Annotated in this window: 49 protein-coding genes (2 of these 49 cut by a window edge); 19 read left to right on the top strand and 30 right to left on the bottom strand. The window is 71.7% G+C overall.

Going from position 1 to position 57,671, the window contains the following annotated elements; translation table 11 throughout:
• A protein-coding gene (locus IPJ17_08965) for a transglycosylase SLT domain-containing protein (GenBank protein ID QQR75683.1) crosses the window boundary here: on the top strand, positions 1-490 show its 3' portion. 1,052 nt of this gene lie to the left of the window's left edge; 490 of the gene's 1,542 nt are visible here — the last part of the coding sequence; its start codon lies off the left edge, out of view; it ends in the stop codon at positions 488-490.
• Positions 491-579: 89 nt separating this feature from the next.
• Here IPJ17_08965 and IPJ17_08960 read toward each other — a convergent pair whose 3' ends face one another.
• The 14 genes from IPJ17_08960 to IPJ17_08895 form a co-directional block, all read right to left on the bottom strand.
• Positions 580-1,806: a PP2C family protein-serine/threonine phosphatase gene (locus tag IPJ17_08960; protein ID QQR75682.1), complete on the bottom strand. Its 1,227-nt coding sequence runs from the start codon at positions 1,804-1,806 to the stop codon at positions 580-582.
• A 25-nt stretch (positions 1,807-1,831) separates the two neighbouring features.
• Positions 1,832-3,328 (bottom strand): D-alanyl-D-alanine carboxypeptidase/D-alanyl-D-alanine-endopeptidase, encoded by a 1,497-nt coding sequence (gene dacB, locus IPJ17_08955; protein ID QQR75681.1) that lies wholly within the window; start codon positions 3,326-3,328, stop codon positions 1,832-1,834.
• A 59-nt stretch (positions 3,329-3,387) separates the two neighbouring features.
• Positions 3,388-4,563 (bottom strand): esterase-like activity of phytase family protein, encoded by a 1,176-nt coding sequence (locus IPJ17_08950; protein QQR75680.1) that lies wholly within the window; start codon positions 4,561-4,563, stop codon positions 3,388-3,390.
• A gap of 67 nt (positions 4,564-4,630) precedes the next feature.
• On the bottom strand, positions 4,631-5,029 hold the full coding sequence (locus IPJ17_08945) for a DUF302 domain-containing protein (protein QQR75679.1): 399 nt from the start codon (positions 5,027-5,029) through the stop codon (positions 4,631-4,633).
• A gap of 88 nt (positions 5,030-5,117) precedes the next feature.
• Positions 5,118-5,336 (bottom strand): zinc ribbon domain-containing protein, encoded by a 219-nt coding sequence (locus tag IPJ17_08940; protein ID QQR75678.1) that lies wholly within the window; start codon positions 5,334-5,336, stop codon positions 5,118-5,120.
• 199 nt (positions 5,337-5,535) lie between these two features.
• Positions 5,536-5,883: a winged helix-turn-helix transcriptional regulator gene (locus tag IPJ17_08935; GenBank protein QQR75677.1), complete on the bottom strand. Its 348-nt coding sequence runs from the start codon at positions 5,881-5,883 to the stop codon at positions 5,536-5,538.
• Complete coding sequence (locus tag IPJ17_08930) at positions 5,880-6,164, bottom strand: hypothetical protein (protein ID QQR75676.1); 285 nt, start codon at positions 6,162-6,164, stop codon at positions 5,880-5,882. Before IPJ17_08930 ends, IPJ17_08935 begins: the two co-directional genes overlap by 4 nt.
• A gap of 4 nt (positions 6,165-6,168) precedes the next feature.
• Positions 6,169-6,357: a DUF2892 domain-containing protein gene (locus tag IPJ17_08925; GenBank protein QQR75675.1), complete on the bottom strand. Its 189-nt coding sequence runs from the start codon at positions 6,355-6,357 to the stop codon at positions 6,169-6,171.
• An 11-nt stretch (positions 6,358-6,368) separates the two neighbouring features.
• Positions 6,369-9,623, bottom strand: a complete 3,255-nt coding sequence (locus IPJ17_08920) for an efflux RND transporter permease subunit (protein ID QQR76129.1) — start codon at positions 9,621-9,623, stop codon at positions 6,369-6,371.
• 80 nt (positions 9,624-9,703) lie between these two features.
• A complete protein-coding gene (locus IPJ17_08915) occupies positions 9,704-10,801 on the bottom strand; it encodes an efflux RND transporter periplasmic adaptor subunit (GenBank protein ID QQR75674.1) in 1,098 nt (365 codons plus the stop codon).
• Positions 10,798-12,177 (bottom strand): TolC family protein, encoded by a 1,380-nt coding sequence (locus IPJ17_08910; protein ID QQR75673.1) that lies wholly within the window; start codon positions 12,175-12,177, stop codon positions 10,798-10,800. Before IPJ17_08910 ends, IPJ17_08915 begins: the two co-directional genes overlap by 4 nt.
• A 79-nt stretch (positions 12,178-12,256) precedes the next feature.
• Positions 12,257-13,678 (bottom strand): radical SAM protein, encoded by a 1,422-nt coding sequence (locus IPJ17_08905; GenBank protein ID QQR75672.1) that lies wholly within the window; start codon positions 13,676-13,678, stop codon positions 12,257-12,259.
• Positions 13,679-13,680: 2 nt separating this feature from the next.
• Positions 13,681-14,004 (bottom strand): hypothetical protein, encoded by a 324-nt coding sequence (locus IPJ17_08900; GenBank protein ID QQR75671.1) that lies wholly within the window; start codon positions 14,002-14,004, stop codon positions 13,681-13,683.
• Between the two features lie 17 nt (positions 14,005-14,021).
• On the bottom strand, positions 14,022-14,768 hold the full coding sequence (locus IPJ17_08895; protein ID QQR75670.1) for a prolipoprotein diacylglyceryl transferase: 747 nt from the start codon (positions 14,766-14,768) through the stop codon (positions 14,022-14,024).
• Between the two features lie 65 nt (positions 14,769-14,833).
• On the opposite strand from IPJ17_08895, the gene IPJ17_08890 reads away from it, so the two are divergent.
• Positions 14,834-15,094, top strand: a complete 261-nt coding sequence (locus tag IPJ17_08890; GenBank protein QQR75669.1) for a GIY-YIG nuclease family protein — start codon at positions 14,834-14,836, stop codon at positions 15,092-15,094.
• A gap of 13 nt (positions 15,095-15,107) precedes the next feature.
• Here the strand turns inward: IPJ17_08890 and IPJ17_08885 are convergent, their stop codons facing one another.
• On the bottom strand, positions 15,108-15,896 hold the full coding sequence (locus tag IPJ17_08885) for a VTT domain-containing protein (protein QQR75668.1): 789 nt from the start codon (positions 15,894-15,896) through the stop codon (positions 15,108-15,110).
• Positions 15,897-16,023: 127 nt separating this feature from the next.
• On the opposite strand from IPJ17_08885, the gene IPJ17_08880 reads away from it, so the two are divergent.
• Positions 16,024-18,147, top strand: coding sequence for an endonuclease (locus IPJ17_08880; protein ID QQR75667.1), 2,124 nt, complete (start codon positions 16,024-16,026; stop codon positions 18,145-18,147).
• Positions 18,148-18,197: 50 nt separating this feature from the next.
• Here the strand turns inward: IPJ17_08880 and IPJ17_08875 are convergent, their stop codons facing one another.
• The 9 genes from IPJ17_08875 to IPJ17_08835 form a co-directional block, all read right to left on the bottom strand.
• Positions 18,198-21,518, bottom strand: a complete 3,321-nt coding sequence (locus IPJ17_08875) for a PAS domain S-box protein (protein QQR75666.1) — start codon at positions 21,516-21,518, stop codon at positions 18,198-18,200.
• A 73-nt stretch (positions 21,519-21,591) separates the two neighbouring features.
• Complete coding sequence (locus IPJ17_08870) at positions 21,592-23,277, bottom strand: SpoIIE family protein phosphatase (protein ID QQR75665.1); 1,686 nt, start codon at positions 23,275-23,277, stop codon at positions 21,592-21,594.
• A gap of 16 nt (positions 23,278-23,293) precedes the next feature.
• Complete coding sequence (locus IPJ17_08865) at positions 23,294-24,391, bottom strand: hypothetical protein (protein QQR75664.1); 1,098 nt, start codon at positions 24,389-24,391, stop codon at positions 23,294-23,296.
• Positions 24,384-25,241 carry a glycosyltransferase gene (locus IPJ17_08860; GenBank protein ID QQR75663.1) on the bottom strand — a complete coding sequence of 286 codons (858 nt, stop codon included), beginning with the start codon at positions 25,239-25,241 and terminating at the stop codon, positions 24,384-24,386. The genes IPJ17_08865 and IPJ17_08860 overlap by 8 nt, the downstream gene beginning before the upstream one ends.
• Entirely contained in the window at positions 25,238-26,602 is a 1,365-nt protein-coding gene (locus IPJ17_08855) for an O-antigen ligase family protein (protein ID QQR75662.1), read from the bottom strand. Before IPJ17_08855 ends, IPJ17_08860 begins: the two co-directional genes overlap by 4 nt.
• A gap of 27 nt (positions 26,603-26,629) precedes the next feature.
• The gene (locus IPJ17_08850) at positions 26,630-26,959 is read right to left on the bottom strand and encodes an STAS domain-containing protein (protein ID QQR75661.1); all 330 of its coding nucleotides are present in this window, start codon (positions 26,957-26,959) and stop codon (positions 26,630-26,632) included.
• A 46-nt stretch (positions 26,960-27,005) separates the two neighbouring features.
• A complete protein-coding gene (locus IPJ17_08845; protein ID QQR75660.1) occupies positions 27,006-28,337 on the bottom strand; it encodes a WecB/TagA/CpsF family glycosyltransferase in 1,332 nt (443 codons plus the stop codon).
• Positions 28,327-29,502 carry a glycosyltransferase family 4 protein gene (locus IPJ17_08840; GenBank protein QQR75659.1) on the bottom strand — a complete coding sequence of 392 codons (1,176 nt, stop codon included), beginning with the start codon at positions 29,500-29,502 and terminating at the stop codon, positions 28,327-28,329. The genes IPJ17_08845 and IPJ17_08840 overlap by 11 nt, the downstream gene beginning before the upstream one ends.
• Positions 29,492-30,760 (bottom strand): glycosyltransferase family 4 protein, encoded by a 1,269-nt coding sequence (locus IPJ17_08835; GenBank protein QQR75658.1) that lies wholly within the window; start codon positions 30,758-30,760, stop codon positions 29,492-29,494. Before IPJ17_08835 ends, IPJ17_08840 begins: the two co-directional genes overlap by 11 nt.
• A 103-nt stretch (positions 30,761-30,863) precedes the next feature.
• Between IPJ17_08835 and IPJ17_08830 the strand changes: the two genes are divergently transcribed.
• Genes IPJ17_08830 through IPJ17_08780 form a run of 11 tightly spaced genes read left to right on the top strand, consistent with a single transcriptional unit; the run spans position 30,864 to position 44,991 of the window.
• Complete coding sequence (locus IPJ17_08830; protein ID QQR75657.1) at positions 30,864-32,015, top strand: alkaline phosphatase family protein; 1,152 nt, start codon at positions 30,864-30,866, stop codon at positions 32,013-32,015.
• Complete coding sequence (locus tag IPJ17_08825) at positions 32,000-33,526, top strand: oligosaccharide flippase family protein (GenBank protein ID QQR75656.1); 1,527 nt, start codon at positions 32,000-32,002, stop codon at positions 33,524-33,526. Before IPJ17_08830 ends, IPJ17_08825 begins: the two co-directional genes overlap by 16 nt.
• Positions 33,526-34,752: a glycosyltransferase family 4 protein gene (locus tag IPJ17_08820; protein QQR75655.1), complete on the top strand. Its 1,227-nt coding sequence runs from the start codon at positions 33,526-33,528 to the stop codon at positions 34,750-34,752. The genes IPJ17_08825 and IPJ17_08820 overlap by 1 nt, the downstream gene beginning before the upstream one ends.
• The gene (locus IPJ17_08815) at positions 34,749-36,194 is read left to right on the top strand and encodes a hypothetical protein (GenBank protein ID QQR75654.1); all 1,446 of its coding nucleotides are present in this window, start codon (positions 34,749-34,751) and stop codon (positions 36,192-36,194) included. Before IPJ17_08820 ends, IPJ17_08815 begins: the two co-directional genes overlap by 4 nt.
• Positions 36,194-37,885, top strand: coding sequence for a glycosyltransferase family 39 protein (locus IPJ17_08810; GenBank protein QQR75653.1), 1,692 nt, complete (start codon positions 36,194-36,196; stop codon positions 37,883-37,885). Before IPJ17_08815 ends, IPJ17_08810 begins: the two co-directional genes overlap by 1 nt.
• Positions 37,882-38,697: an AAA family ATPase gene (locus IPJ17_08805; protein QQR75652.1), complete on the top strand. Its 816-nt coding sequence runs from the start codon at positions 37,882-37,884 to the stop codon at positions 38,695-38,697. Before IPJ17_08810 ends, IPJ17_08805 begins: the two co-directional genes overlap by 4 nt.
• Positions 38,694-40,949 carry a hypothetical protein gene (locus tag IPJ17_08800; GenBank protein QQR75651.1) on the top strand — a complete coding sequence of 752 codons (2,256 nt, stop codon included), beginning with the start codon at positions 38,694-38,696 and terminating at the stop codon, positions 40,947-40,949. Before IPJ17_08805 ends, IPJ17_08800 begins: the two co-directional genes overlap by 4 nt.
• A complete protein-coding gene (locus IPJ17_08795; protein ID QQR75650.1) occupies positions 40,946-42,052 on the top strand; it encodes a polysaccharide biosynthesis/export family protein in 1,107 nt (368 codons plus the stop codon). Before IPJ17_08800 ends, IPJ17_08795 begins: the two co-directional genes overlap by 4 nt.
• A gap of 8 nt (positions 42,053-42,060) precedes the next feature.
• On the top strand, positions 42,061-42,837 hold the full coding sequence (locus IPJ17_08790) for an exopolysaccharide biosynthesis polyprenyl glycosylphosphotransferase (GenBank protein ID QQR75649.1): 777 nt from the start codon (positions 42,061-42,063) through the stop codon (positions 42,835-42,837).
• Positions 42,834-43,598 (top strand): glycosyltransferase family 2 protein, encoded by a 765-nt coding sequence (locus tag IPJ17_08785; GenBank protein QQR75648.1) that lies wholly within the window; start codon positions 42,834-42,836, stop codon positions 43,596-43,598. The genes IPJ17_08790 and IPJ17_08785 overlap by 4 nt, the downstream gene beginning before the upstream one ends.
• Before the next feature lie 4 nt (positions 43,599-43,602).
• Entirely contained in the window at positions 43,603-44,991 is a 1,389-nt protein-coding gene (locus IPJ17_08780; protein QQR75647.1) for a hypothetical protein, read from the top strand.
• A 13-nt stretch (positions 44,992-45,004) separates the two neighbouring features.
• Here the strand turns inward: IPJ17_08780 and IPJ17_08775 are convergent, their stop codons facing one another.
• The gene (locus tag IPJ17_08775) at positions 45,005-48,016 is read right to left on the bottom strand and encodes a diguanylate cyclase (protein ID QQR75646.1); all 3,012 of its coding nucleotides are present in this window, start codon (positions 48,014-48,016) and stop codon (positions 45,005-45,007) included.
• A 283-nt stretch (positions 48,017-48,299) separates the two neighbouring features.
• On the opposite strand from IPJ17_08775, the gene IPJ17_08770 reads away from it, so the two are divergent.
• From IPJ17_08770 to IPJ17_08760, 3 genes are all read left to right on the top strand, one after another.
• Positions 48,300-49,742, top strand: a complete 1,443-nt coding sequence (locus IPJ17_08770) for a hypothetical protein (GenBank protein QQR75645.1) — start codon at positions 48,300-48,302, stop codon at positions 49,740-49,742.
• Positions 49,739-51,124 (top strand): MFS transporter, encoded by a 1,386-nt coding sequence (locus IPJ17_08765; GenBank protein QQR75644.1) that lies wholly within the window; start codon positions 49,739-49,741, stop codon positions 51,122-51,124. The genes IPJ17_08770 and IPJ17_08765 overlap by 4 nt, the downstream gene beginning before the upstream one ends.
• Before the next feature lie 158 nt (positions 51,125-51,282).
• Positions 51,283-52,314 carry an epimerase gene (locus tag IPJ17_08760; GenBank protein ID QQR76128.1) on the top strand — a complete coding sequence of 344 codons (1,032 nt, stop codon included), beginning with the start codon at positions 51,283-51,285 and terminating at the stop codon, positions 52,312-52,314.
• Between the two features lie 292 nt (positions 52,315-52,606).
• On the opposite strand, the gene IPJ17_08755 is transcribed toward IPJ17_08760, so the two are convergent.
• The 4 genes from IPJ17_08755 to IPJ17_08740 form a co-directional block, all read right to left on the bottom strand.
• A complete protein-coding gene (locus IPJ17_08755) occupies positions 52,607-52,894 on the bottom strand; it encodes a helix-turn-helix transcriptional regulator (GenBank protein ID QQR75643.1) in 288 nt (95 codons plus the stop codon).
• Complete coding sequence (locus IPJ17_08750; protein ID QQR75642.1) at positions 52,881-53,213, bottom strand: type II toxin-antitoxin system RelE/ParE family toxin; 333 nt, start codon at positions 53,211-53,213, stop codon at positions 52,881-52,883. Before IPJ17_08750 ends, IPJ17_08755 begins: the two co-directional genes overlap by 14 nt.
• Positions 53,214-53,324: 111 nt before the next feature.
• Positions 53,325-54,167 (bottom strand): hypothetical protein, encoded by an 843-nt coding sequence (locus tag IPJ17_08745; protein QQR75641.1) that lies wholly within the window; start codon positions 54,165-54,167, stop codon positions 53,325-53,327.
• A gap of 11 nt (positions 54,168-54,178) precedes the next feature.
• Positions 54,179-54,481 carry a hypothetical protein gene (locus tag IPJ17_08740; protein ID QQR75640.1) on the bottom strand — a complete coding sequence of 101 codons (303 nt, stop codon included), beginning with the start codon at positions 54,479-54,481 and terminating at the stop codon, positions 54,179-54,181.
• A gap of 84 nt (positions 54,482-54,565) precedes the next feature.
• Here IPJ17_08740 and IPJ17_08735 point away from each other — a divergent pair, with 84 nt between their 5' ends.
• Both IPJ17_08735 and IPJ17_08730 read left to right on the top strand, forming a co-directional pair.
• Positions 54,566-55,093, top strand: a complete 528-nt coding sequence (locus IPJ17_08735) for an SRPBCC family protein (GenBank protein ID QQR75639.1) — start codon at positions 54,566-54,568, stop codon at positions 55,091-55,093.
• A gap of 33 nt (positions 55,094-55,126) precedes the next feature.
• Entirely contained in the window at positions 55,127-55,528 is a 402-nt protein-coding gene (locus IPJ17_08730) for a hypothetical protein (protein ID QQR75638.1), read from the top strand.
• Between the two features lie 219 nt (positions 55,529-55,747).
• Here the strand turns inward: IPJ17_08730 and katG are convergent, their stop codons facing one another.
• On the bottom strand, positions 55,748-57,671 hold the 3' portion of the coding sequence (katG, locus tag IPJ17_08725) for a catalase/peroxidase HPI (GenBank protein ID QQR75637.1). Its footprint extends 272 nt past the window's final position; only the last 1,924 of its 2,196 coding nucleotides appear in the window; the start codon falls outside the window, past its right edge; the stop codon is at positions 55,748-55,750.

Here is a 57,671-nt window from a genome sequence, read left to right as displayed (position 1 = left end):
CGAAACCCGACGCTACGTGCCCCGGCTGCTCGCAGCGATCCAGATCATCGAGAACCCCGAGCGCTACGGCATGGTGCTGCCGACACCCGACCCACCGCTCTCCGGCCTCACCCTCGCCCAGGTGGAGAAGGCGGTCGATCTCCAGAAGCTCGACGAGGCTCTCGGGCTGGCGACGAGCACCCTTGCCGATCTCAACCCCGAGCTCCGACTGAAAGCCACGCCCAACCGCCCGTATGCGCTGCGCGTCCCCGAGGGGGTCGTGCCCCAGCTCGGCGAGAAGGTGGCGTCGCTTCCCACCTACAGCAAGCCGGCCGGTCGATCGGGCGGTCGAGGGGCTCGCGTCGGCTCGGGCGACACCTACCGCGTCCGCGCCGGCGACACGCTCTCCCGCATCGCCGCGATGCACGGCACCACCGTCGCTCGGCTCCGCGCCGCCAACGGCCTGCGCACCGACGCCCTCAGCATCGGCCAACGGCTGCGGATTCCCTGAGCCGAGCGAACCACGGTCGGCAACCGGACCGGGAGCGCTCCTTCGAAGTCGGGGGCGAGGTCGAGAGGCGACCGCCGACCTCGTCGCGGTTACGGCGCCGAAACCACCACGAGCGTCCGGTCGTCCTCCGGCGGTTCGCCGCCGGTGAAGCGGTCGATGTCGGCGAAGAGCTCGTCGACGATCTCGCGCGCCGGTCTCCCGCGCAGGCGTGCCGCGGCCGCCGCCAACCGTTCGGCGCCGTACTCTTCGCGTTCCGCGTCGTGCCCACGCGAGGCCTCGATCACTCCGTCGGTGTACAGCACCAGCAGGTCGCCCGCCCTCACATGGACGAACCCCCGCTCGTACGAGGCTTGCGGCAAGGGCCCGAGCACCGGGCCGCCCTCGGTCAGGAAGTGCGGCGGCCCCTCGGCCGGCAGATGGAACGGCGCCGGGTGCCCGGCGTTGACGTAGATGAAGACGCCGGACGGCTCGAGCTCGCCGTAGAAGACCGAGACGAAGCGGCTGGTCAGCGTGCTCTGGTGGATGATTCCGTTCAGGCGCTCGACGGTGCGCACGATCTTGAAGTCGCGCGCCAGCCCCATGCGTAGCCCCATGTAGATGTCGCGCACCTGCAGCGCCGCCGGCAGGCCGTGGCCCGAGACGTCGGCGATCGCCAGGCCGAGCATCTTCTCGGTGATCGGGATGAAGTCGTAGAAGTCGCCGCCCACCGACTCGACGGTGCGGGTGGCGCCGTGGATGTCGAACTGGTGATACGTCGGCGCCCGGCGCGGCAGGATCGACGCCTGGATCTTGCGCGCTTCGCGGAAGACCTCCTCCATCCGCTCCTGCCGCAGCTTCTGGTTGATGCTGTGCCGCAGCACGCCGAGCGAGAAGAGGACGTCCTCGCGGTGATGCCCGGGAGCGACGTCGAAGGCCAGCAGGTAGGCCTCCTCGCCGACCTCGATCGCCGCGAAGCGCGCCACGCCGAGTTGCTGCTCGAGTCCCGGGTCGACCCGCGGGTCGTCGAGGTCCATGTCCACCGTTCCCTCGCGCAGCATCGCCTCGATCGGCGGATAGTCCGCCGGCAGCCGTGTCCCCTCGGGCACCGGATGGGCGTCGGCGAAGGTGGCCATCAAGACGTAGTCGTCTCCCTCACGCCGGTAGAGGCGACCGCCGGAAAGTCCGAGCTCGTCGCGGAACTTGCCGATGATCGCGTCGATGAGGCTGTGGATCGTGGCGGCGATCTCGTCGGACCGCTCGATGGTGGTGACGACCTGCTCGACCTTCTTCATCAGCCGCCGGTAGTCGGCCGGGCGGGCCTCGGGCGATTCGACCAAGAAAACCTCGCGGTAAGAGCGGACCTCAGCCCGCGTCGACGATCGCTCGCACCACCGCGTCCTGCGCCCGGTGTGCTTCGCCCAGGCCGCGGATCTGGTTGCAGAGGATCGAGAAAGCGTAGACCTTCCCGGACTTCGCCTTGGCGTAGCCGGAGAGCGTGGAAACCCCCGAAATCGTCCCCGTCTTGGCGAAGACGTTGCCGCGATAGGGCGCCTCGGCGAGGCGGCGCTTCCACGACAGTCCCGGCTCGCCGCTCCACGGCAGAGACAGCAGGAACTCGCGACTGAAGCGGTGGCGGTACATCTTCTCCAGCAGGATCGTCATGCCGCGCGCCGTCATCCGGTTGCCGCGCGCCAGGCCCGAGCCGTCGACCAGCTCGAAGCTCCCGACCGGCAGCCCGAGGCCGAGCAGGAACTCGCCCACTTTGGCGACCCCGCGAGCCCAGCTCCCCTCCCCCGCCAGGCGCAGGCCGAGCGTCTTGACCAGCGTCTCGGCGTAGAAGTTCTGGCTGCGCTTGTTCGTGACCTCGATCGTCAGCGCAAGGTCGCTGCGATGCTCGGCGACGCTCTGCCATTCGCCTTCGGGCAGGCCGTGGACCTCCCGCGGCGCACCGACGACCTCCACACCCTCCTCGGCGAGCGCCGCGCGCAGCGCCGCGCCGAAGTAGGCGACCGGGTCGACCACCGCCACCCACTCTTCGGCGGGGCCGGAGCGGGCCCAGATCGAGCCGCCGACGACGATCTCGTCGCTATCCCCCTGCCGACCGACGAAAAGGTGGCTCTGCCGCTTGTCGTCGGTCGTCCGCGCACTGTTGCGGATCTTGAAGTACGGCAGCTTGGGCACCGTCTCGGCGCGCGCCGGGTCACCCGGCTTGGCACCCGGCGTCACCCGGACCAGCACGCAGTTGTCGCTGAACGAGAGCCCGTCCACCGGAGCCTCGTACCAGGTCGTCAGTTGATCGCGCGGCCAGTCCGGGTGGACACGAGGCTGGGCGAAGATGCCGTTGACCAGCAGCAGGTCGCCCGCCACTCGTCGCACGCCGAGGGCGGCGAGCGCACGGCCCCAGGGCCGAAAGACGGCGTAGGGATCGCCCTCGCTGAAACGCCCCGAGATGTTCGGGTCGCCGCTGCCCACCACCGCCAGGTCGCCGAGCAGCGTCCCGTCGGCGATCGTCCCCCGTGTCAGGACCTTCGTCTCGTAGAGCGTTCCGGGGCCGAAGGCGTCGAGCGCCGCCGCGGTGGTGGCGAGCTTGGTGTTCGAGGCGAGGATCCGCAGCTCGTCGGGCGCCAGGCCGAAGACGCTCCGCCCGGTCTCGAGGTCGACCACGCTGATGCCCACCGCTTTCGCGGCCCGCTTGGCGAACACCGCCTGCTGCGTCAACGCCTGAACGAGCGTGGTCGGGCGTTGCGCCGGGCTCGCCGCCGGCGTCCGGGCCGACGGCGCGGGCGCGCCGGCAAGCGGTGGAGCGAAAAGGGCGGCGAGCAGCAGGGCGCTCCCTGCGAACCGGAAACCAGACGTCATGCCGCGATCATACCGGCGCCGCGCCTCGCCGCGAAGCGGCATGATCCGGGTCCCCTCGCTCAACGGGGGGAGAGCGTCAGCGCAAAGACGAGGACCTGATTGATCTGCTGGCCGTGCTTGTAGTTGTCGTCGGAGACCAGGACCAGCAGGCGGCGTCCGTCGGGAAGCCGACGCCCGAGCGCGAGCCCTTCGAGGTTGTCGAGCCGAATCCCCAGCCGGGTCAGATCGAGGAGCAGGCGCTTGCGCACCGGACGCGGCGGCGGTCCGTCGGTCATCGCCAAGCGCGACGAGATGTCCTCGGCACCCGCCGTCTCCACGGCGAAGATGCGGATGTTGTACCCGTGGCCCCGCTCGAACGAGCGTTCGAGCGCGAGCAGATGGCCGGCGTCGATCGCCTCGAGATCCACCAGACCCGCCGCCCGCACGGCGCCAGGCTGTGGGCGGAAGCGCGGCGGCTCCACCGGGTAGAGCCATTGCCGGTCCCAGCGACGCGCCTCAAGGTCGTAGCGCAGCAGACGCGACGGGCTCGAGATCCCCGCCTCGCTCGGTGGACCGTCCTGCGCCAGCGCGTTTTCGGTCGCCGTGAAGAGGTAGCGACGATCCGGCGTGGTGGTGAGCGACTCGAACGCGAGGTTCGACCGCACGCCGCGGCGGCCGTCGGCGGTCGGGACGAAGGCCTCGGGCAGCGGCAGGTCCTCGCGCCAGGCTCCGTCGGCAGCGAGGTGGGTCACGAAGGGAGGAATCAGCCGCTCCCCCCAGCCCTCCGACGACACGAAGACGTCCCCTTCGCCGAGCGCCGCGATCCCCTCGAGGTCGGCTCGCTTGGCCTCGAGGGGACCACCGCCCTGCTCCCGGATCGAGGTCCAGCCGCGTACCTCCGCCCGGATCCGCCGGCCCTTGCCGTCGGGCTCGCCTTCGGGTCGGATCGACAGTCGATAAAAACGCGGCGGGCCGAACTCCGACTTGTCGTCGCTGATCGCGAGGAAGTCGTCTCCCGACACCCAGGTGAGCCCCGAGAGGCCTCCGAGGATCGTCCCGTTCAGCTCCAGCGAGGGAAGGACTGCCCGACCGAGCAGCTCGAGTCGCCGCGGAACGACGCGCTCCTGCTCCGCCTGGCGCGGCGCGGACGCCGTGGCACAGCCCAGCAGGCCGAGCGACGCGAATCCGGCCGCGGCGAGGGCCGCGGCCGGCAGGAATCGGACGACGAAAGGTCGGGGCCGGAACGAAACGAGCATCAGAAGGGCGAATCGTAGCGCATCACCCTCGCCGTCGCGCCATCGCGGCGACCGATTCCGCCACGATTCAAGCGCAGACCCGGGCGACCACCCGGCGCAGCGCCGCGCCGACGTCCTCGCCGACCGCCTGCAGGCTCGGCTCGGCGAGGACCGCCATCACGGCCGCGGGGTTCATCGCCCGGACCACCGTCAGCCCGTTCTCGACCGCCACGCAGACGTTGCAGGGCAGGAGCACCGAGACTTCCGGCACGGCCTGCAATGCCCGGTAGGCGGACGGCGGATGACAGGCGCCGAGAATCAGGCTCGGCGGCACGTCGACGCCGAGCTTCTCCTTGAGCTTGGCCTGCATGTCGATCTCGGTGAGGATGCCGAAGCCCTCCTTCGGCAACTCCTCGCGCACGCGGGCCACGGCAGCGGAGAAGCTCGCCGTCGTCGTCGCCTCGAATGCCACCGCGGTCTCGCGCATGGGATCTCCTTTCCGCAGGCGCTGGGTATCTCCCTGCGGGTTCTTCGTCCTTCGCGGGGCAGCCGCCCGGGCCGCCGACTCAGGAGGCTCAGGTGAATCCGGAACCGGCGCCGCAACCACCGCCGCCGCAGGCCGGACCGGCCGAAGGGCCCGATCCCGACACCGAGGCGGCGAAGGTCGAGAGCAACTTCTCGGCCGTACGCTCGCCGCAACGCGGGCACTCGACTTCGGTCGCTCCCTCGCCCATCCGCTGCAGCAGCTCGAAACGGTGGCCGCAAGAGCGGCACTTGTACTCGTAGAGAGGCATTCCGTTCAGACTCCCTTGCTGTCTTCGTCCGCCGAGCCGGCCGGGTCTTGTCCCGACGGCTCGCCAGCACAACTCTTCGCGCCGCCCCGACGCCCGGCCGGGGTGGGGACCGCTCAGGTGGGGACACCGAGCCGCGGCAGGACCACCACCTGGAGCAGGAACCAGACCACGACGAACGCGAGGAAGAGCAGGAGGTCGTTCACCCGAACCCCCCGCTCGCCGCCCGGGCGCGCTTGATTTCGCGATGCTCGGCCGCCGCCTGCTTCTCGAGCACGGCGCACACCGTCCGGCAGATCGCCAGCGAGGTGCTGTCCGTCACGTGGTAGTCGACGTTGAGCCCGCGTCGCCGGCAGTCCACCAGTCCGGCGCGGCGCAGGATCGAGAGATGCTTCGAGACGTTGGCCTGGCTCCCGCCGACCGATTCGACGATCTCCGAGACACAGCGCTCACCCTCCTCGAGAACATGGAGGATCTTCAGCCGCGTCGGGTCGGCGAGCGCCTTGAGCCGCTCGGCGATGCGGGCGAGCAGTGCGTCCTGATCGTTCACATGACCTCCTCGACGTCCCAGGCAACCATCTTGAGCCGCTCGCCGCAGGCGTCGCAGAACTCGCGGATCCGGGCCGTCAGGGTGGCGAGAGCCTCGGCCGAGAGCACCGAGAAGATCACCGCCGAGGTGCGCGGAAATGCCCGCGAGCCCAGCCGCGGCCCGGTCGCGCCGCGGCCCGCCGCCTGTGGGATCTCAGTGTATCCGACGACGCCGGACTGCTCGAGCACCACCTCGAGCTCCTCGCGCTTGGCCGAGTCGACGACGATCATCAGCATCTTCACGACGTCACTCCGGAAGGCCGAGCTTCTTGAGAATCGTGATCATCGGGCACCAGCCGGTGAAGGCCGACTGAAGCAGGTTCGCTCCGACGAAGGCGGTGAACAGGTACCAGCCCGGGTGCACCCAGTGCCCGAGGGCGACGGAAGCCAGCACGAGGCTGCCGGCGATGGCGCGCAGGGCGTCGTTGATCTTCATCGGTCTCTCCTTCAGTCGAGCGGCTCGGCCGGCGGAATCACCGCGGCGATGCCGACGGTCTTGACGTACATGAAATAGAGCAGCGGGATGACGACCAGGGTGAGCGCCGTCGCCACCACGACGCCGGAGATCAGTGCCACCGCAAGCCCCTGGAAGATCGGATCGAGCAGGATCACGACGCCACCGACCACCAGTGCCGCCGCCGTGAGCGCGATCGGCCGAAAACGCACCGCCGCCGCCTTGATGACCGCGGCTTCGAGCGTCTCGCCGGCCTCGAGCTCGAGGTTGATGAAGTCGACGAGCAGGATCGAGTTGCGCACGATGATGCCGGCGAGCGCGATGAACCCGATCATCGAGGTGGCGGTGAAGAACACCCCGCCGAGGGCGTGTGCCGGGACGATGCCGATGAGCGTCAGCGGGATCGGCGCCATGATGATCAGCGGCGTGACGAACGAGCGGAACCAGCCGACGACGAGGAAGTAGATCAGGACGACCACGGCACCGAAGGCGATCCCCATGTCGCGGAAGACGTCGTGGGTGATCTGCCACTCGCCGTCCCAGAGCAGCGTCGGCCGCGCGGTGTCGGTCGGCGCTCCCGCGAAGAGCACGTCGATGCGGCGCCCCCCGCCGTCGGCGATGGCATCGATCCGCTCGCCCATGTCGAGGAGGGCGTAGACCGGCGACTCCGCCGCCCCGGCGACGTCGCCGAGGACGTAGGTCACCGGACGCAGGTTCTTGTGGTAGATGAACCGCTCGCGCGCCGCCGGCGGCAGCGGGGTCACCAGCTCACGCAACGGCACCAGTTGTCCGGCACTGCCGTGGACGTCGACGGCGAGCAGCTCGGCGATGCTCGAGCGCTGGGCGCGGTCGAGACGCAGGACCAACGGCACCTCCTCGCGCGCCTGCGACACGGCGAGGCGCCCGACCTCGGCGCCGGCGAGACCGACCCGCACGGTGCGGACGATCGCCTCGGCCGAGATGCCGGAGCGCGCCGCCTTCTCGCGGTCGATCCGCAGCTCGACGCGTTCTCCCGGACCTTCCACGTACCAATCGACGTCGACCACGCCGGGCGTCGACTCGAACACCGCCCGCACCTTGCCGGCGAGGTCGACCCGCTGCTCGAGCGTCGGCGCGTAGACCTCGGCCACCAGGGTCGAGAGCACCGGCGGTCCCGGCGGGACCTCGGCCACCTTGACGTTCGCACCGTGCCGCGCCGCGATCGGCGCCAACAGGGTCCGCAGCTCCTTGGCGAACGGATGGCTGGCACGGTCGCGCTCGTGCTTGGGCAGCAGGTTGACCTGCAGATCGGCCACCAGCGGGCCGGAGCGCAGGAAGTAGTGCCGGACGAGGCCGTTGAAGTTGAAGGGCGAGGTCGTGCCGACGTAGGTCTGGATGTCGGACACCTCGGGTCGGGTACGGGCCGCCGCGGCCAGCTCCCGCGCCACCGCCGCCGTCTGCTCGAGCGTCGTCCCTTCGGGCATGTCGACGACGACCTGCAATTCGCTCTTGTTGTCGTGCGGCAGCATCTTGACCACCGCCAACCGGGCCGGGAAGAGTGCCACCGCGGCCAGGAGCAGCACGCCCACCGCGCCGAGGAGCGCCCAGCGCTTGACCGGACTCGCCAGGAGCGGCGCGAAGAGCTTCTGGTAGAGGCGATGCAGCCGGGTCTCCTCGGCCGTCTCGGCGTCGGGCGCCGCGTGCCCGATCGCCGCCATCGCCTCGGCGTGCTTGCGGAAGAGCCGGAAGGTCAGCCAGGGCGAGACCACGAACGCCACCAGCAGCGAGAAGACCATGGCCGCTGAGGCGTTGATCGGGATCGGCCGCATGTACGGCCCCATCAGTCCCGAGACGAAGGCCAACGGCAGCAGCGCGCCGATCACCGTCAGCGTCGCCAGGATCGTCGGATTGCCCACCTCGTCGGTGGCGAAGACGGTGGCATGCCGCGGGCTCGTCCAGCCGAGCTGATAGTGACGGTGGATGTTCTCGACCACCACGATCGCGTCGTCGACCAGGATGCCGATGGCGAAGATGAGGGCAAACAGGGTGACGCGATTGAGCGTGTAGCCGAAGAGGTAGGAGGCCGCCAGGGTCAGGGCGAGCGTCACCGGCACAGCCACCGCCACGACGACCGCCTCGCGCCGACCGAGCGCCAGCGCCATCAGCGCCACCACCGAGAGCGTGGCCAGTCCCAGGTGCTTCATCAGCTCGGACGACTTCTCGTCGGCGGTGAATCCGTAGTCGCGGGTCTTGGTCACCTCGACCTGCGACGGGATCACCGGCCCCTTCAGCCGCTCGACGAGACCGTCGAGCTCGGCGACCAGTTGCACGGCGTTCGTCCCCGGCTTCTTCGAGACCGCGACGGTCACCGCCGGCACGTCGAGCCCTTCCGGCAGCCCCTTGGCCGCCGCGGCGACTCCGGCGGTCATCCAGACGTACTGGCTGGGCTCGTCCGCTCCGTCGGTGACGAGGGCGACGTCGCGCAGGAAGACCGGCCGACCGCCGTAGACGCCGACCACCGCCGCAGCGACCTCGTCGGCGCTCTGGAAGAGGTTCCCGACCTCCACCTCGACTTCGTGATTCGCGGCGGCGAACGATCCCGCCGGGAGCTTCCAGTTCATGCCGGAGAGCGCCTGTGCCACCTGAAGGATCGAGACCTGGTGCGCCGCCAGGCGTTCGCGGTCGAAGCGCACCTGCACCGCCCGCCGGACACCGCCGAGCACGGCCACCTGAGCGACCCGCGGGTGGCGCGTCAGCTCGGCCTTCAGCTCGCTGGCGACCTGCCGCAGCTCGAGCGGCGCGGCACGGCGGGACCACAGGGTGTAGGCGAGCACCGGCACGTCGTCGATGCCGCGCGGCGCGACGATCGGCGGCGCGGCTCCCTGCGGCAGGCTGGCCGCCACCTCGGCGAGCTTGGCGTGCACCCGCAACACCGCCTGGTCCGGGTCAGTGCCGACGAGGTAACGGACGATGATCATGCCGCCCGACGGCTGCGAGGTCGAATAGACGTGCTCGACGCCCGGAATTTCGTAGAGCACCTTCTCGAGCGGCGCGATGACGCGACGTTCGACCTCTCCGGCGTCGGCGCCGGGAAGCTGGACGAAGACGTCGATCATCGGCACCTGGATCTGCGGCTCCTCTTCGCGCGGCGTCACCAGGACGGCGAAGGCACCGAGCAGGAGCGATGCGACGACCAGGAGCGGCGTCAGCTTCGAGTCGAGAAACGCTTCCGCCACCTTGCCGGCGAAGCCCATCGGCTTGCGCGACATCTTCAGGCGGGCCGCCTCGCGACGCGTCTCGGCGTCGAGGCCCGGGACGGCGCTGCCCGGACGGATCTCCTCGTTTCGGCTCACGGCCGGACCTCCTCGATCCGCGTGCCCGCGGCGGGTGCGGAGGGCAGTCCGAGCGCCACGCTCTCCCCGCCGGCGAGCCCGGAGAGCACCTCGATGCGGCCGTCGGGGCGACTGCGCCCGAGCGTCACCACGCGGGTCTGCGCTCGACCTTCGGCATCGCGCACCACGACGAGTGTCAGGCCGCCGCTCTCGATTCGCGCCTCGCGCGGCACGAGGACGAGCTCCCGCTCGCCGGTCGGCACCGCGGCGCGTGCCGCCGAACCCGAGGGGACCTCGCCCGGGAGCGCCAGCTTGACCGTGTAAGAGTGGGTAACCGGGTCCGCCCCGGGGGAGATCTCGACGACCTCCCCGGCGATCGGCGCCGTTCCGGGCAACGCGTCGAGCGTCACCGCCAGCCGATCACCGACCTTCAGCGCGGCGGCGTGCGCCAGCCCTTCGGGGATCGCCAGCGCCAGACGGCGTCCCGTGGCCGATTCGAGCATGACCAGCGGACGCCCCGGAGCGGCGAGGTCGCCGACCTCGACGAGGCGCTGCGTCACCCGCCCGGCGAACGGAGCCACCACTTGCGACTCCCGGGCCACCGAGGATGCCGCGTCGACGGCGCCCTGGGCCTGCTGAACGGCGCCCCGGGCCTGGGCATCCTGCATGCGCGCCATGTCGAGCTCGAGCTCGGAGGCCGATCCCGTGGCGGCGAGCGACTTGAAGCGGGCGAAGTTGCGCTCGGCGAGCGCGAGCGCCGCCTGCGCCTGGGCGAGCGCGCCCTGGGCCTGCGCGACCTGCCCCTGCGCCGCCGTGGCGTCGATCGAAACCAGGACCTGACCGGCCCGGACCGGGTCGCCGAGCTGGACGTGAACGGCGGAGACGAGCGCCATCACGCGGCTCGAGACCGCCGTGACCTTCTCGGCGCTGACGCTGCCGGCGATCTCGGTCGTCGCCGGCTCGACGACGCGCTCGGCGACGGAAAGGCGGACGGATTGGGGCGCCGGCTCGACGGCGGTCGGCGCGGCCTGCTTGCCGCAGGCGGTGAGCGAAACGGCCGCGGCCATCGCGGCCAGCACGGCGATCGAGAGTCCCTTCAGACGACGGCGGTTCACAGCGTCCCTCCCTGCGGGTTCGGAGTCAGTACGGATTCGGGCGTGCGGCCGGCGGCCACGGCGAGCGCGAGAGCGGCCAGATTCGCCTCGGCACGAGCGACGAGCTCGCGCGTCTCGGCCTCGCGCCGGGCCGTGACGGCGTCGAGCAGGTCGATCGTCCTGACCACTCCGGCGCGGAAGCGCTCCTCGGTGATGCGCACCGATTCGTCCGCCGCCGAGAGCGCACGCGCGGCGGTGCGCTGCCGCTCGACCGCCACGGCGGCGCGCTCGAAGGCCTGCTTGACCTCGAGTCGGACTCCCTCTTCGAAGCGGGTGACGTCCTGCCTTCCCGCCTCGGCCTCGGCCCGTGCGGCGGCGACGGCCGCCTGTTTGCCGCCGGCGAGCGGGAGCTCGAAGCTCGCGACGGCCATGATCGTCGTCGCGCTTCCGTTCGTCCCGAACAGCTTGTCGTCGACGAAGTCCTGCCGCGCGACGAGACCGATCCGCGGGAAGAGCAACGCGCGCCTGGCTTCGGCCTCGAGCTCGCCGGCTCGCAACAGCTTGCGCGCCGCGGCGAGATCCGAACGACCGGTCGAGGCGGCAAGCCAGACGTCGCGCTCCCCGGCGATCGGCGGCGGCGGCGGTAGCGGCGCGAGCAGGTAGGTCGTCCCCATCGGCTCGGCGAAGCGGAACGCCAGGCCTGACTCGGCCACCCGGGCGTTGCCGCGCGCCTCGGCGAGTAGGTCGTCCATGCGGGAGAGCTCCACCTCGGCGCGGAGGAGCTCGGAGCGCACGAGCATCCCCTGCTCGGCGTAGGCCGAGGCCAGCGTGACGTGCGCCGCCACGGTCTCGCGGGCCTTCTCGAGGAGCGCCACGAGCTCGCGCGCCTGCGCGAGCCGGACCCACGCCTCGGCGGCGGCGAGCGCCGCTGCGTCGGCCGCGCGCGCCGAGCTCTCACGAGCGGCGTCGGCCGCCAGGTTGGCCTGCTCGACACGGGCCGAGATCTCGCCTCCGGTCCAGATCGGGAGCTCGAGCTCGAGCAGGGAGATGGCCGTCGAGAGGGAATCGGGCCGATTCGGATCGGAGGCCACGAAGTCCGGGAACGAGAACCGCTCCTGGTTCAGCTTGAAGGCGAAGGCCTCGGCCGGGGAGTTCGTCCGGGCCCAGATCTCCTGCGCCCGGAGCACGGGCCAGCGGTAGGACTTGGCCTGCGACACGCGTTCGGTGGCGGCGATCTCGCGGGCCTTGGAGGCGGCGACCTCGCGGGCCCGCTCGCGCCCCCGCGCCATGGTGGCGGCGAGGTCGAGAGCATCTCCGGGGGCTTGCGCCCAGCCGACACCGGTCGACAGGAAGGCGACGAGGGTCGCCATGCGGCGGATGGAGTTCGTAATCACCATGACGGTATATTGCCATATGGCGATTAGGCTGTCAAGCCCCGGCCCTCCTGGCCGCGCGGCGGACCGCGCCACCGAACGGTCAGAGCGAGGCTTCGGCTTGCCGGCGCAGCGGCGCCAGGCGCGTCTCGGCCAGATCGTCCCGGTAGAACAGGTTGTAGGTGTCGAAGGGGATGATCCGCAGATTGCGCGGGTCGACGATGTGGATGCAACTCTTCTTGACCGAGCGCACGTCGAAGGCCGGTGCGTCCATGAACTGGACGATGAGGATGCGGAAGAGGTTGGCGTAGCCGAGCTCGGCCGGAACGTCGACGCGCGGAAGACAGCAGAGGAGGTCCTTGAGGCTCGCGGCGCTCGACTCCGGCGAATGGTTGGTGGCGAACAGCCGGAAGATCCCCTCCCGTACCGCCGGGTCACGCTCGTAGACGATGGAGTTGCGCCCGCCCTCGATCAGCAGTTGCGGGTCGATCATCCCGGTGAGCGGTACCACCTGGCCACCGAGCTTCAGCGCGTAGGCCATCGCCAGCGCATCGGGGTGGCAGGGCACGGGGATCAGGTCCTCGGGGCGGAAGACCGACGTCTGCTCGAGAATGCGCCGCCGCACTTCGGTCAGGGTGAGCCGATGCCGCGCCGGGTCGAACCCGTCGAGCCGCCCCGCCGCCTGGACCGGCTGGAAGGTCACGCCACGCACCGCCGGCTGGCGGAGCGCGAACTCGACGATCTCGCCGAGCTCGCCGTCGTTGACCCCCTTCTCCACCGTGACGACGAGCGTGGTCGACAGCCCGAGGGCGTTGAGACGCTCGAGCGCCTGCTCGCGGATCCGGCGCAGGTCGGCGCCGCGCAGCGCCCGCAGCGGCGCCTCGCGCAGGGAGTCGAATTGCAGGTAGACCTCGAACCCCGGCCCGTAGCCCGCCAGGCGCTCGGCAAAGGCAGCGTCTTCGGCGATCCTCACCCCGTTGGTGTTCACCATCAGGTGACGGATCGGACGCCGGCGTGCCGCGTCGATTATGGCGAAGAACTCGGGATGGATCGTCGGCTCCCCGCCGGAGATCTGCACGACGTCCGGCTCGACCTCGTTGGCCACGACGGCGTCGAGCATCCTCTCGACCTCGGCGAGCGAACGGAACGCCGGTCGATGCGGCCCGCTCGACGAGTAGCAGATCGGACAGGCGAGGTTGCAGGCGTCGGCGATCTCGACGAGCGTCAGGCAGGAGTGCTGCTCGTGGTCCGTGCACAGCCCGCAGTCGTAGGGACAGCCCCAGCGCACCGGCGTGTTGTAGCGCGCCGGCATCTCCGGCGCCTTGAGGAACACCTCGCGGCAGCGGCGGTAGTAGTCGACGTCGTCGGCCACCAGCACGCGCTCGTCGCCATGAGCGGGGCAGTGCTTGAGCATGTAGACGGCGCCGTCGGCGAAGACGATCTTGGCGTCGATCGTCCGCCAGCAGGTCGAACAGATCGAGCGCGCCGTGTCGTAGTAGAGGTACGGCCGGTTGCGCGGCGGCATCGTCATCCTTCCGGGGCCGGCGGCGGTGGGGGCGGCGGGGGCGGCACGACCGACGAGGCGGACGAAGCACCGCGCCGCAGCGGCGACCGCGCCAGCCCGACGATCCACCAGATGAAGCCCACGACCGTGGCGAGCCCGCCGAGGCCGAAGGCCACCGCGCCGAAGGCGTTCAGCGCCTCCTGGGACGACCGCGCCCCGCTGCCGTTGAAGTTGAGCGTCACCAGGAAGCCGAAGCAGCCCGACACGGCGAGAATCACGCCCGCCACGAAGATCAGGCAACCCTGAGCCCAAGGCTTCTCTCTGCCGAGATCGCGGAACCAGCCCATCGTCTCCTCCTTGCGAACTAGCCTCTCGCGCCGCGAAGCCAGCGCAGCATATCCGGGAGCGTCACGACGAGCGCCGCGAGGCAGGTCCACTGGATCGCCGTGAGGCCGAAGCCGCGACACGGGGTGGGTTTGAGAACGTCGACGACGAGACGGAACGAGAAGTAGCCGACCACGAAGCCGCGGAAGAGATCTCCGGTGACGGGCGACCGCCGCCGCCAGGCGACGAGCAGCCCCGCGAGCCCGGCGAGAAAGGCGATCTCGTAGAGCGGCGTCGGATGGCGCGGCACGCCGTCTCCGAGGTCGATCCCCCAGGGCAGGCTCGTCGGCAGACCGTGGGTGTGGTCGTCGAGCCCGGAAAGGAAACAGCCGATCCGGCCGATGGCGATCGCCGCCGTCAGCGGGATGGCGAAGAGATCGCCGGTCCTGCCGCTCACGCCGAGGAGCCGTTTGACGCCTTCGACCGCCAGCCACCCCCCGGCGAGGCCGCCGACGATCGTCTTGCCGCCGAGCAGGTAGGCCGGATCCCCGAGATGCCGCAGGGTCTCCGTCGGGCACTCCAGCAGATAGAGCAGACGGGCTCCGCCGGCGGCGCCGATCGCCGCCGCCGCGACCACCCACCAGCGCCGGGGGTCGTCGAGCGCATCGCCGCGCCGTCGACGTTCCGCCAGGTAGAGCCGGAAGCCGACGAAATAGGCCAACAACTCGAAGACGAGATGCGGGTGGAGGGCCCAGGGGCCGAGGCGCAGGAACAGGGGAAAGCTCAACGGAGGGCGAGCCTAGCCCAGCCTCCCCCCGCTGCGGCAAGGCGACGGCGGGCTAGCATCGGGCGATGCCGTTCGTCTACCTGCTCCGCTGCCGCGACGGATCGCTCTACGCCGGCGCCGCGATCGATCTCCAGCGCCGCCTGCGCGAGCATCATGCGGGGCGAGCCTCGCGGTACACCCGGTCGCGACTCCCGGTCGAGCTCGCCTGGTCCCGCGAGGTGGGCTCGTGGAGCGAAGCGCTCCGGGAGGAGGCGCGACTGAAGCGGCTGCGGCGGAAGGCAAAGGAGGCTCTCGTCGAGGCGGGCCGGGAGAGGATCGACAGTTGAGGTGAAGCGCGGCTCAAGCCGGCTCGACCGGGGCGCCGTCGACGCCGACGCGTCCGCGGGCGAAGCGCAGGAGCGGCGGCAGGGCGACGAGCACCAGCGCGAGCCCGGACAGGGTGGCCGCCGTTCGCCAGGAGATCGCCTGGTCCAACGCGGCGACTTTCGTCGCCTGGTGGATCGCACTCACGTAGACCGTGCACTTCACCGCGAGACCCAGGGCGCTGGCGGCGACGAAGCGCCCCAACGGCAGACGCAGCATTCCGGCGGCGAAGTTGATCGCCGAGTGCGGGAAACCGGGCGCAAGTCGAAAGGCCGCGAGCGTCGCGAAATCGCTCCTGCGCGCCAGCAGCCGGACGAGCCGCCGCCGCTCGCCGCCGCTCCCACCGTCGCGGCTCGTCCGGGCGACCCGGGCGAGCGAGTAGGCTCCGAGTGCGCCGGCGACACCGCCTAGAACGACGGTCGGTGCGGCGATCAGCGGCGGAAAGACGATCCCTGCCACCCAGGTGATCAACGACCCCGGGAGGCCGAACGAGTACAACACCGCCATGACCACCGCCATGGCCGGAGCGAGCCACCACTGCCCGGCGTAGCCCTGGGCCAGCGCCACCGCCGCACGCCAGTCGAGCAGCCCCGTCCGCTCGAGGACTCCACCGGTCAGGGCGAGAAGAACGAGGAGAACGAACCCCCAGGGCACGCCCGCACGCCGCTCGTCAGCGCTTGTCGAAGCGACGCCGCCGATCGACGGGTTGCGACCCTCGCCCTTCCGCAGCGAGGCCGCCCACGCGAGGATTCTCGCCCGCACCATGGCTCGCGAACGGTACCAGCCTGTCGCGGCGGCGCCTAGATCCCCGGCCGTCCGGACCCAGCTCTCGCGACTCAACTGGTAGACTTTTCACTGCCTCCCTCTCGGTCATTCCCCCGGAGATCCCTCGATGCCTTGCACGCCTCACGCCCGTCTCGCCTCCTTCCTGCTCCTGCTCGCCGGCTTCTTCGCCGGCCCGGTTCCCGCTCAAGTGATCAACGAGTTCGTCGCCAACCACACCGGCACCGACACCCAGGCCTTCGTGGAGTTGAAAGGGGCGCCGAGCACCAACTACTCGGCGACCCTGCGAATCCTCGAGGTCGAAGGCGACTTCGGCAGTGCGCAGGGCACGATCGATTTCGTCTGGACCGTCGGCACGACCGACGCCAGCGGCCATTGGGCGAGCGCCGCTGGGGCGCGCGACCTCGAGAACGGATCGATGACGCTGCTGCTCGTCTCGGGTTTCACCGGCACCCTCGGCCAGGACCTCGACACCAACAACGACGGCGTCTTCGACGCCACGCCCTGGACCTCGCTGCTCGACACCGTCGCGGTGAACAACGGCGTCGCCGGCGACCTGCTCTACGGCCCGGTCGCGCTCGCCTCCGGATTCGACGGCGTGGCGTTCGTCCCCGGAGGCGCCAGCCGGATTCCCGACGGCACGGACAGCGACACCGTCGGCGACTGGGTGCGCAACGACTTCGACGGCGCCGGCTTTCCGGGCTTCACCGGCACCCTGGTGGCCGGTGAGGCCCTGAACACTCCGGGGGCCGTCAACTCCACCGGCAGCGCCACGGCTTCGGGAGCGCGGCTCAACGAGTTCGTCCTCGACCTCGACGGTGCCGACACGCAGGAGTACGTCGAGATCTGGGGCACGGCCACGACCTCCTACGCCTCCACCTGGGTCGTCGTGCTCGACAGCGACACGACCGGCAATCCGGGACTCGTCGAAGCAGCGATCCAGGCCGGGACGACGAGCGGCGCCGGCCTCTGGTCGAGCGGCTTCCTCCCGGCCGCGTCGCTCGGCGACGCCAGCCGCACGCTGCTCGTCGTCCAGGGGTTCACCGGCACGGTCGGCCAGGACCTCGACGCCGGCAACGACGGCACGCTGGACGCGACCCCGTGGACGTCGATCTCCGACAGCGTGGCGGTGACCGACGGCGCCGGTGTCGACCTGCCCTACTCCGCCGTGCTGCTCACCGCCGGCTACGACGGACTGGCCGGCAAGGTCGGCGGCGCGTCCCGATTCCCCAACGGAGTCGACACGGACGCCATCGCCGACTGGATGCGCAACGACTTCGAACGTGCCGGGCTGCCGACCGGAAGCCTCGCCACCCAGACGGCTCTCGAAGCGCTCAACACTCCCGGCATGCCGAACACCATCCGGGTCGCGGACTTCTACCGCCACGTCGACGCGAGCAGCTCCACGACCCTCCGCGCGACGCTCCACGCGGCGATCGACGATCACATCAAGGTGCCCTACACCTCGGCCGAGACCGACACCTGGGACGTCCTGAATCTGGCGGACGAGGATCCGGTGGACACCGGTGCGATCCTCGATCTCTACAAGAACGCGGTCTACACCAAGATCGCCGGGGGCACCGGTGCCTACAACCGCGAGCACTCCTGGCCGAATTCCTACGGCTTCCCGAACGACGGGGCCACGAACTTCCCCTACACCGACTGCCATCACCTCTTCGCCGCCGACGTGACCTACAACGCCGATCGCGGGAACCTCCCGTACGGCACCTGCGCCTCCGGCTGCAGCGAAGATGCCACGTTGCTCAACCACGGGATCGGCGGCGGGAGCGGCACCTACCCGGGGAACTCGAACTGGTACTCCACGAGCGCCTGGGAGACCTGGAACGCCCGTCGCGGCGACGTCGCACGTGCCCAGCTTTACCTCGAAGTCCGCTACGAGGGCGGCACTCACGGCGCCACCGGCGCCACCGAGCCCGATCTCCGGTTGACCGACGACACCGGTCTGATCGTCACCACCGGCGGCAACGCGTCGGTCGCCTACATGGGCAGGCTGACGACGATCCTCGCCTGGGCGGCACAGGATCCCGTCGATGCCCGCGAACAGCGCCGCAACGACGTCGTCTACACCTACCAGGCGAATCGCAATCCGTTCGTCGACCACCCGGAGTGGGTGGCCTGTCTCTGGAACAACCAGTGCGACACCTTCGGCAGCGGCTTCGCCGACGGCTTCGAGGGTGGCTCGCTCGCAACCTGGAGCGGGACGACGAACTGAGGTTTCCCGGCTGAGCAGTGGCGGCGCGGCGACGAGGCCGCGCTCGCCGGTCAGCCCGGCGGAGTCTTCGGCTCCGCCGGCGCGACGTAGCGTGACCGCGCGAGGAGCAGCGCCGCGACGACCGCGTCGCAGTGTCGCGCGACTGCGGCCACCTTCTCGCCGAGCTCGTCGGGCGACCACTTGTCGGCGCGCTCTTCGAGCTCGGCGGAGCGGGACTGGAGCTCTCCGGCTCCGATGACCCCCGAGGTCGACTTGAGCTTGTGTGCCGCGGCCTGAACGCGCCGCGGATCGCCCGCCGCCACGGCCGCGGTCATCTCGGCGATCAGCTCGGGCGTCGCGGCCAAGTAGAGCTCGACGATCTCTCGCGCCAGTGCCGGACGCCCCATCGCGCTGCGCTCCAACCGGGCGAGGTCCACCGGCGGTGCCGGCGGCGGCTCGTCCACGCTCGCTGCCGCCGAGACGGCGGAGGGAGCGGCGTCCGCAGGGGTCTGCACCGCCTGCGGGACCGTTGGTGTGGCTTCGGCCCCTGGACCGATCACCAGCTCGACCGCCGCCCCGCCCGGACGGCGCCCGAGTCGCACCAGGTGCTCGGTAATGCGACCGCGCAGGTGACGCGGGTCGAAGGGTTTCATCACGAAATCGTCCATCCCGGCGGCGTAGGCCTGCTCCTTCTCCTCCGAGAGCGTCGATGCCGACAGCGCGACGATCGGCAGCACTCCCGAAGGGATCTTCAGCTCCTGGCGGATCCGCCGGGTGGCTTCGAAGCCATCCATGACCGGCATCTGCAGGTCCATGAGCACGAGGTCGAAGCGCTCGCTCGCCAGACGCGCCAACGCCTCGCCACCGTCGCCGGCCACGGTGACCTCCGCCCCCTCCTGCCGCAGGATCTCGGCTGCGACGAGCTGATTCAGCTCGTTGTCCTCGACCAGCAGGATCCGGGTGCCGCCGAGTTGCGCCGGCAGCTCCTTGGTCTCCCCGTCGAGCACGGCAACCGGCTCGGGTCGCACCAGGAAGGACAGGAAGACAGTGAAGACGCTCCCCTTGCCCGGCGCGCTCTCGACCGCGATGCGCCCGCCCTGCATCTCGACGAGCTGCTTGACGATCGCCAACCCCAGCCCGGTGCCGCCGTAGCGCCGCGCGGTGTCCGAGCGCTCCTGGGTGAAGGCATCGAACACCGTCATCTGCTTCTCGGGCGCGATGCCGATCCCCGTGTCGGCGACCCAGAACTGGAGGTGGAGGACTCCGGCCACTTCGCGCAGCGGCAGGGCACCGACGACGACCGTCCCCCGCTCGGTGAACTTCACCGCGTTGGCCACCAGGTTCATCAGGATCTGCTTGAGCCGGACCGGATCGCCCACCACCGGACGCGCCAGCTCCGGCGCGAGGTCGAGCAGCAACTCGAGCCCCTTGCGCTCTGCGGCGAAACGCGTCGCTTCGACCAGATGGCGCAGCAGCTCGTCGAGACGGAAGGAGATCTCCTCGAAGACCAGCCCGCCGGCCTCCATCTTCGAGAAGTCGAGCACGTCGTTGATCAGCGCATAGAGCGTGTCGGCCGAGAAGCGGATCGCCCCGAGGTACCTTCGCTGCTGCGCCGAGAGCTCGGTCGCCTCGAGCAGGTGCGTCATGCCGATCACGCCGTTGAGCGGCGTGCGGATCTCGTGACTCATGTTGGCGAGGAAGAGCTCGCGCGCCCGCGCCGAGGCCTCGGCAGCCTGTTTGGCCTCGGTCAGCAGCCGCTCCGCCCGCTTGCGCTCCGTGATGTCGCGCAGGTAGACGGTGAAGCGCCCGCCACCCTCGACCAGCTCGAGCTCGTGGAGCGAGAGCTCGACCGGGAAGATCTCGCCGTCGTGGCGCCGCCCGGCGAGCTCGAGCCGCCGGCCGAGGAGCGAGGAGCGCCGGGCCCGCAGGTAGCGGGCGAGGGCGAAGCGGTGCACCCCGCCGTCGCTTTCGCGCAGCACGAAATCGGACACCGGCCGGCCGACGATGGCCTCTCGCGGCAGCCCGAAGATCTTCTCGGCCGCCGGGTTCAGCTCGAGAATCTCCCCCGACGAGGTGAGCGTGACGATGGCGTCGAGCGACGCGTTGAGCACCGCGGCGACCAGCGCGCGGCTCGTCGCCAGCGCCGCCTCTGCCTGCTTGCGCTCGGTGATGTCGAGCCCGTAGCCGAGCACCTGGACGACCTTGCCCTCGGCGTCCACCACCGGGTGGACGAAGCGCACGAAGTGCCGCAGCACCCCCGCCCGGTCGGTGAACGACTCCTCGAGCCGTGTCGGCTGACGGGTGGCCACGACCTCGAGAATGCGCCGCAGGCGCGCGTCGGCGATCTCGCGCGCGAGCCCGCGCCGCTCGCAGTAGTCGAAGTCGGTCCGACCGACGATCCAGCGCCGTGTCTCCTCGTCGGCGATGGCGCTCGGCGTCACGTGCATGTAGCGCCCCGCCGGGTCGAAGACCGCCAGCTGCACCGGCATCGAGTCGAGCACCTGCTCGTAGAACTGCTTGAGACGCGAGATCTCGCGCTCGGCGAGCACCCGGGCGGTGACCTCGCGGTAGTGCCAGAGCTGACCGGCGTGGCGTCCCTCGGTCAGCACCGGAATGAAGTCGCGCTCGAGGACGCGGCCATCGGCCATCTCCAGCACTTCGCCCACCACGCGGCGTCCTTCGGCGAGCCGCTGCATCACTCCGGCGAGGAAACCGGCCGGATCGCGAAAGAGGATCTTGCTCCCCTCGGCGGCGAGCGCGCAGTCGGCGCCGATCAACGCGTCGGGCTTGCCCGGGACGCCGAAGAGCTGGCAGAACCCTTCGTTGGCCAACGCGATCTTGCGCTCCGCCGTCTCGACCAGCACAGCGCCCTCGAGGCTGTCGACGAAGGCGCCGAGCCGTTCGATCGCCTCGCCGGCCAGACGGCGTGCGGAGGTGAGGTCGTCGAGCTGGCGGATCGCGCGGGTGTGGACGCGCGCCCGCTTGAGGCCCTCGGCCAGGCGGTCGAGAACCTGGCGGAACCTCGCGTCCTGGACGAGCGGGCGCACGGTCATCGCCGTCCGTGCCCAGAGGAAGCCTGCCCCGGCGAGGCCGAAGAGCGCCTCGTTGCCCTCGCCCGAGACCCAGACGGAGTTGGGGTTGGGGCGTTCGACGAGCGCCGTGAGCTCGCGCGGCGTGGCGATCCACTCGGCCTTCGTCCACTTCGCCACCAGTCGCGGCGGGCCCTCGCCGTCGTCGGACCGCGGCAGGAAGATCGCCGCCGCGGAGAGCCCGATTCGTTCGCCGACCTGCGGGACGAAGCGCCCGGCCATCTCTTCCGGGCTCAGCGTGTCGCTGGCGATCAGCAACAGCTCGAGCAGCGCGTCGGCGGGAAGGGATCGGACGGACGACATGGCGGTGGAGTGGTCGCTCGCAGGAGCGGCACACCGCGGTCGCCGCCACGATACGCCGCCGCTGCGGAAAGGGTCAATGCGCAGAAACCCCGGTCCCACCACCGGGCGCGGCGAGCCCTCGCTTGCGCAGGCGAATCACCCGCTCGCCGCCGGGGAGGTCTTCATAGGTCACCTCGTCGACCGAGGCCGCGATGAGGTAGACACCGAAGCCGCCATCTCGCGAGCCGTCGAAGGACGGCGGCGGCACGGTCTCCGGGTCGAACGACGCGCCGCGATGAACCATCCGCACCTCGAGCACCTCGCCGCCACACTCTGTCTCGAGCCGCACGCGTCCGTCGGCGACGCCGGCGTAGGCATGCTCGACCACGTTGACGAACGCCTCGTTGACCGCCAGCAGCAGGGCGGCAACCTGCTCCTCGCGGAAACGCAGGCAGCCGGAGCCGCAGACCTCTTCGATCAGCGAGCGAACCCGGCCGAGCTCGTCGAGCGAGGCCGGCAGGTCGACCGAGCTCGTGGCGCTCGCCGTCCGAACCGGCGGACGCGAGCCGGCAAGCTCGCGACGTCGCACGACGACACAGGTGAGGTCATCCGACATCGGTCCTCCCCCGGCGTGGCTCGACGCGGCGGCGCGGATCCGCGCCACCAGGTCGTGTGCGGTCGCCCCGCGCGCTGCGCCGAGCAGCGCCTTGAGCCGGGCGACACCGAAGAGCTCGCCCACCGGGCTGGCCGCCTCGGTGACCCCGTCGGAGTAGAAGACCGCCACGTCGCCGCAGCGGAAGGGCGCGCGCACTTCGGTGAACTTCTGCTCCTCCCAGATGCCAAGCGGGGGGTCGATGCCGGAGAGCTCCTCGACGGCGCCGGTGTCGCCTCGCACCAGCAACGTCGGCGGATGCCCTGCGTCGACCAGCCGGATCTCGTCGCGGGCGAGATCGATCCGCGCGTACACCAGGGTAGCGAAGCTCTCCAGCTCGACGAAGCGAGGGCCGGCTGAGCGCGACACCGCGTCGATGATCCCCGCCGGCGTGTCGGCCTCCCCCCCGATGCGGTGACCGAGGGCGAGAGCCCGCAGGACATGGCTCTTGGTCGCCGCGCCAGCCAGGGCCGCCGGAATCCCCTTGCCCATGACGTCGCCCACCAGCACGTCGAGATGGGTCGCGCTGCAGTCGAGGAAGTCGTAGAAGTCGCCGTCGACGCCCTGAGAAGGGGCCGACAAGGCGGCGATCTCGAGCTCCGGCCGCGACGGCGGCGAGCCAAAGAGCAGCGACTGCTGGATGCGGTCGGCAACCGCCACCTCCCGGGCCATCGCCGCCCGCAGCGCCTCCATCGCCGCCGCCCGTTCGGCGAGCGCCCGGCGCGTCTCCTCGACGCGTGCGGCGAGCGCCGCCTCGAGCTCGAGGACGCGCACGCCGACCTGTAGCCGCGCCGCCAGCTCGCGCGGCTCGAACGGCTTGGTGACGAAGTCGTTCGCTCCCGCCCCGAGCCCCTCGACGACGTCGTCCGTGGTGTCGCGGGCGGTGAGCAGGATCACGTAGACACCGGCCAATGCGGGCTCGGCGCGGATTCGCCGGCAGAGCTCGACCCCGCTCATGCCGGGCATCATCCAGTCGATCAGGGCGAGCGCGGGGCGATCGTCCGCGCTCAGCAACCTCCAGGCCTCCGCACCGTCTCCGGCGTGGACCATCTGGTGCCCGAGCTCCTCGAGCATCACCTCGAGGAGGCGGGCGTGGATCGGCTGGTCTTCCGCCACGAGGATGCGCATCGTCGACTCCTTCGCCTCAGGCGTTGAAACGCCGCCACAGCGCCAGGCAGGTGCCTGGCACCTGCGCTGGCTCGCAGGCCAGCAGACGGCAGGCAGCGTCGATCCCTTCTCCGGCAAGCGCCGCTGGGAGCGTGCGAGCGACTCGGGCTCGCGGCGGCTCGAGCGCAGCCCATCCCGGCCGGATCCCGGAAAGGCCGAAGGCGCGGAGCTGCCGCAGCAGGTTCCCCGCGGCGGCGAGCTTCCCTTCGCTGAACGAGCTCGGGTGCAGCGCGTAGTCGCCCCAACGCACCGGCTCCCAGCCGAGACGGCGCCCTTCACACCACCGCCAGGTGGCGAGCAGGCCGGCGACCGCCGCTTCGACTTCGGCATCGAGCGAGGCCGGCGGCGCACTTGGCGAGAGCCGCTCGGCGACCGCAGCGGCATGCCGCGCGGACAGATCGACGACCGGCGGCAGGTCGCCCGGCGACAGGCTTTCGAGCCGGCGCTGGCGTGCGGCATAGCCCACGGCGAACTCCCCGGCCCCAATGAGCGCCGCCGCACCGGTCGCCAGCCAGGCCTTGGCGACGAACTTCCAGACCCGCTCCGGCGGCAGCGGCTCCAGCCGCGACCAGAGCAGCAGCGCCGCGCGGTTGCCCAGATAGCGGACCGCCTCGAGCTGCGGCAGCTCCGCGGGCGCGAGCCGGCGCCGGCGGTCCAGGGCACAAGGGTCGCCGGCGATCACGCGGGGCTCGGCGAAGAGCTCGCACCACATCATCGTGAACGGCAGGCGCGGCAGATCGTCGACCCGCAGCGGGGAGAGCTCGATCTCGAGGTTCAACTCTTCGGCGAGAAGCTCGGCGAGCCGGCCGAGGCGCTCCCGCAATCGGCCGAGCTGCCAGCGCCGCACGCCGTCCACCACGGCGACGAGGTCGTAGTCGTTGAGCGGCCGCCAGGTTCCGTCCGCATCCCGTCGCCCCCCGCCCTCGCCCCTCCCGTAGCCGCCGCCGAGCAGCAGGGCGCGGAGGCTCGAGCCGAGCGCCGACGAGACCGCTGCGGCGAGATGCGCGACGTCCGCGGCGACCCGTCGCTCGAGATCCGGCTCGCCGAGCGCGGTGAACGGCGCGGGCTCACCCACGGCCCAGCCCCTCGCACAGCCCCGATCGATAGGAGGCGCGTTGTACCCAGCGATGCGCCGGAGACTCGAACAGGGCGCGCCAGTAGCCGTGGCGCACGCACCACGCTCCGTCCCGCGCCACCGCCGCCAGCCACGGCCGCAACAGCCCGCCGCCGAACCCCGTGAGGTGTGTTTCGGGCGGAAAGATCGCCGCATCGGCGCGCCCCTCGCCGGCGTAGCGCCGCCGCATCTCGGCAAGCGAGTAGTTGTGCGAGTGCATGGCGACCGACTCGGCGGCGTAGAAGATGCGCCAGCCCTCCTGCCGTCGCTGCCAGCTCCAGAGCACGTCCTCGGAGTAGCGGATCTGCTCGTCGAACGGCGCCGCCGCCCAGACGGAGCGCCGCACCGCCGACGACGCCATCGAGAAGAAGTGCCGCCAGCGCGCCGCTTCCGAGCCGTCGCCGAAGGCGCGTTCGTAGTCGAGGCGCACCAGCGGGTGCGCCCCAGGCCGTGGGATCTGGCGACCGTACACCGCGGCGATCCGGTTGTCGGAGGCGAACGGCGCGACGAGCCGGTCGAGCCAGCGATCGTGCTGCGGCGTGCAGTCGGAATTGACGAAGGCCGCGATCGGCTCGGCCCCCTGACGCATCCCGAGGTTGAGCACGCGCCCCGGGATGTAGGTCCCGGGAGCGATCTGCATCAGCTCGAGCGGGAAGCGTCGGAGGATGTCGAGCGATCCATCGGTCGAGCCCGAGTCGATCGCCACGACGCGCGGGCGGACCTCGCGCTGCCCGAAGATCGCCTCGAGGGTTTCGCCGACGACCCACGCGTCGTTGAGACAGCGCAGGATGACGAGAACGTCCGTGCTCATCGTGCCCCTCCTCGGGCCGGTCGTGCCGTCAGCCCAGCCGGCGGCGGGACGGCCCGCCACGAGATCGTCCACCGGGCGACGCTCGCCCCCGACGGGAGCCGTGCCGTCGCCGAGCCCACGGCGAGCAGACCGAAGAACGTCATCCCCAGTCCGGTCTGCACCGGCGCCCACTCGAGTGTCGACTGGAAGGCCACCGTCACCAGCGAACCGACCCAGCCGAGCATGACGATCGACCCGAGGCCCTCGTCGAGTTGCCGCCAGAGGAAGCGTGCACCGTGCACGAATGCCGCGGCGAAGACCGAGATCAGCGCCGCCAGCCCACCCCAGCCGAGCTCACCGGTGGTCAGGAAGTAGAGGTTGTGGCAGAGGCCGCCGCGGTCGAGCCCGTCGCCGAACGGCTCGGAGTAGGGGCCGTCGGTGCCGTAGGAGTAGTTGTTGATGCCGATCCCGAAGGCGCGGTCCGAGGCCATCTGACGGGCCACCTTGTTGAACTCCACGCGCGCCTCGCCCGAGGAGGCCGGCGCCTCCTGGATGCGCCGGATCATCTTCTGCACCGCGATCGCCCCTGGAGGAATCGCGATCGCCACCATGAACGCCACCAGGGCGAGTTTCTCGGGCCGCAGACGCAGCACGAAGGAGAGCGGCAGGACGACCGCCAGCGCCAGTCCGAGAGCGACCCACGATCCGCGAGAGAGGGTCAGCACGACGGTGCCGGCACCGAGGCCGAAGACCGCCAGGAGCAGCCCCCTCCACCTTGTCCGCAGGTTCATGAGCGCCGAGAAGATGATCGGCAGGAACATGTTCAGGTACATCCCGAGCGTGTTCGAGTGGTCGAACGACCCGCGCACGCGGTAGACCCCCTTGAGGTAGTCCTGGACCGCGTCGAAGCTCTGCAGCCCGGCGCAGGCGACGAAGGTCCAGAGGAGCCAGCGCAGGTCGGTCTCGTCGCGGACCGCATTCGCCACGGCCCAGAACGCCAGCGTGTAGCGCACGAACTTGAGCAGCCCGAACCCGGCGTAGAGCGGCACCTCGGCGGTGAAGGCCGAGACGAAGGCCATCGTCACCCAGGCGAGGATCGGCAGCATCAGGGCCGGGAGGAAACGCACCGGACGGCGCCCGGGCCCGCCCAGCACCGCCGCAAGCAGCGCCACCACCATGACGTCGAGGCTGCCGATCTCGAAGCCGCGCACCCAGCCGCGGTAGTCCTCACGCGACACCCAGTTGACGTCGAGGATCTTGCCGACGCCGAGGAAGAAGCCGCAGAGCAGGTAGCGGCGCAACGGCGCCCAGACCACGGCCAGGCCGGCCAAACCGACCGCCGCCGCGGCGAGCAGCGCGCTCGCGACGATCTCCTTGCTCACGTCCCCCCGCCGATCGCGAGCCGGCGTTCAGAAGCTGGCGGCGGCCTGCTCCGCACTCGGGAAGACATCGAACACCCGGAAGAGCCGGGTGAGCTCGAAGATCGTCTGCACTGCCGGCGTCATGCCCGAGAGCTTGACGTCTCCGCCGGCAGAGCGCGCCGCCTTGAGCGCGGTGAGCAGCGCGCCGAGCGCCGAGGAATCGATGAACGAGACCGCCGAGAGGTCGATGACCAGGCGGCTCGCTCCGGCCTCGACGAGCTTCTTCAGGTAGTCCCGCGCCGCAGGCGCATTGCGCGCGTCGAGCTCGCTCGGCGCGACCAGCGTGGTGACGTTGCCGATGGCGGTGGTCTGGAACATGCCTCTCCTCCTCGCGGCCTCTGCCGGGGCCGATCGCCCCGTCCGCTCATCCTAGGGGAAATCGCCGGCCCTGACGCCAGATCCGCCAGAGGAACAGCGGGTTGCCGACGATGTAGCGACGCCACATCCGGCCCGGCTCCTGAAGCAGTCGCCAGGCCCACTCGAAACCGATCTCCCGCACCCAGCCCGGAGCGCGCGGAATCCTCCCGGAATAGAAGTCGAACAGGCCGCCGACGCCCATCGCCGCGGCGACCCCGAGCTCTCCGGCGTGGCAGGCGATCCACTCCTCCTGCGCCGGCGCCCCGAACGCGACGAGCAGCAGATCCGCTCCCGAGTCGCGAATGGCCGTGACCACCTCGCGCTCCTCCTCGCCGCCCCGGGCGAAGAAACCGTCGCGCGCCCCGGCGATCTCCAGCCCCGGCCAGCGCTGGGCGATCCGCTCGCCGAGCGACTCGACGACCTCGCGCCGCGCGCCGAGCAGGTAGAGCGAGCGACCGGCCGCTTCGGCGGCGTCGCAGAGGCGCGGGAAGAGGTCGGTGCCGTTGACGTTCGCGGCGAGCGAGGTCCCCAGGATCTTGCAGGCGTAGTGGATGCCGATGCCGTCGGGCAGGACGACGTCGGCGGCGGCGAGCACGCGACGGTAGCTCTCGCGTTCGTACGCCTTGTTGAGGCAGTCGGGGTTGACGAAGGCGAGTTGACGCGGCCGCCCTCCGCGCGGCTGGGAGAGGAGCCATGCGATCGCTTCGCTCATCGTCCAGTTGTCGATCCGCACCCCGAGCAGATGCAGCTCGCGCGGCGGCGCGACCGCCCGGCCGCCGATGAGGGCCGCCGGGATCGAGCGCACCAGGATGCCGAGCTCGCCACCGAGACCGACGGCGTGGACCTGCTCGAGATCGCTCCGCGTCTGACCCTCGAAGTCGATGTTGGCGGCGCGCCGGATGCGGTGCAGGTGCGCCAGTCCCGGGCGCACCTGGAAGCGCGGCAGGTCGGCGGCGGTGAGCCTCGCGCGCTCGGCTTCGGAACAGGGTGCCGGCCCGACGAGCGCCAGGTCGCCGCGCACTACCGCCCACAGCCAGGGCAGGCGGGCGAGCGGTCCTCCCGCGGTCAACCGGCCGAGCTCGATCGGCTGCTGCCAGCGGCCGACGAAGCCCTCCCGCACGAATGCCGGCCGTCCGCCAGCCCGCGCTACCACCCAGGCCAGCGCGGCGTAGGGGAGCAGGAGGAGCGACAGGGCGAGCGAAACCGAGAGGTCGAGCAGGCGTCGCAACGCGCCGGAGAGGGCCTCGAGCAAGCCGAGCGAGGCGGCGAGCCAAGCAAGGCGCAGGCGCGGCGCCCGACCGAGCCCGTCGACCGCCGTGCGGATCGGCTCAGGAGGCAACGGCGATCTCACGCAGGAGCCGGGCGGTCGCGGCGGCCGTCGCTTCCCAGGTGTGACGACGCGCGTTGGCGAGCCCGCGGTCGATCATCTCGCTGCGTCGCGCGTCGTCGGTGGCAAGCCGTTCGATCGCCGCGGCGATCTCGTCGGGATCGTGCGGATCGAAGAGCAGACCGGCGTCGCCGATGACCTCGGGGATCGACGACAACGCCGAGCCGGCCACCGGCAGCCCGCAGGCCTGCGCCTCGAGGATCGGCAACCCGAAGCCCTCGAAGAGCGACGGGAAGACGAGACCGCGCGCCGTGGCGTAGAGGTGCGGTAGGTGCTCGTCGGCGACGAAGCCGAGCCGGTGGACGCGCGATTCGAGCCCGAGCTCGGCAAGCGCGCGGTCGACCGCCTCGGCCCCGCTCCAGCGACCGCCTGCGAACACCAGGTCGTCCGGGAAGTCGGGCCGCCGGTCGAGCAGGCGGCGATAGGCGCGAAGCAGACCGACGTGGTTCTTGCCCGGGTGCTCGAGCCGCGACACGTAGAGCAGGAAGCGCGGCGGCAGCTCGAGCCCGGCGGCCGCGAGCTCGCGCCGGCTGTCGCCGGCGTCGCGCGGGTGGAAGACCGTCGCGTCAAAGCCGTTGCCGACGCGGGTGATGCGCGCGGCGGGACAGTGCGCCAGCGCGACGAGATCGCGCTCGGTCGACTCCGAGATCGCCACCACTCGGGTCGAGCGCCGGATCATCCAGGGGAGGAAGCGGCGCAGGTAGAGCTCGCGGGCGAGGTCGTACTTGCCCTCCATGTGGAGCCAGGAGAGGTCGTGGACGACGGCGAGCGTCGGCAGCGCCCCGAACGGCACCAGGCGGCGGTTGCCGGCGGGCAGGTAGATGACCGAGGCGCCGGAGCGGGCTGCGGCGCGCGGAAACGCGAACGCGTGCCAGAGCAGCGAGAGCGGCGGGGAGTTCCATCGGTCGGCGACCGGGACGAAGCGGACGCGACCGTCGTCCCGTTCGTCGAACCCGGCGAAGACCGGCAGGTCCTCGCGCGCCACGAAGAGCAGCAGACGCACGCCGGGATCGGCGGCCGGCAGGCGCGAAACCACGCTCTTGAGGTAGCGACCGATGCCGGAGGTTCCGCGGTCGTTGGCGAAGAGGCTGACGGCGACGACGAGCTCAGAGGTCATCGATCTCCTCGCCGTCCCCGCTCACGGGAGCGACGGAGCTCCGCGCCGTACCCGAGGACGCACCCGCGCCGGCGATGGCGCCGGCGAGCAGACCTGCGGTCCGGTCGAGGTAATCGGCGAAGCGGTAATGCTCCCGGGCGCGGGCGAACCCGGCCTCGCCGAGCCGCCGCCCCAAGTCGGCATCGCTGAGCAGCTCCTCGAGGGCGTGCCCGAGCCCGGTCGCATCGCCCTCCGCCGCCAGGAGCCCCGTCTCGCCGTCGACGAGCCAGTCCGGAATGCCCCCGACGGCAAAGGCCGCGACCGGGCGCGCCGACCACATCGCTTCGAGTCCGACCATGCCGAACGGCTCCGGCCAACGCGACGGCACCGCGACCACCGCCGCCTGCCGGTAGTAGTCGGCGAGCCGATCGTGCGGCACCCATCCGACGAAGGTGACCCGGTCGCCGAGCCCGAGTTGCCGGGTCTGTTCGACGAGCTCGTGCTGCTGCGCTCCCGTCCCGACGAGCAGGGCCCGGAACGGTCGCCGGACCCCGGCGAGCGCCGCGAGCAGCAGGTCGACGCCCTTGCCACGGATGAGCTGCCCGACGAAGAGCACCGTCGGTACCGCGCCGTCAGCGGGGGGCGCGGGCGTGTCCCGCTCGAGCCCGGCGGGAACCGGTGGCAGCAGCACGACCTGCGATTCCGCGAAGCCGTTGCGCCGCATCATGTCGCGCATCCAGCGCGAACCGACGGCGAGCGTCGGCAGACGCCGGTTGAAGGCGAGATCGCGCGCCTTCGCCCGCAGGTCGACGAGGCCGGGGAGGCCCGGCACCGGCCCCTGCGGCGTCAGCAGACACCCGTGCAGGACACAGTGCACCCCGAGCGGGTGGTTGCAGATACGCCGGCTGAGCGGAAAGTACTTGTGCCGCCGCGGACAGTAGAGGTCGTGGTCGTGGGCGTAGCGAACCGTCGGCAGCCCGACGGCGAGCTCGGCGAGGCTCTCGCGATGCGCCCAGCGATGGACGTAGACGACGTCGGGCGCCGCGGCCTCGAGCGCCCGGGCGAGCTGACGCCTCCAGGTGCCTTCCGCAGCCTGAAGCTCGAGCCGCGTGCGCGAGGCGAAGGGCGCTCCGAGCGGCGATCGGCCCTCGGGGATCGGCTCGCAGGAGAGGAGATGAACGGCATGCCCGCGAGCGGCAAGACCCGCAGCGGTGTCGCCGACCGCCTGCTCGACGCCACCGTAAGCGCAACCCTTCTCGTTGACGAACAGGGTACGCATCCCGTCAGGTAGTATAGGACCCGGATTATTCAGCTGGACGACGAGCGTCCAGGTTGCCCGTCGCCCGGTCCGATCGCTTGGCAGGACCTGGGGGGGGCGACGAATGGGCGACCGCTGCGCCGTTGTAATGTTCGTCGACGCGTGTGGCTGGGAGGTCATCCGATCCCGGCCCTGGTTCCTCGACAGGCTCCCCTACCGACAGAAAGCCGCGTCGCTCTTCGGGTTCTCCTCGGCCTGCGTGCCGGCGATCCTCTCCGGACGCCGTCCCGACGAGAACGACCACTGGTCGAGCTTCTACTACTCGCCGGCCACCAGTCCGTTCAAAGCCCTGAAGCTCCTGCGGGCGCTGCCGGCCTCGCTCTTCGACCGCGGACGGGTCCGGCGCTACCTCTCCAAGGCGATCGCCGTCGCCTACGGCTTCACCGGGTACTTCCAGATCTACAACCTGCCGTTCGAGGTCCTGCCGCTCTTCGACTACGCCGAGAAGAAGGACATCTTCAAGCCCGGCGGGATCAACCGCGGCCCGAGCATCTTCGATCACCTCGTGGCCACCGGCGTGCCGTACCACGTTTCGAATTGGCACAACTCCGAGGAAGCGAACGTCGCGGCGCTGCGCAGCGCCGTCAAGGCGGGCGAGCCACGCTTCGCGTTCCTCTACAGTGCCAATCTCGACGGCCTGATGCACGAGGTCACCAAGGCCTCGCCGGCAGTCGACGACAAGCTCCGCTGGTACGAGGCACAGATCGACAGCCTGCTCGCCGACGCCCGCCAGCGCTACGGCGAAGTGCGCTTCGCGCTCATTTCCGATCACGGCATGGCGACGATCCACCGAGTGGTTGACCTGATGCCACGCATCGAGGCGCTGGGGCTCGCGTTCGGCGTCGACTACGCCGCCGTCTACGACTCGACGATGATCCGCTTCTGGTACTTCCGCGACGGCGCCGAAGCGCGGATCCGCGAGGCGCTGCCGGGCGACGCCGACGGACGCTGGGTCGAGCGGCCGGAGCTCGAGGCCTACGGCACCTTCTGGCCCGATCATCGCTTCGGACAGGGGATCTACGCCCTCGATCCCGGCGTGTTGCTCAACCCCTCCCACATGGGGCGGGTGGCGCCGGCGGGGATGCACGGCTACCGGCCGGAGCACCCCGACTCGGACGCGACTCTGCTCGCGTCGTTCACTCCATCCACCCCGATCCGGTCGATCGTCGATTTCCACGGCCTCATGCGGGAGATGGCCGAGTGGGCGATGGCCTAGCGGCGCCCTCGGCTTCGCAACGTGTCGCCGGCCAGGCCCTCTGGTCGGTGCTCGCCAAGGTCGCCACCCTCGCCGGCACGCTCGGCGTCTCGGTGATTGCCGCGCGCCTGCTCGGCAAGGACGCTTTCGGCGTCTGGTCGCTCGCCCGCAACCTCGGGACGTTCGGCGTCCTGCTGGTCTCGGCCGGTCTCGACCGGGCGCTGCTGCGCTTCGTGCCGGAGCTCGAGACCCAGGGCTCGCGACACGGCGTGCGACGGCTCTTCGTGTGGGTCCTGCTCGCGCAGCTCGCGCTGCTCGTCGTCGCGAGCGCCTTGCTGCTCCTCCTCGCGCCGCTCTTCGAGCAGCTCTTCACCCCCGAGCTCGTGCCGCTGCTGCCGCTCGTCTGCCTCTTCGCCGCGGCGTTCACCCTGAAGGAGTCGGTCTACCAGCTGCATTTCGCGCTCGCCCGCGCCCGCGTGCTCACCATCGCCACGGCGATCACCGGCTTCGGCTGGCTGGCGCTGACCTGGTGGTGGCTCCGGGGCGGCGGCGGGGCAGCGGCGGCGCTTGCCGCCCAGGCCGCCGCACTCGCCGCGGCGATCGCCTACCTCGCCCCGTCGCTGCGCCGCAGCCTCGCCGAGATCCCCGACCGCTCGACGACGGAGATCGCCCCGCGCCGCGTTGCCGCCTACGCCGGCTCGCAGGTCGGCTCGAGCCTGGTGAACCTGATCGTCCAGCGGCAGTCGGAGGTCTACTTCCTCGCCGCCGTGGTGCCGCCCTCGGTCGTCGGCTTCTACGACCTCGGCTACTCGCTGCCGCAGCTCGGGCTCGAGCTCGTGCCGCTCTCGCTCTACGCCGTGGTGCTCGCGGCGATGACCGCCACGGTGCAGCGCGATCCGACGCGCCTCGGCTCGCTGGTCGGCTGGTACTACAAGCTGCTCGCCGTGGTCACCGTGCCGTTCGCCCTGCTCGGCGCCGCCTGGGCCGATCGCGGCGTGCTGCTGCTCTACGGCGCCGAGATGGCGCCGGCCGGCGACCTGGCGCGGATCTTCTCGGTGGTCCACCTGCTGCCGTTCGTCTCCCTGCCGATCGGCGCGGCGCTCAACGTCGTCGAGCGCTCCCATCGCACGCTCGGCTTCGGCCTGGTGCAGGTGGCGGTCAACCTCGGGCTCGACCTGCTGCTCATCCCGCGCTTCCACGTCGCCGGCGCAGTGGCGGCGGTGGTGCTCTCGCTCGTCCTGGTGACGCCGGTGACGATCCGCTACGCCCTGCGCCAGACCGGGCCGCTCGAGTTCCCGTGGCGCTGGATGCTGCGCCTCGTCGTCGCGCTCTCGCCCGGCCTGCTGCCGGCGCTGGCGCGCCCCTGGCTCACCGGCTGGTGGGGGCTCGCCGTCGGCGTCGGCGCGGGCGCCGCGCTGATGCTGCTCGGCCTGCGCTTCTCCGGCCTGCTCGGCTCCGAGGAGCGCTACCGGCTGCGCGAGGCGCGCTTCCCCGCCAAGCGCTGGCTGCTTCTGCTGCTCGGGGTCTCCTGATGCGCATCGCCCACGTCGCCCGCCGCTTCACCCCCGCCGCCTGGGGTGGCACCGAGAGCGTCGTGGCGTCGCTGGCGCGCGCACAGCGCCGCGCCGGCCACGCGGCGGAGGTGCTCTGCACCGCCGCGCTCGACCGGCCGGGAGCGGCCGTAGTGCTGGGCGTGCCGGTGCGCCGCTTTCGCTACACCTACGCGCGGCTCCCGCTCTCCGGCGCCGCGCGCGCCGCCCTCGACCGCAAGGGCGGCAACCCGCTGTCGCCGGGTCTGATGGCCGCGCTGCTCGCCGGCGAGCGGCCCGCGGTCGTGCACTGCCACACGATGCAGCGGCTCGCTGGACAGGCGCGCTGGGCGGCGCGACGCCGCGGCGCCGCCTACGTCGTCCAGCTGCACGGCGGCGAGTTCGACGTGCCGCCCGAGGAGGTCCGCGAGATGACGGCGCCCGGCCGGCGCGCTCTCGACTGGGGGAAGATCCCGGCGGCGCTGCTCGGTACCCGCGCCTTCCTGCGCGGTGCCGACCTGGTCCTCGTGCTTTCGGCAATCGAGCTCGAGCGGGCGCGCGCCGCGCTCCCCGGAGTGCGTGTCGAGCGGCTGCCGAACGGTGTCGACCCGGAGCGCTTCGCCGGCGGCGACGGCGCCCGCGCCCGCGCCCGTCTCGGCATTCCGGCGAGCGTGCCGCTGCTGCTCACCGTCGCCCGCGTCGACCCGCAGAAGAACCAGTTGGCGCTCGTCGACCTGCTCGCCGCGCTTCCCGGCGCCCACGCCGCGCTCGCCGGCCCGGTCACCGTGCCCGGCTACGACGAGACGATCCGCCAGCGCGCCGGCGAGCTCGGAGTCCTCGATCGTCTTCACCTGCTCGGCGCGCTGGCGCCGGAGAGCGAGCCACTCGCCGACCTCTATCGCGCCGCCGATGTCTTCGTGCTGCCCTCGCGTCACGAGCCGTTCGGCATCGTCGTGCTCGAGGCCTGGGCGGCGGGGCTGCCCGTGGTCGCGACGCGCGTCGGCGGTCTCGCCGAGCTCGTCGAGGACGGACGCACCGGTCGGCTCTGCCCGCCCGCCGACGGACCGGCGCTTGTCGCCGCGGTCGCCCCGCTCTGCCCGCCGGGAGCCGCGCGCGACCGCCTGGTCGACGCCGCGCGCACCGAGGTGGCGACGCGCTACGCTTGGCCGGCGGTCGCCGCGCGGCTGGAGACGCTCTACCGCGAGATTCGCCAGGGGGGCCGAACGTGAACGCTCACCGCCTGCTCGTCGCCGCCGCCTGGGCCGCCCTCGCGGCGGGCGCTCTCCTCTTCGCGCTCAACGCCGTCGACCTCCTGCGTGGCGACATCCCGGGCGACTATGTCGAGGGCGTCGTGCTCACCGCACAGCTCGACGCGGCCCGCGGCCATTCGGCGTTCACCCCGGACGGCTGGGCGGCGCCGCCCTACCGGACCCATCTCTACGGGCCGGTCGACTACCAGCTCGGCGGCTGGCTGCTCGCGCTTGCCGGCGGACGACCGACGCTGCTCGCCGGGCGGCTGCTCTCGCTCGCCGGCCTCGCGCTGGCCCTTGCCGCCCTCGGGCGTCTGTCAAGACGGGCTCTCGAGCTCTCGCGGTCCGCGACGCTCTTCGGAATTCTCGCACCGCTCGCCTTCGTGCCACTGCTGATCTTCGCGCCGCAGAACCGCGTCGACACCCTGGCGGTCGCCTTCTCGCTCCTCGCCCTCGCCGTCGGGGCCGGGACGTTCCGCCTCACGCCGTCGCTGGCCAGCGCGCTCGCCGCCGCGCTCGCCACGATCGCCGTCTTCACCAAGCCGACGGCGATCGCCGCGCCGGCGGCCTTGGTGCTCTGGATGGCTTCCGAGCGCCGTACCCGCGATGCCGTGCGCTTCGTCGCCACCGCGGTCCTGCTCGGTCTCGCCTGGCTCGCCGCGCTCCATGCGCTCACCGATGGTGGCTTCGCCGCTGCGGTCTTCGGCTTCAACGGCGCCAACCCGTTCGCCGCCGGCGGTCTCGCCAAGATGATCCAGGTGGCGTTCGCCCAGCCGCTGCTGCCGGTCGCCGCCGGCCTGGCGATCGCCGGCGTCGTCGAGGGGCGGCGCGAGGAGCGCCTGCTCTCCGGATACTTCCTGCTCGCCCTGGCGCTCGCCGTCGCCACGGTCGGCAAAGTCGGCGCCAACGCCAACTACTTCATCGAGCCGGCCTTCGCCGCGGCCCCGCTGCTCGCCCTCGGCTGGTCGCGAGTCCGCGAGCTCACCGCGGGCGTTGCGCTCGCCGTGGCGCTCCTCGTCGCAATGCTCGCCGGTGCCGCGCCGCGTGTCGCCATGGAGTTGCGCGGCCGTGCCCAGCGCTCCGCCACCGAGGCCGAGCTCGCCCCGCTGCTCGCCGGCCGGCGCGTGCTCACCATGGAGGTGACCTCGGTGCTGCGCGCCGGCGGCACGCCGTACCTGAACGATCCCTACATCTTCGCGTGCCTCGCGCGAGCCGGGAAATGGAAGGAAGATCGTCTGCTCGCCGACCTGGAGACCGGGGCGATCGACGTGGTGCTCGCCGACGCCGATCTCGCCACGCCGAACCCGGAGTTCTCGAACTGGTCGGCGGCGGTGCGCGCGAGCGTCGTCCGGCGCTACGATCTCCAGAAGGTGCTCGGACGGAACCTCTTCCTCTACCTGCCGAAGAAAGCGACCTCCTGATGCGTCGGCACGCGGGGGTCGCCGTCGTCGTCCTGCTACTCGCCGTCGCGGCCGGGCTCCGCCTGGTCCGCCTCGGCTGGCCCGACCTCGTCGGCGGCGACGAGGGCTACTACGGCACCTACGCCCGCAACCTCCTCGAAGGCGGGCTCGAGCAGTGGCTCAACCTCGGCCGCGAGCCGCTCTCGGCCCCCGACAACAAACCGTTCCTCTTCCCGGCACTGCTCGCCGTTCCGGTCGCGCTCGCCGGACCGACCGGGTGGGCGCTGCGCAGCGTCCCGGCGCTCGCCGGATTCGTCGCCGCCGCGCTCGCCGGGCTGCTCGTGCGGCGTCGCTTCGGCGCTGCCGCCGGCTGGAGCGCGACGATCGCGATGCTCCTCCTGCCGCCGCTGGTCTACGCCTCGCGGGTGGTCATGGGGGAAGGGATCCTCGTCGCCTTCGGCCTCGCGGGGACCTGGGCCGCCGTGCGCGCTCTCGAGGACGATCGCAGCGGCCTCGCCTGGATCGCCGGCGCACTCTGGGGTTGCGGCTTTCTCGTCAAGCTCTGGCTGGTCGGTCTCTACATCGCCCCGGTCGTCCTCGCCCTGCTCTGCAGTCGCCGGCGCTTCGCGCCCGCACCCTGGGGGCGCCTGGTGCTCGCCGCCGGTGCCTTCGTGCTGGTGGGCGGAGCCCACCTCTTCCTCGTCGCCCTGCTCTCGCCGGCGACGATGCCGCACTGGATCGAGCAGTACTTCATCTTCTCGCTCTTCGGCCGCGCCTCCGGCCAGGAGTTCGCCGCCTATTGGCACCAGCCCTGGAGCTTCTATCTGCGAGCGACGCTGCAGACCTGCTTCATGGCCTGGCCGCTCGCCGTCGTGGCGCTCACCCAGCGCACCGAGGCGGCCGAGACGGAGGAGCGCTCCCTGCCGCAGCTCGTGCTGTGGGGCGCCCTGGCGGGCGAGCTGCTGCTCGTCTCGTTCATGGGCGTCAAGCTCCGCCAGTACTCGTTCCCGCTGCTGCCCGGCCTGGCAGCGCTCGCCGGCATCGGCGCGGCGACGCTGCTGAGACGCCCGGAGCGGGTCCGCCCGGGCGCGGCGGCCGCTCTCACCGCGGCGGCGCTCCTACCGCTCGCCGCCTGGCAGCTCGCCGCGACGCCGCTCTTCCCCTCGCGGACGATGGCCGCCGCCGTCGCCCTGACGCTCGCCGCGAGCGCGCTCCTGCTGGCGTTCGGCGGCGGCGCCTCGCGGCGCCGGCTCGCGTTTCCGACCCTGGTCGGGGCGATGACGCTTGCCGCGGTGGCCGGCTCGACGCTCACCGTGCAGCGCGAATGCCTCGGCCATCGCACCGGCTACCGGGAAGCCGCAGCGGCGATCGCCCCGTACCTTGCCGAGCGCACGCCGACCGACGCCGCATTCCTGGCACCCGAGCTGCCGGCATTCCAGTTCCTTCTCTTCCGCAGCGGTCGCTACTGGGCGACGCCCTACGAGGCGCGCGGGGTCGAAGAGCAGCTCGCGTTGGCCGCCGACCCGCGCTTCGCCGCCTTCGTGACCACCGATCGCGCCGACCTCTACGGGGGAGCGACGCCGCCCGCGGTCGTCGACTGGCTCGCCGCCCACCAGCGCGAGATCACCGCCGAGGTCGAGCGGTCCGCCGGTCGTTCGCTGCCGATCCGCGTCTTCGTGCGCCCGCTCGCCGCACCGGGGGCACCGCGATGATCTTTCCGCCGAGCTGGCACCTCGCGCGGGCGCCGTTCGAGAGCGCAGCCGACGCCGCGTTCTTCTACCCGTCCGCCGATCACAGCGAGGCGCTCGCGCGGCTCGAGTACCTGGCGCGCGAGGGCGGCACCCAGCTCGGCCTGCTCACCGGCGAGATCGGCTGCGGCAAGTCGCTCACCCGCGGCGTTTTCGCCGCCCGCTCGGCCAACCAACGCCGCGTCGCCGAGATCACCTCGAGCCACTATCCTTTCGCTGACTTGCTGCGCGATGCGCTCCTGCAACTCGGCGCCGGCGAGCTGCCGGCCGGCGCGAGCGAGCACGACCTCGTCGTCCGCCTGCGCCGTCTGCTCGCCGCGCGGGAGGCGCCGGTGGTGCTGCTCTTCGACGAGGCCCAGGAGCTCGATCACGCCGCGCTGGTGGGACTGCGCGCCCTGGCCAACCTCGACGACGGGCGGCCCGAGCTCAAGCTCGTCCTGGTCGGGCAGCCGGAGCTGCGGCAGAAGGTCCTCGCCCTGCCGCAGCTCGACCAGCGCGCCGGGCTGCGTTTCCATCTGCGCGCGCTGCCGACCACAGAGACCGGCGACTACCTCGCTTTCCGGTTGCGCGCCGCCGGTCACCCCGATGGTCGGCTCTTTGCCAGGGAGGCGGTGGACGGTCTCGCCGCCGCCTCGCACGGCGTGCCGCGCGAGATCAATCGCCTGGCCCGCCTCGCCATGGCCCTCGCGGCCCGCCGTGGGGCGAACGACGTCGGCGCCGCCGATGTCGACGCGGTCGTCGCCGACCTCGAACGCCAGCGTGGGGTGAGCGGATGACCGAGCGACCACCCGAGGGCTTGCGAGTCCGCGACCTGATCGACGACTTGCCGTCGGGCGCACCTTCCGGCGTGACGCCGCCGCCGCTGCTGCCGCCACCGGCCGAGTCACCGTCGCCGCCGTCGCCATTGCTGCCACCCATGCTGCCGCAAGTGGTCGTCGAGACCGGCGGCAATCGCGAGGAGGCCAGCGCCGGGTTGCCGTTCGATCCGCGCCTGCTCCTGCTCGGGATCTGGCGTCGCCGTCTGCAGGTCGCGGCGATCGCCGGCCTCGTCGCCTTCGCCGCCGTCGCCGTGGCGCTGCTGACCCGCACGCGCGAATGGCAGGTCTGGGTGACGATCCTCCGCAAGCGCGAGCAGAAGGAGTTCCTCGTCACCTCGAACACGCCGATCGTCAAGCTGCAGGTCTACTCGATGCCGACCGTCCTGCGGCTGGTCAAGGTCAACGAGAACCTGCGGGCGGTCATCGACGGCCTCAAGCTCGGCGTCGAGCCCGCCGCCCTCTCGCAGCGCATCCGCGTGGAGAACCCGAAGGACACCGATCTCGTCGAGATCCTCGTCACCTGGCCGGATCGGCAACAGGCGGTGGAGATCGCCAACACGCTCGGTCGCGCCTTCGTCGCCAACGTCGACCGGCTACAGAAGCTCGAGGCGATCCAGGCCTACGACTACCTCTCGACGCAGCTCGCCGAGACGCGCGCCCGCACCGGGGCGCTCGAGCAGCAGCTGGTCGCCTTCAAGGAGAAGAACGGCGTCGTCAAGCTCTCCGAGCAGGCGGGCCGGTTGATCGAGAAGCTCTCCGAGTTCGAATCCCTCGCCGAGAAGGAGCGCCTCGACGCCGGCATGGCCGCCGACGCGATGCGCACGACCCGCGACGAGCTCGCCAAGCAGTCGGGCACCGTGGTGGCCTCGACCTACGTCAAGAAGCCGGTGCAGGTGCGCCTGCTCGAGCTGCAGACGCGTCTCGCCGACCTGCTCTCGGTCTACACCGAGGAGAGCGCCCAGGTCCTCGAGCTGCGCGACGACATCGCCCGCGTCGAGGAGCTGGCACGGCAGGGGCTCGAAGAGCAGCTCTACGAGAAGACGGTGTCGCGCAATCCCGTGCTCTCGGTGCTCGAACAGGCACTGGTCGAGCGCACCGTCGAGGCCGCCTCGCGCGAGGCGCGCGCCGCCGGCTATGCGGCGGTGCGCGACCGCTTCCGCGCCGAGCTCCTCCAGCTCCCCGAGGTCGAAGCCCAGCTCGCCCGGCTGCAGCAGGATCTCGACACCCTCTCGGAGGTCGAGAAGACGCTCGCCGCGCGCGTCGAGGAGGTGCGGATCATCCGCGACTCGACGGCGGCCAACTTCTCGATCATGCAGGAGGCTCGCCTCCCCGACGACCCGGTGCCCGGCAAGGCGAAGCTCATCGTCGCCCTCGGCCTGCTGCTCGGCGTGGCGCTGGGCGTCGCCGTGGCGCTCGGTCGCGAGCTGCTCGACTCCCGCCTCAAGGCGTCGAGCGAGGTCGAGCGCGCCCTCGGCACCGTGCCGCTCGGCGAGATCCCGGAGCTGGCCGCACAGCAACTGCCCCTCGTCGTCACCACCGCAGGAGCACCCGGGTCGGAGGCATTCCGCGAGCTGCTGACCCAGGTGCTCCTGCGCCGCCCGGAGAAGGGGAACTGGACGCTGCTGCTCTCGGGGGCGAGCCATCTCGAGGGTCGCACCACCGTGGCGCTGAACCTCGCGTTCGCCGCCGCACAGCGCGGGCTCGACGTCTGCGTCGTCGACGCCAGCCCGCGCAAGCCCAGTCTCGGGCCGCTCGCCCCGCGCCTCGGGCTCGACGTCCAGGCGCCGGGGCTCGTCGCCGCGCTACGCGGCGAGGTCGACGCGGTCGCGGCGCTGCAGCGGCCGGTGAACGGCGGCCCCTGGTTCCTGACGGTCGACGAGCGCCGGCAACCGGCGCACGAGCTCTTCGCCGGACCGGCCGCGGCGCAGGTTCTCGCCGCGCTGGCGGCGCGCTTCCCGCTCGTCCTGCTCGACGGCCCTCCGGTGCTCGCCGGAACCGAGGCGCTGCTCGCCGCACCGCTCGTCGACGGCATCCTCTTCGTCGCCGAGGCGCATGGCGAGCCGCGTGCCGCGCATCGCGAGGCGCTCGCCCGCCTGGGCACGACACGGACTCCCGTGATCGGCACGATCCTCAACCGCGTCCAGACCGCCTACCTCCATCGCTTCGCGCCACGTCCGAGCCCGCTCGGCGAACCGGGAGGTCGCCGATGACCGCACGCTGCCGCTGGCGCGGAGCCCTCACCGTCGGATCCGCCCTTCTTCTCGGCGGCTGCGCCGCCGCTCCGCCACCGGCGACGACCCCCACCCGACCCCACGCCGCCGCGACACCCGCGCCCCCTGCGACACCGCCGGAATCGGCTGCGGCCGGGACGATCCCGGCGGAGAAAGCGCCGCCCGCGGCCATCCCCGCCCCGCCGCGCCTCACCGGTCCGGTGCTGCCGCAGTGGGAGTCGATCGAGGCGGCGCGCGGCGCCGGGCCGGGGATCTACCTGCTCTGGCCGAGCGACGTCGTCGACATCATGGTGGTCGGCCACGAGGACCTGCGCAAGGAGCTCCCGGTCCGCCCGGACGGCAGGATCAGCTACACCTACCTCGGCGACCTCCAGGCGGCCGGGATCTCGACCGACGAGCTGCGAACGACGATCGAGGAGGGGCTCAAGAAGTACCTGCGCCATCCGCAGGTCACCGTCGTGCTCAAGAAGGCGCGCGACGCGCAGTACGCGATCCTCGGCAAGGTGGTGCGCCCGGGGGTCTACCCGATCAACGGCCCGGTGACGATCATCACCGCCGTGGCCGAGGCCCAGGGCCTCGCCTCGGGCCAGTACGAGGGCTCGACGATCGAGGTGGCCGACCTGCAGAACTCCTACCTCGTCCGCCGCGGCAAGGTCGTGCCCGTCGACTTCGAGGCGCTCATCCATCGCGGCGACACCACCCAGGACGTGCGCCTCGAAGACGGCGACTACATCTACCTGCCGTCGGCCCTCGCCCAGGAGGTCTACGTGCTCGGCGAGGTCTTCAAGCCGCGCTCCTACGGATTCCGCGGTCGGGTGACCCTGCTGCAGGCAGTCGCCGAGTCCGGCGGCTTCCGTCCCACCGCGCGGCTCGGCGACGTGGCGATCCTGCGCGGACAGTACGGCAGGAAGGAGCTCATCCCGGTCGACGTCAAGTCGATCATCGGCGGCAAGCTCGCCGACCCGGAGCTCGCGGTGGGCGATGTCGTCTACGTGCCGCGCTCGCGCCTCGCCTCGGTGGCCGAGGTATTCAACCAGATCATGCCCGGGCTCCTGGCAGTTCAGCTGGGGCGCTCGTTCTGAGGACGACCATGGAAACCGACAACGCGTCCCAGGTCCCGGCGCCCGAGGTCGGTCGCCGCGAGCGGATCGACGCCGCCGCCGAGGCGGACCTCGTCCGTCGCTGGGAAACCCTGCTCGGCTCGGCGCGCGGCGTGCAGCGCCTGCGCCTGGCGACGAAGCGCTGGGCGTGGAGCAGCGTGGTCGGCGGCTCGCGGCTCGTCAAGCGGGTCTTCGACCTCCTCGTCGGCGGTGCGATGCTGGCGCTCTCGGCCCCGGTGTGGACGGCGCTGGCGATCGCCGTCCGGTTCGACTCGCCGGGGCCGGTCTTCTTCACCCAGACGCGCGTCGGGCGGCGCGGCCGCCTCTTCCGCCTCTACAAGTTCCGCACCATGTACGTCGACGCCGAGCGGCGCAAGGCCGAGCTCGAGAAGCACAACGAGGCCGGCGGCGTGATCTTCAAGATGAAACACGACCCGCGGGTGACCCGCGTCGGCCGCCTGCTGCGCCGCACCTCGCTCGACGAGCTGCCGCAGCTGCTCAACGTCCTGCGCGGCGAGATGTCGATCGTCGGCCCGCGGCCGCCGGTGCCTTCCGAGGTCGTGCAGTACACCCCGGCCGAGCGGCGCCGCCTCGACGCCGAACCCGGCCTGACCTGCATCTGGCAGGTGTCGGGACGCAGCAACATTCCGTTCGACGGGCAGGTCCGTCTCGACGTCCAGTACATCGAGACGCGGTCGTTCTGGAGGGACCTATGGATCCTGGCCAAGACAGTGCCGGCGGTTCTGCTCGGGAGGGGCGCGTATTGAGCTCTCCCACCCCGTCACCTCGCCTTTCGGTGGTGATTCCCGCCTACAACGAGGAGGCGCGCATCGCCGACACCCTGGTGCGGGTCAAGGACTTCCTCCAGCACTGGCACGCCGCCGGCGAGGTGATCGTCGTCGACGACGGCTCGCGCGACCTGACGCTCGAGGTGGTCAAGACGATCGACATCCTCGGCCAGGTGATGAAGGAGCAGGAGACCTCGCGCATCGTCACCGACGGCCGCAATCGCGGCAAGGGCGAAGCGGTGCGGCGCGGCCTCGAGCTCGCGCGCGGCGAGCACGTGCTGTTCAGCGACGCCGATCTGTCGACGCCGATCGAAGAGGTCGAGAAGCTCCTGGCGGCCCTCGATGCCGGCGCCGACATCGCGATCGGCTCGCGCCGGCTGCCGACGAGCGACGTCGAGCCGCAGCCGTTCCATCGGCGCCTGATGGGAGGCGTCTTCGCGACCCTGGTGCGCACGCTCGCCGTCCCGGGGATTCGCGACAGCCAGTGCGGCTTCAAGTGCTATCGCCGCGAGGTGGCGCACCGGCTGGCCTCCCTGCAGCGCATGCCGGGCTTCTCGTTCGACGTCGAGCATCTCTACCTCGCCCGGCGGCTCGGCTACCGGGTCGCCGAGATCGGCGTCCGCTGGGTCGACGCGCCGGGCACCAAGGTCAAGCCGATCCGCGACTCCTGGCGGATGCTGCGGGACCTCTTCCGCATCCGCCGTCTGCACCGAGGACTCTCCGGAAACGCGGCGAGGTGACGGCATGACCACCCTGGTGATCCCGTCCGCCTCGCCGTCGCCGGCGATGCTGCCGCTGCTGCGGCGCCGCCCCTTCCCGCTGCTGCCGCTGCTCGGCAAGCCGCTCGTCGACTATCAGCTCGAGCTCGCGAGCTCGCTCGGCGCGACGCGCGTCGCGGTGCTCTGCGACAGCCGCCCCGAGATGGTGCGTGCCTTCGTCCATACCGGGCAGGCCTGGGGGCTGGAGGTCGACGTCGTCGCCCTGCCGCGCGACCTCGAGCTCGCCGCCCAGCTCGAACGACTGCCGGCCGCCTTCCGCGACGATGACGACCTCTTCCTGCTCGCCGCCGACGCGCTGGTGCCGCCGCTCGCCGGCGAACGGGGTCGCCGCGAGCCGCCGAGCGAAGACTGGGAGGACGATCAGGGCTGGCTTCTCGTGCGCCAAGGCGCCACGGGCCGGGCCAAGCAGTCGCTTCCCGACCGTCGCCTCCGCGACCCGCGCCGCTTCCTCGAGGTGCAACTCGCGCTGCTCGACGATCCGGCCGGGTTCGTCCTGCCGGGGTTCGAGGTCGCCCCCGGAATCCGCATCTCGCGCGGCAGCCGCCTCTCCCTCGCCGCCGTCGTCGCACCGCCGGTGCTGGTCGGCGACCACGCGCGCGTCTCCGATCGCGCCGAGCTCGGTCCCGGTGTGGCGATCGGCCCGCGTTGTCTGATCGACGACGAGACGGCCCTCTCCCGGTGCGTCGTCCTGCCGCGCACCTACGTCGGCCGCCTTCTCGCCGGCAGCGAGCTCGTCCTCGACGGACCGCTGATCGTCAACACCGCGAACGGCTCGGTGGCCGCCATCGACGACGAGCTGCTGCTCGCCGACCTCGACAAGCCGCTGCTCGGCGGCCGGTTCCGGCGCCTCCTCCATCGGCTCGGCGCGATGGTGCTGACCGTTCCGCTGTCGCCCTTGATGCTCGTCGCGTGGCTCGCCGCGCGGCGGCCGCGGGTTCTCCGCCGCGAGGTCTTCGGCGAACGCACGCGACTCTCCGTCGCCGGCGCGCCGGAGCGGCAGCTGACGCGCGGCACCGAGCTCAACTCCTCCCGGCTGCTGCTGCGTCGCCTCGGCTGGCTGCTCGACGCGGCGGCCGGGAGGATCGCCCTGGTGGGCAATCCGCCGCTCGAACCCGCACGCGCGGCCGAGCTCGAGCCGGCGCTCCGTCATGGTTGGCTCGAAGCTCCGGTCGGCGCCTTCGGACTAGCGCAGAGCGAAGCGCTCGCCGCCGGGGGCCCCCTCGACCGCGACCAGGAAGCGATGTCGGCCGCGCTCTATGCCGCTCGCCGGACGACCGCAGGCGATCTCGGACTGATCTGGCGCGGGCTCGCCGCGTTCCTCTCGCCGAAGGCCTGGAGGGCTCGCCAGGACTGAGCCGCCGGACGGCTCAGCACCAGTCGCCGCAGACGCGGTTGCGCCCCGCCGCCTTCGCTTCGTAGAGCGCCCGGTCGGCGCCCTCGAAGAGCGTCGCCATCTCCTGCTCGGAGCGCGGCACGGTGGCGGCGATCCCGAAGCTCGCCGACAGCACCCCCGCCGGGGCGCCGGCGTTGACGATCGCCAGACGCGCGATCCCCGCACGCAGCCGCTCGCAGAGCGCCTGCGCGCCGTCGAGTCCGGTCCCCGGCAACAGCAGGGCGAACTCCTCGCCGCCGTAGCGAGCCACCAGGTCGCCGGGCCGCCGCAGCTCGCCGCGCAGGAGCGAGGCGACCTCCTGCAGACAGCGGTCGCCGGCCGAGTGACCGTGGGAGTCGTTGAGCCCCTTGAAGTGGTCGAGGTCGACCAGCGCGAAGGCGATGGCGAGCTCGTGGCGCCGCGCCCGGCTCCACTCGTCGGCGAGCGACTTCTGGAGCTGGCGCCGGTTCGCCACGCCGGTGAGCTCGTCGAGCAGGGTGAGCGACTCGAGGCGGGCGTTCGCCCGTTCGAGCAGGGCGTTCTTCTGCTCGACCTCGCGACGCACCACTTCGAGGTCGACGACCGTGCGGCGCAGCTCTTCGGTCTGCTCGGCCACGCGTGCCTCGAGCTCGGCCGCCCGCCGGCGCAGGCGCCGGCTGCGGAAGGCCACCCAGGCACGCACCGTGACGAAGGCGAGCAGCGCGGCGCCGAGGAGCATCCAGCGGGTGGCGTACCACGCCGGACGCACGCCGAACCGCAGCTCGCTCTCCGGGCTCGTCGCCCCCGAGGCGCTCCGGCTGCGGAGGCGGAAGCGGTATTCGCCGGGATCGAGGTTGGTGTACTCGGTGAACGCCACGCCGGTCCACTCGCCCCAGCCGACATCGAGCGGGTCGAGACGGAACTGGTACTCCACCCCGGGGCGAAACGAGCGTGGCGCGAACTCCAGGCGCAGGCGCCGGAAGTCGTGCGGCATCGAGGTCACTTCGCCGCCGGCCGAGGAGGCGCGCAGGACAGGCGCCGGCACCTCGTGCTCCGGGGCCATTCCGAATGCCCCCGCAATGCGGTAGAGACCGCGGTCGGTGCCGATCCAGACGACGCCGTCGGGCTCGGCGAGGATCACCTGGACGTCGCTCGCCGCGATCGCCACCAGACGATGCCAGCGGTCGTCGCCCGCCGCCGAGCCCGGCGCTGCGACCACGGTCGGCGGCACCGTGTTGAACCAGAGGTTGCCTGCCGGATCCTGCGCCGCCAGGAAGGCCCGGCCCGCCGGGTCGAGGCCCGCGAGCTCCGGATCCTCCACCAGCCGGCGCCGGCGTTCGTCGAGGAGCCGGAAGCCGACCGGGGTCATCGCCAGCAGACGTCCGCCGACCTCCGCCACCGTCATCTCGCCGGTGCCAATCGACTCGATCCCGACCGGAGCCGCCGCCTCGGCCGCCGCCGTACCCTCGCCCGCCGCACGGCTCGGAACCGGCGGCACCGTGCCGATGCGGACGATGCCGTCGAAGACCGTGCCGAGCAGCAGCGATCCGTCCGGCCGCTCGACGAGCGAGCGCACGTAGGGTGGAACCCCGGCGATCTTGCCGGCGAAGCGCCAGCCGTCGCCGGCGCGCCGCAGTCGGCCGAGGCCTTCGGCCATGCCGAGCCAGACGGTGTCCGGGTCGGCGCGCGACGCCATCACTTCGTAGACCGTGAGCTCCTCGGTCCCCGGCACCTGACGAAAATCGGGCGTCGTCGCTCCTTCGCCGCCTCGCAGCTCGAAGACCCCGCGCGCCGTTCCGATCAGCACGATCGAGGCGACCGGCGTCAGCGCCCACAGCCGCGCCGGCAGTCCGGGCACGCGCTCCGCGCGGAGCGACGGCGTGGCACTCTCGTCGCCGGCACGCACGCCGCCGCGCAGGACGAAGAGCCCCGCATGGCTGCCGATCCACAGGTGACCGGCGTGACGGGCGAGCGCGGTCGGAGTGCTCGTCAGACCCCGCCGCGCGTCGAGAACCGAGAGGCTCGATCCGGTCTCGATCCGCGCGATGCCGCTCTGCATGGCTGCCCACAGCGCCCCCTCGCGATCGGCGAGCAGCGCCGACACCGTGTCGCTCGAGAGCCCCGCCGAGCTGTCGACCTGCCCCGCGATCGAGCCGTCGGCGTCGAGCAGCAAGAGCCCGCCGTCGAACGAGCCGAAAGCCACGCGACCGTCGCCCAGCCGCACCGCGGACGAAAGTTGATGAGCCGCCGCCCAGGCCGACGCCGTGGGCGCGAAGCGCTCGAGGCGCGTGCCGTCGAGGAGGAAGAGCCCTTCTCCGCGCAAGGCCGCGAGGAGCCGCCCAGAGCTCCAGGCGACGAGCGCCTCGAGCGGTCGCTCGCGCAGTTGCTCGCCTCCCGGCGTGAGTCGCAGACCGCCGGCGTCGGCCTCGTGCAGGCCGTCACGCGTCCAGACGAAGAGCCGGCCGTCGACCTGGAAGCTCGCCTTCGCCGGGCGGCCAGCGGGCAGCGGGGCGACCCGCCAGAGTCGCTCGCCTTCGAGCCGCAGCAGGCAGGTGTCGGCGACGAACCAGAACCCGCGCTCGTCCCCGTGCACGGCGACGACGTTGCCCGGCGACCGGCAGTCGGCCGGCAGATCGGCTACCAGCGACCGGTAGCGGAGACCCGAACCGCGGAGGTCTTCGACCAGTCCGAGCTCGGCGACCCCCCCGACCGCCACCCGGTTGCCGCCGCCGGCGGCGACGGCGAAGACCGCCGACGACCCCGGCAGCTCGAGCCGCCGCCACCAGGCCCCGTCGTAGACCAGCAGCCCATCGAGGTTGCCCGCGTAGAGGAGTCCGAGGCGATCCTGGGCCAGAGCGAAGTTCTGCGAGCGGGCGCCGTACTGCGGCGCGGTGAACACCTCGAGCAGCGGCAGGCCGGCTTCACCGGCGGATCGCGGCGGCGCGAGGGCAAACGTCTCCCGGGCGCTCGCAGCCGCAACGACCGCGACGACAGCGGAGAGAAGCCAGCCGACCGGGATCTTGGCCACGGGGGGCGGATTCTAGCCCGGATTTCTCACCCCGTTCCGTCGCGAGGCGGCGCAGATGGCTGTGGCTGCAAGGCGCCGCGACCGAGGCCGGCGCAGGCGTACTGGGCAGTACGTCGAGCCGGCCGACCGAGCGCCCGTGCTGAGCCTGCGATCACAGCAGGCTCAGCGCAACGCTGCAGACGCGGCCAGATGCGGCGCCGCAGCAGGAGCGGGGTGAGAAATGCGGGCTCGCGCCTCCGCTCGCCGGCAAGCGCCTCGCGGGCAGGCAACCTGCGGCGCGGCGGTGCGTACACCCTCTGTGCGACTCCTTTCCCTTCTCGTCGCCGGCGGCCTGGCGCTCGCCGGCGAGCCGGCGGCGACCGCCGCGACCTTCGCCCGTGGCGTGCCGGTCTCCGGCATCGCCTGCCAGAGCGATCCGACCCAGACCTACACCCTCTACCTGCCGAGCTCCTACACCCCGGAACGGCGCTGGCCGACGCTGCTCGTGCTCGACCCGGGCGGCCGGGGCGACCTCGGTGCCGAGCGCTTCCGCGCCGCCGCCGAGGAGCACGGGTGGGTGCTGCTGTCGTCGAACAACGTCCACAGCGACGGGACCGTCGAGGCCAATCAGCGCGCCCTCGCGGCGATGTGGAACGAGGTCCAGGTCCGCGTGGCGAGCGATCCGCGGCGGATCTACGCGGCCGGATTCTCCGGCGGCGGCATCCTCGCCTACGCGCTCGGCTACGGCACCGGGAACATCGCCGGAGTGATCGTCAGCGGGGGACGGTTCCGACCCGGGGACGACAGCAAGCCGCTGCACTTCCCCTGCTTCGGCGCGGCCGGCGACGAGGACTTCAACTATCTCGAGATGCACGACGTGCACCGCGTGCTCGCCCGCTGGGGCACCCCGGAGCGGCTCGAGATCTTCGACGGCACGCACGAGTGGCTTCCCGAGCCGATGGTGCGACGCGCGGTCGACTGGCTCGAGCTCCATGCCGCCCGGCAGGGCCTGCGCCCCGCCGACCCGGCGCTCCTCGATCGCTTCGTGGCCGCGGACCTCGCGGCCGTCGCCGAGCTCGAGACGGCGGGCCGCCCGCTCGACGCCGCCGAACGCCTCCGCCTCCTCGCCGCCGACCTCGCCCTCTTCCGTCCGGGCACCGAGGTGACGGAGCTCGGGCTGCGGGCCGACCGACTCGCGTCGCTACCCGCTGCCCGACAGGAGCTCGCAGAGCGCCGCCGCTGGGACCTCGAAGAGGTCGGAGCGCTCAAGCGCTTCTCGGCGGCTGCCGCGGAGATCCTGCGCGACGACGGCCCGCCGGTCGGCCAGCGCTTCGAGACGGCGCTCGGCATCGGCGAGCTCACCAAGCGCGCCGGCCAGCCGGGCTACGCCGGGGTCTCGGCGCGGCGCCTGCTGGCGACCCACTTCATGCGCTGCGCCACGATGCTCGGCCCGCAGATGCTCAACCAGGGCGATGCCGCCAAGGCCGCGGTCTTCTTCCAGGCCGCCTCGCGCATCGCCCCGGAGCGCTGGGTACCGCGTTACAACCTGGCCTGCGCACTCGCCCGCGCCGGCTCGCGCCGCCCGGCGCTCGAGGCGCTCGAGAAGGCGGTCGAGCTGGGCTTTGCCGACGCCGCGGCGATGAACGCCGACCGCGACCTCACCTCGCTCCACGAGGAGCCGCGCTACGCCGCGCTCCTCGCCAAGCTCCAGGCCAGGCTCCAGGCCGCGCGACCCACGACGCCTTGATCTCGCCCGACGCGCCGCGCCCGACCGGAAGCCCCCGCGCCGCCACGTTCGCCCGCCTCTTCGGCGTCGAGCCGGGCGAGCTCGCCGCCGCGATGGCCGCGGCCATCGCGTTCTTCCTCGTCTTCGCCGCCTACTACGTGCTGCGGCCGATCCGCGACGAGATCGGCGCGGCCGACGGCATCGAGAAACTGCCCTGGCTCTTCACCGGCACGCTCGTCGTGACGGCGCTCGTCCATCCGCCGTTCGCCGCGCTCGTCGCCCGCTTGTCGCGCCGGCGCGCCGTGGCGGTGGCGTTCCGCTCGTTCGCGGCGAGCCTGGCGCTCTTCTGGGCGGCGCTCGCCTTCGGCGGACCGGAGCTCCACCTCTGGGCCGGTCGTGCCTTCTACGTGTGGACCTCGGTCTTCAACCTCTTCGTCGTGGCGGTCTTCTGGTCGGTGATGGCCGACCTGTCCGGGCCCGAGCGAGGGCGGCGCATCTTCGGCCTGGTGAGCGTCGGGGGCACGCTCGGCGCGATGGCCGGCTCCGCGCTCACCGCCTCGCTGGTGGCGACGATCGGTGCGCCGGTGCTGCTGCTCGTCTCGGCGCTGCTGCTCGAGGTGTCGCTGCGCCTGCTCGATCGGCTCGCGCGCCAGGCCCGCGAGCGCGAGAGCGGCGGGGAGCCGACGACCGGCCGCGCCGCGATCGACGGGGCGCCGGTCGGCGGCGGCGCCCTCGGCGGCCTCGCCGGGGTGGCGCGTTCGCCGTACCTGTGGGCGATCTGCGCCTACATGCTCCTCTTCACCATCGCCTCGACCTTCCTCTACTTCCAGCAGGCGGCGATCGCCGGCGCGGCCTTCGCCGATCGCGCGGCGCGCACCGCCTTCTTCGCGCGCATCGACCTCGCGGTCAACGCACTGACGCTCGGCGTCCAGCTCTTTCTCGCCGGCCGGGTGATGCGCTGGCTCGGCGTCGGGCTGACGCTCGCGGTCCTGCCCGCCGCCTCCGCGGCCGGCTTCGCGCTGCTCGCCGCCGGTCCGACGCTCGTCGTCGTCGCCGGCTTCCAGGTGCTGCGCCGCACCGGCAATTTCGCCCTTGCCCGGCCGACCCGCGAGGTGCTCTACACCGTGCTCTCGCGCGAGGAGAAGTACAAGGCCAAGCACCTCATCGACACCGTCGTCTACCGCGCCGGCGACCAGATCGGCGCCTGGTCCTACGCCGGGCTCACGGCGCTCGGCGTCGGGCTCTCCGGCACCGCCTGGGTGGCCGTGCCGCTCTCCCTCGTCTGGCTCGCCCTGTCGCTCTGGCTCGGCTTCCGCCACCTCGCGCTCGTCCGCCGGCGAGCTGCCGCCATCTCATCTCAACCCGGAGGAGAACCATGTCCCGCACCCGCCGAGATCTCCTGAAGCTCACCGCCGCCGGCGCCGTCGGCCTCGGGCTGCCCCGCACGCTCGCCGCGCAGAGCGCGACGCCGACCCCGGCGCCGACGCCCGCCCCCACCCCGACGCCGCTGCCCCCGGTCAAGGTCGCCCCGCTCGAGGGCGTGACCAGAGCGGCCAAGCCGTTGCGCATCCTGATCCTCGGCGGCACCGGCTTCACCGGCCCGTACCAGATCCGTTACGCGCTCGCTCGCGGCCACAAGATCACCACCTTCAATCGCGGCCGGCGCCCGAAGGAGTGGCCAGGCGAGGTCGAGGAGCTGCACGGCGACCGGAACACCGGCGACCTCAAGGCGATCGAAGGGCGCGAGTGGGACGTCTGCATCGACAACCCGACGACGCTCCCCTTCTGGGTGCGCGACGTCGGCCAGCGGCTGCAGGGCAAGGTCGGCCAGTACGTCTTCATCTCGACGATCTCGGTCTACGCCAGCGAGGAGAAGACGAACGCCGACGAGAGCGCGCCGACGGCCGAGTACAAGGGCGCCGACGCGATGAAGGAGACGATGGAAGCGGTGCGGGCGAGCAACTTCGAGCTCTACGGCCCGCTCAAGGCCTTCTCCGAACGCGAAGCCGAGAAGTGGTTCCCGAAGATCACCACGGTGATCCGCCCCGGGCTGATCGTCGGCCCTGGCGACGACTCCGACCGCTGGACCCACTGGCCGGTACGCATCGACAAGGGCGGCGACGTGCTCTGCCCGGGCGACGGCAGCGACCCGGTGCAGGTCATCGACGCGCGCGACCTCGCCGAATGGACGATCCGCATGGTCGAGGCGCGCACCTTCGGCACCTTCAACGCGACCGGTCCGGCGTTCCCGATGACGATGGGCGACATGCTCTGCGGCGTCCGCATGGCGACGAGCGCCGGCGCGAAGCTCGTCTGGGTGCCGGCGAGCTTCCTCGAGGAGCAGAAGGTGACGCCCTGGGGCGACATGCCGGCCTGGGTCCCGGGCACCGGCGAGACCGCCGGCTTCGGCAGCCGCGACATCCGCAAGGCGATCGCCGCCGGCCTCACCTTCCGCCCGATCGCCCAGACGGCGATCGACACGCTCGCCTGGTGGAAGGGCCTGCCGCCCGAGCGCACCGCCAAGCCCCGCGCCGGCATCGCTCCCGAGCGCGAGAAGGAAGTGCTCGCGGCGTGGAAGGCGAAGAAGGGGTGAGACCTGCAGTCTGAGGATCGGCCCTCGCGACGAACGGGACGGACGACACTAGGACCTTCCGAGGCCCGTGTCGTCCGTCAGTTCCTTCGGCGAGTCATTGCTGAGCGGACCTAGCCCGCATTTCTCACCCCGCTCCTGCTGCGGCGTCGCATCTGGCCGCGTCTGCAGCGTTGCGCTCGGTCGGCCGGCTCGACGTACTGCCCAGTACGCCTGCGCCGGCCTCGGTCGCGGCGCCTTGCAGCCACAGCCATCTGCGCCGCCTCGCGACGGAACGGGGTGAGAAATCCGGGCTCTAGGCGACCTCGAGCACCAAGCGCTTGCCGCAGGCCTTGACGTACTTGCGCAGCGTCGCGACGGATGGCGAGTGCTTCCCCGTGGCAAGTGCACGCTCGAGGCGCGCGACTGCAGGGGCCTGTGTCCCCATGCGCTCGGCGACTTGAGCCTGGGTGAGCCCGGCCTCCTGCCTGGCCTTGAGCAGCGCGTCCAGCAGCGCCGACTCCTCGCGCTCGATCCGTTCGACTTCGGCCCGCACTCCCGGGCGCTGCATCAGCTTCTTGATGACTTGGTCATGCGTCTTCATTTTTCAACTCCTTCAACCGAGCCCTGGCAAGCTCCAGCTCTCGCTGCGGCGTCTTGCTCGTCTTCTTCACGAAGCTGTGGAGCATGACGATCCGGCGACCGACGACCGTGCAGAAAAAGACCCGCGCGATCCCCTCGGCACCCTTGAGCCTCAGCTCGAACAGACCAGCCCCGAGGGGCTTGGTGCGGGGCTCACCGAGGTGTGGTCCGAGGACCACCATCCGCCGCGTGAGCACGACATATCGGGCAGCCAGTGAGTCGGGCAGGGCGAGGATGTCGTCCTGAACGGCCGCGCTGTAGTACGCGATTGCGAACTCCACGCCAAGAACATAACAAATCTGTTATCAGCCTGCCAAGCACCCCCCCGCAGGAAAGGGCCACCCGCAGGCCACTCGCGACTGCCGCGCGAGACAGTCGCGACCGACTCCCGCTCACCGCAACGACCAGAAGTCGTCCGGGTGGTTCCAGTGCAGGGTGCTGCCGGCGCCGAGCGGCAGGTTGGCGCGCTCGCCGGCGAGGAAGAGGCCACCGCCGAGGCCGTCGAGCGCCGTGTTGTTGGCGACGACGTTGCCGCCGAGGTCGCACGGCTCGGGCTCGAAGGCGTAGAGGCCTCCCCCTTCGCAGGCCGGCGCCCGCAGGAGGTTGTCGGTGACGCGGCTCTTCCACATGCGGAGCCGCCCTCGCACCATGGCGATGCCGCCGCCGCGCGCCGCCACTGGCGAGCGGACGGAGTTCCCCACCACGGTGCTGCCGGCGATCTCGCTGCGGCACTCTTCGAGGTAGAGCCCGCCGCCGGCCGCCGGTCCGGCGTCGGGTGAGGCGGCCTCGACGCGGTTGCAGGCGAGCGTCGACTTCTGCACGCGCACGCGCGAACGCCACGCCGCGATTCCGGCGCCCACGATCCGCTCCTGCTCACCGCCGCTCCCGGCGGCACAGTTGCCCGCCACCAGGCACTCCTGCAGGTTGAGCGTCGCGTCGACGGCGCGAATCCCCCGGCTGCGTCCATCCGAACGCACCTCGATGCCCGAAAGCGCCAGCCCCGCGCGCTCGACGTGAATCACCGCGGGCGCCCCGTCGCCGCCGAGGACGACGCCGCGCCGCGACAGCCGCGCGCTCTGGATCACCACCTCGGGCCGGTCGACGATCGTGAGGCTCTCGTCGTAGGCCCCCGGCTCGACGACGATCGTCACCGCACCCTCGGCGGCCTCGATGGCGGCCTGCAACGTCGGGAACTGCGACGGCACGAAGAAGACCCGGCGATCCGGAGCCGACACGCGCCGCCTCCTCAGCCCTGGCGCGCCTTGGCGCGCCGGGGTGCGCCGGTCCGCGTGGCCGCACGCGCCGGCCGTTCGACCATGCGATGACTGGCCTCGGCGCCGAGGTCGAAGCCGTAGACCGCCTTCAACTGCTCGATCTTGGCGCGCGTCTCGGCACCGAACGGCGCCTTGCCTTCGAAGGCGTGCAGCACCACGCCCTCGAGCAGATCTCCGAGCGACAGGTCGAGGTACTCGGCCAGCCCCTTGAGCACCTTGAGCAGCCGCTTCTCCAACCGCACACCGGTCTGCACTCTCTCGACGATCGGGTCCATGCCAGAGAGCATAGAACAGGGCGCTGGGTCCGTTGACAACTTGGTATCTATGTACCAAGATCGCTCACCACCAAGGAGGATGCCATGCCAATTGCCAGCGCCCTGCTCGTCGCCGCCCTCGCTCACTCATCAACTCCCACGCCACACGTTCCTGCCCGCGCCCACATCCGGCGCAGCGGCACACTCCGCGTCCCGGTCGAGCTCGCGCGCGCGCTCGAGCTCTTCACCCCGGTCGGCGAGAAGCTCTGGGCCCCCGGCTGGGAGCCGCACTTCCACTATCCCGCCGACGGCACGGCGATGCCCGGCACCGCGTGGACCACACGCGACACCCACAGCCATCCCGCTACCGAGACCCTCTGGCTGCTGGTCGACTGGAACCCCGACCGCCACCGCGTCCGCTACGCCCGCGTCACCCCGGGCCTGCGCACCGGCACCGTCGAAGTCGTCTGTCGTGCCCTCGCGCCCACCTCCACCGAAGTCGAGGTGACCTACGAGCTGACCGCCTTGAGCGAAGCGGGGGACGCCGATCTCGCGACCTGGACCGAGGCGTGGTACACGACCTTCCTGGCCGGTTGGGAGTCCGCCATCCAGAAGGCATTCGCGGCAGAATAGGGTGAGGCTCGCCGTCAGAAAGGAACGCCGCCCATGCGATCCGCCCGCAACGGTCTGCTCGTGGCCGCCGTCCTGCTGGCTCTTCTCGCGCTGGCGCGCGGTGCCGGCGGCGTCGTGCTGCTGCTTCAGGGCGGGTCAGCGGTTCCCGACGCGCGGGCGAGCGCCGGCGAGGTCGTCGCCATCGGCTGCGGACTGCTCGTCGTCGCGGCGCTGGGCCTCGCGGCCGCCTGGCAGCTCGCCCGGCGGCGTCCGCGTTCGCCGCGTCTCGCCTTCGCCGCGCTCGCCGCCTTCGTGATCGGCGGGCTGATCAACGGCGCCCTGCTCTTCGGCCGACCGACCGATCGCGGCACCATCGCCAACCTGATCGCGGCCGCGATCATCGGCGCGATCGTCTGGGCCGGAAGAGCGGCCGCGCGGCGCGACGACCCGGCCTGAGGCGAAGCCCCTTTCGGATCCATCCGAGCTCGAGCCCTGCCACGCCGCCTGCGTGCGGTCACCGACCCCAAGCTCGAAGAGGATGGCGGAGGTGTGGCGCCGGGCCTTCCAGAACGTCACGAGCCCGGCAGGCTCTTCTCCCCGCCGGGCTCGTGGTGTCCTTCCCTGAAAGTCCGCCGATCGCCGGCGCGTGTCGCAGGCCCGCGCTGGCGACCGCGCCTACGCGAGGTCGAACCGGTCGAGGTTCATCACCTTGTTCCAGGCGGCGACGAAGTCGTGGACGAAGGTCGCCTGGGCGTCGCTCGCCGCGTAGACCTCGGCGAGAGCGCGGAGCTGCGAATTCGAGCCGAAGACGAGGTCGACGACCGTGCCGGTCCACCGGAGGGCGCCGGTCGTGCGGTCACGCCCTTCGAGCACGCCGGGGGCGCTCTCGGACTTCTGCCAGCGCGTCCGCATGTCGAGGAGGTGGACGAAGAAGTCGGGGGTCAGCGCGCCCGGACGGTCGGTGAAGACGCCGTGCTTGGCCGCGCCGACGTTGGCGCCGAGGACGCGCAGGCCGCCGACGAGGACGGTCATCTCCGGCGCGGTCAAGGTCAGCAGTTGCGCCTTGTCGACCAGCATCTCGGCCGCCACGCCCTCGAGCCCCGGACGCACGTAGTTGCGGAAGCCGTCGGCCTTCGGCTCGAGCACGGCGAACGCCTCGACGTCGGTCTGCTCCGGCGACGCGTCCATCCGCCCCGGGGTGAACGGCACCTTCACGTCATGACCGCCCGCCTTCGCCGCCGACTCGACCGCGGCGCAGCCACCCAGCACGATGAGATCAGCGAGCGAGATCTTCTTGCCGCCGCTCTGCGCAGCGTTGAACTCCTGCTGGATCGCCGTGAGCTTGGCGAGGACTTCGGCGAGCTCGGCCGGCTGATTGACCGCCCAGTCCTTCTGCGGCGCGAGACGAATCCGCGCGCCGTTGGCGCCGCCACGCTTGTCGCTGCCGCGGAAGGTCGACGCCGAAGCCCAGGCCGTCGAGACCGACTGCGAGACCGAGAGCCCCGAGGCAAGGATCTTCGCCTTCAGCGCGGCGATCTCCGGCTCGCCGACGAGCGGGTGGTCGACGGCGGGGACCGGGTCCTGCCAGAGCAGCTCCTCCTGCGGCACGAGCGGACCGAGGTAGCGCGCACGCGGCCCCATGTCGCGGTGCGTCAGCTTGAACCAGGCGCGGGCGAAGGCGTCGGCGAAGGCGTCCGGGTTCTCGAAGAAGCGCCGGGCGATCTTCTCGTAGGCGGGATCGAAACGCAGGGCGAGGTCGGTGGTGAGCATCGCCGGGGCATGACGCTTGGCCGGGTCGTGCGCGTCCGGCACCGTGCCCTCGCCCATCCCGTGCTTGGGGCGCCACTGGTGGGCGCCGGCAGGGCTCTTGGTGAGCTCCCACTCGTAGCCGAAGAGATTCCACAGGAAGTTGTTGCTCCAGCGCGTCGGGGTCGTCGTCCAGGTCACCTCGAGGCCGCTGGTGATGGTGTCGCCGCCCTTGCCGCTGCCGAGGCTGCTCTTCCAGCCGAGACCCTGCTCTTCGATCCCGGCGGCTTCCGGCTCCGCTCCGACGTGCGTGGCCTCGCCGGCGCCGTGGCACTTGCCGAAGGTGTGCCCGCCGGCGATGAGCGCCACCGTCTCCTCGTCGTCCATCGCCATGCGGGCGAAGGTCTCGCGGATGTCGCGCGCCGCGGCGAGCGGGTCGGGGTTGCCGTTCGGGCCTTCCGGGTTGACGTAGATCAGGCCCATCTGCACCGCGCCGAGGGGATCCTCGAGCTCGCGGTCGCCCGAGTAGCGCTTGTCCTCGAGCCACTTCGACTCGGAGCCCCAGTAGGTGTCCTCCTCCGGCTCCCAGATGTCCTCGCGGCCGCCGCCGAAGCCGAAGGTCTTGAAGCCCATCGACTCGAGCGCCACGTTGCCGGCGAGGATCATCAGGTCGGCCCAGGAGATCTTGCGGCCGTACTTCTGCTTGATCGGCCAGAGCAGGCGGCGCGCCTTGTCGAGGTTGACGTTGTCCGGCCAGCTGTTGAGCGGCGCGAAACGCTGGTTGCCGGTGCCACCGCCGCCGCGCCCGTCGCTCACCCGATAGGTGCCCGCGCTGTGCCAAGCCATGCGCACG

The organism is Holophagales bacterium (genome assembly GCA_016699405.1).
GTDB lineage: Bacteria > Acidobacteriota > Thermoanaerobaculia > Multivoradales > JAGPDF01 > JAAYLR01.
Note: the sequence above shows the minus strand (reverse complement) of the source record. Positions and strands in the feature narration are given on the sequence as shown.

Coding starts and splice junctions, on each gene's coding strand:
- IPJ17_08740 (QQR75640.1), bottom strand. CDS start 54,481: ATGGACCCGATCGTCGAGAGAGTGCAGACCGGTGTGCGGTTGGAGAAG.
- IPJ17_08835 (QQR75658.1), bottom strand. CDS start 30,760: ATGCGTACCCTGTTCGTCAACGAGAAGGGTTGCGCTTACGGTGGCGTC.
- dacB (QQR75681.1), bottom strand. CDS start 3,328: ATGACGTCTGGTTTCCGGTTCGCAGGGAGCGCCCTGCTGCTCGCCGCC.
- IPJ17_08805 (QQR75652.1), top strand. CDS start 37,882: ATGATCTTTCCGCCGAGCTGGCACCTCGCGCGGGCGCCGTTCGAGAGC.
- IPJ17_08945 (QQR75679.1), bottom strand. CDS start 5,029: ATGCGCGAGACCGCGGTGGCATTCGAGGCGACGACGACGGCGAGCTTC.
- IPJ17_08885 (QQR75668.1), bottom strand. CDS start 15,896: ATGGTGCGGGCGAGAATCCTCGCGTGGGCGGCCTCGCTGCGGAAGGGC.
- IPJ17_08735 (QQR75639.1), top strand. CDS start 54,566: ATGCCAATTGCCAGCGCCCTGCTCGTCGCCGCCCTCGCTCACTCATCA.
- IPJ17_08780 (QQR75647.1), top strand. CDS start 43,603: ATGACCACCCTGGTGATCCCGTCCGCCTCGCCGTCGCCGGCGATGCTG.
- IPJ17_08795 (QQR75650.1), top strand. CDS start 40,946: ATGACCGCACGCTGCCGCTGGCGCGGAGCCCTCACCGTCGGATCCGCC.
- IPJ17_08880 (QQR75667.1), top strand. CDS start 16,024: ATGCCTTGCACGCCTCACGCCCGTCTCGCCTCCTTCCTGCTCCTGCTC.
- IPJ17_08890 (QQR75669.1), top strand. CDS start 14,834: ATGCCGTTCGTCTACCTGCTCCGCTGCCGCGACGGATCGCTCTACGCC.
- IPJ17_08810 (QQR75653.1), top strand. CDS start 36,194: ATGCGTCGGCACGCGGGGGTCGCCGTCGTCGTCCTGCTACTCGCCGTC.
- IPJ17_08755 (QQR75643.1), bottom strand. CDS start 52,894: ATGAAGACGCATGACCAAGTCATCAAGAAGCTGATGCAGCGCCCGGGA.
- IPJ17_08830 (QQR75657.1), top strand. CDS start 30,864: ATGGGCGACCGCTGCGCCGTTGTAATGTTCGTCGACGCGTGTGGCTGG.
- IPJ17_08820 (QQR75655.1), top strand. CDS start 33,526: ATGCGCATCGCCCACGTCGCCCGCCGCTTCACCCCCGCCGCCTGGGGT.
- IPJ17_08840 (QQR75659.1), bottom strand. CDS start 29,502: ATGACCTCTGAGCTCGTCGTCGCCGTCAGCCTCTTCGCCAACGACCGC.
- IPJ17_08905 (QQR75672.1), bottom strand. CDS start 13,678: ATGCCGCCGCGCAACCGGCCGTACCTCTACTACGACACGGCGCGCTCG.
- IPJ17_08920 (QQR76129.1), bottom strand. CDS start 9,623: ATGTCGCGCAAGCCGATGGGCTTCGCCGGCAAGGTGGCGGAAGCGTTT.
- IPJ17_08800 (QQR75651.1), top strand. CDS start 38,694: ATGACCGAGCGACCACCCGAGGGCTTGCGAGTCCGCGACCTGATCGAC.
- IPJ17_08940 (QQR75678.1), bottom strand. CDS start 5,336: ATGCCTCTCTACGAGTACAAGTGCCGCTCTTGCGGCCACCGTTTCGAG.
- IPJ17_08860 (QQR75663.1), bottom strand. CDS start 25,241: ATGAGCACGGACGTTCTCGTCATCCTGCGCTGTCTCAACGACGCGTGG.
- IPJ17_08900 (QQR75671.1), bottom strand. CDS start 14,004: ATGGGCTGGTTCCGCGATCTCGGCAGAGAGAAGCCTTGGGCTCAGGGT.
- IPJ17_08790 (QQR75649.1), top strand. CDS start 42,061: ATGGAAACCGACAACGCGTCCCAGGTCCCGGCGCCCGAGGTCGGTCGC.
- IPJ17_08950 (QQR75680.1), bottom strand. CDS start 4,563: ATGCTCGTTTCGTTCCGGCCCCGACCTTTCGTCGTCCGATTCCTGCCG.
- IPJ17_08870 (QQR75665.1), bottom strand. CDS start 23,277: ATGCGCATCCTCGTGGCGGAAGACCAGCCGATCCACGCCCGCCTCCTC.
- IPJ17_08875 (QQR75666.1), bottom strand. CDS start 21,518: ATGTCGTCCGTCCGATCCCTTCCCGCCGACGCGCTGCTCGAGCTGTTG.
- IPJ17_08850 (QQR75661.1), bottom strand. CDS start 26,959: ATGTTCCAGACCACCGCCATCGGCAACGTCACCACGCTGGTCGCGCCG.
- IPJ17_08925 (QQR75675.1), bottom strand. CDS start 6,357: ATGAAGATCAACGACGCCCTGCGCGCCATCGCCGGCAGCCTCGTGCTG.
- IPJ17_08730 (QQR75638.1), top strand. CDS start 55,127: ATGCGATCCGCCCGCAACGGTCTGCTCGTGGCCGCCGTCCTGCTGGCT.
- IPJ17_08910 (QQR75673.1), bottom strand. CDS start 12,177: ATGGTGATTACGAACTCCATCCGCCGCATGGCGACCCTCGTCGCCTTC.